The organism is Paenibacillus paludis (genome assembly GCF_042610515.1).
GTDB lineage: Bacteria > Bacillota > Bacilli > Paenibacillales > Paenibacillaceae > Paenibacillus_AQ.
This window is the reverse complement of sequence record NZ_JBGJZP010000010.1, coordinates 230,686-281,232: the sequence shown is the minus strand read 5'-3', so window position 1 is coordinate 281,232 and position 50,547 is coordinate 230,686. Positions and strand designations below refer to the sequence as shown.

Annotated in this window: 37 protein-coding genes and 1 pseudogene (1 of these 38 only partly in view); 8 read left to right on the top strand and 30 right to left on the bottom strand. The window is 48.9% G+C overall.

What is annotated here, in order from left to right; genetic code table 11:
* Positions 1-329 precede the first annotated feature (329 nt).
* Positions 330-1,220 (bottom strand): helix-turn-helix domain-containing protein, encoded by an 891-nt coding sequence (locus ACAN56_RS20720; RefSeq protein ID WP_379145509.1) that lies wholly within the window; start codon positions 1,218-1,220, stop codon positions 330-332.
* 255 nt (positions 1,221-1,475) lie between these two features.
* On the opposite strand from ACAN56_RS20720, the gene ACAN56_RS20715 reads away from it, so the two are divergent.
* Entirely contained in the window at positions 1,476-3,932 is a 2,457-nt protein-coding gene (locus ACAN56_RS20715) for a pectate lyase family protein (protein ID WP_379145507.1), read from the top strand.
* 129 nt (positions 3,933-4,061) lie between these two features.
* On the opposite strand, the gene ACAN56_RS20710 is transcribed toward ACAN56_RS20715, so the two are convergent.
* Both ACAN56_RS20710 and ACAN56_RS20705 read right to left on the bottom strand, forming a co-directional pair.
* On the bottom strand, positions 4,062-4,892 hold the full coding sequence (locus ACAN56_RS20710) for a methyltransferase domain-containing protein (protein ID WP_379145504.1): 831 nt from the start codon (positions 4,890-4,892) through the stop codon (positions 4,062-4,064).
* A gap of 175 nt (positions 4,893-5,067) precedes the next feature.
* Positions 5,068-6,447: a polysaccharide deacetylase family protein gene (locus ACAN56_RS20705; protein WP_379145502.1), complete on the bottom strand. Its 1,380-nt coding sequence runs from the start codon at positions 6,445-6,447 to the stop codon at positions 5,068-5,070.
* A 256-nt stretch (positions 6,448-6,703) separates the two neighbouring features.
* Here ACAN56_RS20705 and ACAN56_RS20700 point away from each other — a divergent pair, with 256 nt between their 5' ends.
* Complete coding sequence (locus tag ACAN56_RS20700; protein ID WP_379145500.1) at positions 6,704-7,897, top strand: AI-2E family transporter; 1,194 nt, start codon at positions 6,704-6,706, stop codon at positions 7,895-7,897.
* Here the strand turns inward: ACAN56_RS20700 and ACAN56_RS20695 are convergent.
* The 8 genes from ACAN56_RS20695 to ACAN56_RS20660 all read right to left on the bottom strand — a co-directional run bounded on the left by ACAN56_RS20695 (position 7,858) and on the right by ACAN56_RS20660 (position 18,494).
* A complete protein-coding gene (locus tag ACAN56_RS20695) occupies positions 7,858-9,663 on the bottom strand; it encodes a peptidoglycan D,D-transpeptidase FtsI family protein (RefSeq protein WP_379145498.1) in 1,806 nt (601 codons plus the stop codon). The two genes, ACAN56_RS20700 and ACAN56_RS20695, sit on opposite strands and share 40 nt — an antisense overlap.
* A 174-nt stretch (positions 9,664-9,837) precedes the next feature.
* On the bottom strand, positions 9,838-11,907 hold the full coding sequence (locus tag ACAN56_RS20690; RefSeq protein WP_379145496.1) for a methyl-accepting chemotaxis protein: 2,070 nt from the start codon (positions 11,905-11,907) through the stop codon (positions 9,838-9,840).
* Positions 11,908-11,957: 50 nt separating this feature from the next.
* The gene (locus tag ACAN56_RS20685) at positions 11,958-12,920 is read right to left on the bottom strand and encodes an acetylxylan esterase (RefSeq protein ID WP_379145493.1); all 963 of its coding nucleotides are present in this window, start codon (positions 12,918-12,920) and stop codon (positions 11,958-11,960) included.
* A 122-nt stretch (positions 12,921-13,042) separates the two neighbouring features.
* Positions 13,043-14,065, bottom strand: a complete 1,023-nt coding sequence (locus ACAN56_RS20680; protein ID WP_038588149.1) for a glycoside hydrolase family 130 protein — start codon at positions 14,063-14,065, stop codon at positions 13,043-13,045.
* A 73-nt stretch (positions 14,066-14,138) separates the two neighbouring features.
* On the bottom strand, positions 14,139-14,972 hold the full coding sequence (locus tag ACAN56_RS20675; protein ID WP_038588146.1) for a carbohydrate ABC transporter permease: 834 nt from the start codon (positions 14,970-14,972) through the stop codon (positions 14,139-14,141).
* 5 nt (positions 14,973-14,977) lie between these two features.
* Positions 14,978-15,859 carry a carbohydrate ABC transporter permease gene (locus ACAN56_RS20670; RefSeq protein ID WP_038588143.1) on the bottom strand — a complete coding sequence of 294 codons (882 nt, stop codon included), beginning with the start codon at positions 15,857-15,859 and terminating at the stop codon, positions 14,978-14,980.
* A gap of 158 nt (positions 15,860-16,017) precedes the next feature.
* Positions 16,018-17,388, bottom strand: coding sequence for an extracellular solute-binding protein (locus tag ACAN56_RS20665; protein ID WP_038588140.1), 1,371 nt, complete (start codon positions 17,386-17,388; stop codon positions 16,018-16,020).
* Positions 17,389-17,720: 332 nt separating this feature from the next.
* Positions 17,721-18,494 carry a response regulator transcription factor gene (locus ACAN56_RS20660; protein ID WP_038588137.1) on the bottom strand — a complete coding sequence of 258 codons (774 nt, stop codon included), beginning with the start codon at positions 18,492-18,494 and terminating at the stop codon, positions 17,721-17,723.
* Between the two features lie 275 nt (positions 18,495-18,769).
* Between ACAN56_RS20660 and ACAN56_RS20655 the strand changes: the two genes are divergently transcribed.
* Genes ACAN56_RS20655 through ACAN56_RS20645 form a run of 3 tightly spaced genes read left to right on the top strand, consistent with a single transcriptional unit; the run spans position 18,770 to position 22,128 of the window.
* Positions 18,770-19,720, top strand: a complete 951-nt coding sequence (locus tag ACAN56_RS20655) for a glycoside hydrolase family 113 (protein ID WP_379145488.1) — start codon at positions 18,770-18,772, stop codon at positions 19,718-19,720.
* A gap of 21 nt (positions 19,721-19,741) precedes the next feature.
* Complete coding sequence (locus ACAN56_RS20650) at positions 19,742-20,956, top strand: AGE family epimerase/isomerase (protein WP_379145486.1); 1,215 nt, start codon at positions 19,742-19,744, stop codon at positions 20,954-20,956.
* The gene (locus ACAN56_RS20645; RefSeq protein ID WP_038588128.1) at positions 20,956-22,128 is read left to right on the top strand and encodes a glycoside hydrolase family 130 protein; all 1,173 of its coding nucleotides are present in this window, start codon (positions 20,956-20,958) and stop codon (positions 22,126-22,128) included. Before ACAN56_RS20650 ends, ACAN56_RS20645 begins: the two co-directional genes overlap by 1 nt.
* A 128-nt stretch (positions 22,129-22,256) precedes the next feature.
* Here ACAN56_RS20645 and ACAN56_RS20640 read toward each other — a convergent pair whose 3' ends face one another.
* The 15 genes from ACAN56_RS20640 to alaS form a co-directional block, all read right to left on the bottom strand.
* Entirely contained in the window at positions 22,257-23,198 is a 942-nt protein-coding gene (locus ACAN56_RS20640) for an alpha/beta fold hydrolase (RefSeq protein ID WP_379145483.1), read from the bottom strand.
* A gap of 120 nt (positions 23,199-23,318) precedes the next feature.
* Positions 23,319-24,104, bottom strand: a complete 786-nt coding sequence (locus ACAN56_RS20635; protein ID WP_038588125.1) for a class I SAM-dependent methyltransferase — start codon at positions 24,102-24,104, stop codon at positions 23,319-23,321.
* Between the two features lie 40 nt (positions 24,105-24,144).
* Positions 24,145-24,474 (bottom strand): hypothetical protein, encoded by a 330-nt coding sequence (locus ACAN56_RS20630; protein WP_379145480.1) that lies wholly within the window; start codon positions 24,472-24,474, stop codon positions 24,145-24,147.
* Between the two features lie 99 nt (positions 24,475-24,573).
* On the bottom strand, positions 24,574-25,638 hold the full coding sequence (locus ACAN56_RS20625) for a LacI family DNA-binding transcriptional regulator (protein WP_076114236.1): 1,065 nt from the start codon (positions 25,636-25,638) through the stop codon (positions 24,574-24,576).
* Positions 25,521-26,990, bottom strand: coding sequence for an ABC transporter substrate-binding protein (locus tag ACAN56_RS20620; protein ID WP_379145477.1), 1,470 nt, complete (start codon positions 26,988-26,990; stop codon positions 25,521-25,523). The genes ACAN56_RS20625 and ACAN56_RS20620 overlap by 118 nt, the downstream gene beginning before the upstream one ends.
* 16 nt (positions 26,991-27,006) lie before the next feature.
* Entirely contained in the window at positions 27,007-28,890 is a 1,884-nt protein-coding gene (locus tag ACAN56_RS20615) for a sensor histidine kinase (protein WP_379145474.1), read from the bottom strand.
* A 249-nt stretch (positions 28,891-29,139) separates the two neighbouring features.
* Complete coding sequence (locus ACAN56_RS20610; RefSeq protein ID WP_038599062.1) at positions 29,140-31,359, bottom strand: methyl-accepting chemotaxis protein; 2,220 nt, start codon at positions 31,357-31,359, stop codon at positions 29,140-29,142.
* A gap of 258 nt (positions 31,360-31,617) precedes the next feature.
* Positions 31,618-32,949 (bottom strand): peptidase U32 family protein, encoded by a 1,332-nt coding sequence (locus ACAN56_RS20605; RefSeq protein ID WP_379145471.1) that lies wholly within the window; start codon positions 32,947-32,949, stop codon positions 31,618-31,620.
* A gap of 269 nt (positions 32,950-33,218) precedes the next feature.
* Positions 33,219-34,151 (bottom strand): peptidase U32 family protein, encoded by a 933-nt coding sequence (locus ACAN56_RS20600; protein ID WP_379145469.1) that lies wholly within the window; start codon positions 34,149-34,151, stop codon positions 33,219-33,221.
* Between the two features lie 130 nt (positions 34,152-34,281).
* On the bottom strand, positions 34,282-35,328 hold the full coding sequence (mltG, locus tag ACAN56_RS20595) for an endolytic transglycosylase MltG (protein ID WP_379145466.1): 1,047 nt from the start codon (positions 35,326-35,328) through the stop codon (positions 34,282-34,284).
* Between the two features lie 172 nt (positions 35,329-35,500).
* Complete coding sequence (locus tag ACAN56_RS20590; protein ID WP_038588108.1) at positions 35,501-35,809, bottom strand: DUF1292 domain-containing protein; 309 nt, start codon at positions 35,807-35,809, stop codon at positions 35,501-35,503.
* The gene (locus tag ACAN56_RS20585) at positions 35,802-36,110 is read right to left on the bottom strand and encodes a DUF1292 domain-containing protein (protein WP_038588104.1); all 309 of its coding nucleotides are present in this window, start codon (positions 36,108-36,110) and stop codon (positions 35,802-35,804) included. Before ACAN56_RS20585 ends, ACAN56_RS20590 begins: the two co-directional genes overlap by 8 nt.
* A gap of 13 nt (positions 36,111-36,123) precedes the next feature.
* Positions 36,124-36,540 carry a Holliday junction resolvase RuvX gene (ruvX, locus tag ACAN56_RS20580; RefSeq protein WP_038588101.1) on the bottom strand — a complete coding sequence of 139 codons (417 nt, stop codon included), beginning with the start codon at positions 36,538-36,540 and terminating at the stop codon, positions 36,124-36,126.
* A complete protein-coding gene (locus ACAN56_RS20575) occupies positions 36,537-36,812 on the bottom strand; it encodes an IreB family regulatory phosphoprotein (protein ID WP_036696603.1) in 276 nt (91 codons plus the stop codon). Before ACAN56_RS20575 ends, ruvX begins: the two co-directional genes overlap by 4 nt.
* Positions 36,813-37,205: 393 nt before the next feature.
* Positions 37,206-39,839 (bottom strand): alanine--tRNA ligase, encoded by a 2,634-nt coding sequence (alaS, locus tag ACAN56_RS20570; protein WP_379145523.1) that lies wholly within the window; start codon positions 39,837-39,839, stop codon positions 37,206-37,208.
* A 1-nt stretch (position 39,840) separates the two neighbouring features.
* Here alaS and ACAN56_RS20565 point away from each other — a divergent pair, with 1 nt between their 5' ends.
* Positions 39,841-40,116, top strand: coding sequence for a hypothetical protein (locus ACAN56_RS20565; protein ID WP_038588096.1), 276 nt, complete (start codon positions 39,841-39,843; stop codon positions 40,114-40,116).
* A 130-nt stretch (positions 40,117-40,246) separates the two neighbouring features.
* Here ACAN56_RS20565 and ACAN56_RS20560 read toward each other — a convergent pair whose 3' ends face one another.
* Entirely contained in the window at positions 40,247-40,801 is a 555-nt protein-coding gene (locus ACAN56_RS20560; RefSeq protein ID WP_038588093.1) for a GNAT family N-acetyltransferase, read from the bottom strand.
* 72 nt (positions 40,802-40,873) lie between these two features.
* Here ACAN56_RS20560 and ACAN56_RS20555 point away from each other — a divergent pair.
* Positions 40,874-41,156, top strand: a pseudogene (locus ACAN56_RS20555) (transposase); the annotation flags it as partial.
* A 608-nt stretch (positions 41,157-41,764) separates the two neighbouring features.
* A complete protein-coding gene (locus tag ACAN56_RS20550) occupies positions 41,765-42,196 on the top strand; it encodes an NUDIX hydrolase (protein ID WP_379145459.1) in 432 nt (143 codons plus the stop codon).
* Between the two features lie 334 nt (positions 42,197-42,530).
* Here the strand turns inward: ACAN56_RS20550 and ACAN56_RS20545 are convergent, their stop codons facing one another.
* The 3 genes from ACAN56_RS20545 to ACAN56_RS20535 form a co-directional block, all read right to left on the bottom strand.
* A complete protein-coding gene (locus ACAN56_RS20545) occupies positions 42,531-43,061 on the bottom strand; it encodes a DUF5412 family protein (protein ID WP_379145456.1) in 531 nt (176 codons plus the stop codon).
* A 179-nt stretch (positions 43,062-43,240) separates the two neighbouring features.
* Positions 43,241-44,131 carry a polymorphic toxin type 44 domain-containing protein gene (locus ACAN56_RS20540; protein WP_379145454.1) on the bottom strand — a complete coding sequence of 297 codons (891 nt, stop codon included), beginning with the start codon at positions 44,129-44,131 and terminating at the stop codon, positions 43,241-43,243.
* A 1,068-nt stretch (positions 44,132-45,199) separates the two neighbouring features.
* Positions 45,200-50,547, bottom strand: the 3' portion of a protein-coding gene (locus ACAN56_RS20535) for an S-layer homology domain-containing protein (RefSeq protein ID WP_379145452.1). 1,066 nt of this gene lie beyond the right edge of the window; 5,348 of the gene's 6,414 nt are visible here — the last part of the coding sequence; the start codon falls outside the window, past its right edge; its stop codon occupies positions 45,200-45,202.

The following is a 50,547-nucleotide window of genomic DNA, read 5'->3' as shown; positions in this document are numbered from 1 at the left end:
TGGGTTTTTAGGGCTGTAGACCCCTCACACCCCCATCATACGAGGCGCTCTTGTTTTTGTCTAAGCTGAAAACTTAGCGTATACAGGAATGTTTACGAGTACACGAACCCGCTGCAGGCTTTAGGGACCCTACTTTCAATACTAAATTCCCTGCTTCCCCAGAACTCTTCCAGTTTGAAGTCACGCTCTAGGTATCGTGAATGTGGGTTAGTTCATCCTTCTCAAATGCCTGACCGATAAAGAACTCAACATCTTTAGGCCTAACAACTTTCATGTTTAAATGTTCTTCTTCAACACATATTCTATTCGCCTAGGCAACAATCTTATTTTCAATCCTCGGATACTTTTCGGCGGAATTCATTAGGGGTTATTCCATATTCCTTTTTAAAAACACGATAGAATGAGCGCAAACTGTTGAATCCGGAATCAAACGCGATATCGGTGACCGGATGGGTAGTTGATAACAGCAGCATGTGGGCAAAGGCTGCCCGCTGTCCATTAATATAATCCCGAAAAGAGATGTGGAACTGTTCAGAAAAGATGCGGGAAATAATAAATTTGCTGATGCCAAGCTCTTTTGAAAGCGTATCCAGATCTATATGATCTAAAAAGTGAATGTCGATATAAGCGAGAATTTTGGGAATGAGATCCACTTCTTTCTTGTAGTCTACTTTTTTCATTAACAATAATGGCAAAGCGTGCCCTAGTACTACAGAGGTGTAAGCCTTGAGCAAACGATTGTCACATTGTTCTTTATATAGTGTATACAAGGTTGTCAGCAGGCCCGGAAGCATCTGATGCTTGGGGATTACAGGGTTATCCGGGACATGATTAAACAACTCCCCCGTGAAATCCCCCGGAAATGTGGCATCGAAAAAGATCAGCAGGATCTGGTTCTTCTCTATCGTTTTGTAGCTATGAGGTTGATTGGAAAAAATGATCGCCATGTCCCCCTCAGACAAAACATAATCTTGTCCATTGATGCTGATATTGATTTTGCCGGACAAAACCATCGTGATCTCTACATTCTTATGCAGATGAAGAGGATAGGTGTTATTGGTTGAAATAAAGGAATGAAACGCCTGGTCACGATTCTGATATTTAATATTCATCTCTTCCTCCCTATCGTCACGGAATAGCAAGCAGTGAAATTTCTGCAATACTAAGAACATAATATGGATTTGCTCATCTGCGCAAGAACCAAGAGCAATAGTTGGCACAAAATAATATCTTTTTGGCAGGTAAATGCAGCCTAAAAGTTTTAAAGTATTAGCAGTAGTCTGCTTGTTGCAGTAAAAAGAAACAAAAAATCACGTACGTACCCACAACATTTGACTGAAAGGAGGAAGTATAACAGGAGCACTGCCTCAAGATAAGGCTGCATCCATGTTATACGTCAAAAGATGAACAGAAAGAGTAAAAGATTCAACAAGGTTTTAGCCGTTTTCACGAGTATTTCGGTAGCGTTTTCATTTTTGGGAATCCAGCCTCTTGATGCCTCAGGACAGGCAGATGGAGACAAGATTTTTACAGGTGCCTCAATTATAGCCTTTCCGGGCGCGGAAGGTGGAGGCGCCTATACCAGCGGTGGCCGGGGAGGCGATGTATTTATCGTAACCACCCTCAAAGATTACGCTGTCAATGACAAACCGATTGAAGGGTCTCTTCGGTATGGGATTGTATCTACACCTAAAGAGGGGCGTACGATTGTTTTTCATGTTTCCGGAACGATTGAACTGAAAAGCACCCTGCGGCTCAACAATATCAAAAACCTGTCCATCGCCGGGCAAACCGCCCCAGGCAATGGAATCACGATTGCAGGTTGGGATACCGATATCAGCAATTCGGAAAACATCATTCTTCGCTATATCTCTTTCCGTCCGGGTGCCACCAATGTATTTAGCGGCAGCGATTCAATGGATGCGCTTTGGGGCAGGGACAACAACTACTTCCTTATTGACCATTGTTCCTTCAGCTGGAACACGGATGAAACCTTATCGTTATACAGAGGCGAAAACGGTACAATCCAGTGGTCCATGATTTCGGAAAGTCTGACTCTGTCCGGGCATACCAAAGGAAGACATGGCTATGGCGGTATTTCAGGCGGAGATAAAACAACGTTCCATCACAATCTGTACGCGAACCACACCTCGCGCAACCCAAGGCTGGGCGGCGGTTATGCAGGTGCTGCGGATGCAGAGCATGTCGCAGTTGTTCAGTTCTCCAACAACGTAATTTATAATTGGGGCTTTAATGGAACTTATGGCGGGGGTTTTACCTTCACTAATTTTATGAACAATATCGAAATTGCCGGTCCAGGTACAAGAGATAACGTGACTCAAAGGGTTATTGATGCCGGGGAATCCAAGAAGCTTGGCGGCTTCTACATCGCGGGGAACCGAATCAGCGGGGAGCTTACTGGTTTGCTGAATGAATCCTCTGATACTGTGAAATTTTCCGGTGACAACAGCGGTGATCAAATGACGAACTTAGTAAGCAAGCCGTATCTTTCGGCGGACAGTACGGGGGTAAATCACGGTACTACCAATAAAGCATTTGATGATTACGTTAATTCCGGTGTAAAACCTGCTAACCAACCGTTACTAAGAAGCATTCTGCAACAAGCGGGAGCTACCTACCCGCGTCGCGGCGCTATCGACGCAAGAATTGTTGCGGAAGTAGAGCAAGGCTCGGGAAGATATATCAACACGGAACATGAGGTTGGGGGATACCTCTCGGCCTTTGGTGTCGTAGAAAAACAGAGAGAGGATCAATTTGACACCAATCAAAACGGCATAGACGACAAGTGGGAAAAGAAGAATAATATCTGGGGCATCAAGGATGCCTATAAAACAATTACAGAAAGCGGTTATACATGGCTTGAACTTTATACTAACGGTCTTGCCGGTATGGACCATGTTGCCGAAAATCCCGAAGCCAGCCTCATGGCACCAGGGAACAATACCCAATTTGCTTTAGGGAAAGAGATCGAAGTTAAAATCAAAGCCTCTTCCAAATTCGGACATAAAATAAAGAAAGTTGCTGTATACAATGGATCTAAATATCTTGGAGATGCAGTGAAGAAAGGCAACACTTACACCTATTCGATCAAGGGACTAGAGGATGCTTCCCACTATATCTCTGCAAGAGTCACGGATACCAAAGGAAATGAGACACAAACCACTGCCGCCAACATCTATGTCAATACCTCCTCCTCTGCTTTGGCTGGCAAGGGCTGGACCTCCAAAGATATCGGCAAGCCGGACATTAAAGGTTCCGGAAGCATGACCGGCGATGTGATCACCGTTAAAGGTAACGGAAAGCTTGGAAGTAGCGAAGGCAGCCTTGAACGATCAGATGCGAACAATGCGGCCAAAGACGACTTTCACTTTGTGTATAAAGAAATGAACGGAGATATGGCGGTTACCGCGAAGCTGGAGAAGATTGGAGACGTTGACAACCATGCCTTCACAGGACTGATGATCCGCGATGACTTGAAAGAAGACAGTGCTGCTACGGCCCTAGGCCTCTCCTGGGTGAAGTTATTTAAAGCTACCGCCTGGTCAGCTTATCTGACGGGAAGAAACCTTAAGGGCGGAGAATTTGATGTATTGACCGAAACTTTAGACAGCCCTTCTGCTGCCGAAAAAGCCGGGATTCAACTACTTCCGGATATTCCGTTCAAGATTAATGGTGTGGAGCAAGGCTATTGGCTTAAACTTGGCCGTCAGGGAGATACTTTCTATGCTTATGGATCTATAGACGGAAATAAATGGACACCGATCGGCAAGCGGACAATCGTTATGCAAGGTTCGGTATATGTCGGATTTGCTGTTGACAGCAATGATGTTGCAAATGTGATTGAGCAACTGAACTATGCAAAGTTCTCCAATATTACTGTAGAGAATAAATTTGCCCCTATTGGCGACTAGACTGTATCCGGGGATGCTATGAATAAACGCTAAATAGTGTGATCTTCTGCACAGATGTTACACCAACACGGCAGCAGGTACAACGGATGCCGTGTTGGTGTGTTTGTTAGGATAAGGTTACCCGTTCGTTCAGCGGTCCTCTGGTTTTTTACCACATGCCATCACAAAGGTCATCATCGCATAGGCTTCAGGGGAATTATTAAAATTCTCAGAGACTTGTTGTAATTGTTCATATTCTTCTTCATTGATAATTCCCTTATTGTAAAAAACCCTAAACCGGTTAATATCAAACTGCCGTTTAAAACCTTCCATTCCATGAAGATCACTATGCTGGATAACAGTATCCATATCTAAATCGCTATAACCTGCCTGTGCTAAGAGTCGTGGCAGCCCCCTGCCGATATACCGATTGCCCCCTTTTGCAGCTTGATGATCCGCCAGCTTCTTTATCACAGAAGGCAGTAAATCCACATCCGGGCTAACCGCTCCAAAAATCCCGTCATCAATATCGATAATGACAAGCTTCCCCCCAGGCTTTAGTACACGATAAATTTCTCTTGCAGCCTCCACCGGATTATGCAAATGAAGAAACAGTAACCTTGCAATAGCAAAATCATAGGAATGATCAGGGAGCCCGGTGTCATAAACAGAAGAATGTACAAACCGCAGTTTGGACGAAGGGATATGATGTAACCGGTTTTTAGCTTCAGCCAGTAGCTTTTGATCAATTTCCAAAGCTGTAATCTCACTTTCCGGCAAACTATGAACCAATTGTTCGGTAACGAAACTGGGACCACTTCCAAGTTCTAACACGCTCATTCCATCCTGCAGCCCATACCATTGTAAGTTACGAAACTCTTTATCCCACCCCATCATTGTTTGTACTTTCAGCCGCTCAACCTCTTCTTCAAAACCTAGAGCAACATTGCCAATATTGTAAGTAGAATTACGCTCTTTCATATGTCACCTCCGTGATAAAACAAAATATTCGACAGTCCTTAAAGTGATTCCTTTCTTTATCACATTGCATATTTCCTTATACAAAAACAAAAAAATGCCCCGTCAGCCAATTACGGCTGCCGGAGCATTTTAAGCCAGCTATATCGAATTATATAAAAGTTCGGGAATCCTCAAATCAATGCATAACCGTCGCTCCCGGCAGTTCAGCTTCCAGGGTCAACTCTTCTTCGCGAATACACTCACGCGGGTTCGCTTGTTTCTGCGGGCGCTGCTGATTCATCTGATCCAAGAGCTGTGAAGTGGGCATCAGAATCATCTTGGGGATCAGAGCCTCGCTGCGGACTTTCAGCCTCTCACCGCCTGAGGGATGAATAACACTAAGCAGAAGACTTAAATAAAACTTGGAGGAACGGGCAAACCAGCCGTTCGGCAGATCCAGGACCATGAAGCCGAATTTTTCCGGCCCGCGGTTGAGCATGCTGACACCGTACAGCGCCTTGGCCTCGGCCAAATCCACATCGCCGGCAATTTGCTCCGCAAGCACCGGCAGATCCTTTTCCATCCTGCGGATCATGCGGATTGCAAGCTGTGCCGAAGAGCGGGAATTCATGCCAATCTCGAACAGCTGCCGATTGTCGATATGCAGCTCAATGACCTTATCGCCTTTGTTCAAGACCTCGCCGCCTTCCATCTGCACGGGGCCGCCTTGATATTTGCGCAGCCGGTAATGGAGGAACGGGTCAGCCGGTGAGATCGTCTTTAAGCGGAAAAGGAACTGGAAGACTTGCTCCCAGGCCAGCCACAGGCCGACAATCAGCCGTTTGCCGTAGGAGATCCGCTGAATCGGCGAGTTCTGCACAGTCTTAATCATCTGGTCGATCCGGATGCTGCGCAAGCCCCGAAGCCGCGCTTCCTCGAGCATCCGTTCCAGGGCAACCAGCATATGCTCCGGCGCTTTCGGATCTGCACCGAGTGTTGTCCCGCAGTCATGGAGCAGCATCACTTCGCCCGGGTTCAGCTTGTCGATCAGCTTCTCGGTCAGCCGGTCTGCGCCAAGCTTCTCTTTCCAGTCGCCGAACATAGCCGACCAGAGCACAATTTGAACCTGGCGGCGTTTGGAGAAGTCGAACAGATTGACTATCCCCCACGGCGGACGGTAATAGGTGCTCCGCTCCCCGGTAATACTGAAAATAATATCATCCGTGCGTTGAATCTGCCGCCTGACAGTAGCGGGACGCATCACCCAGTTGCTCTTGTGCACATAATTATGAATGCCGATAAGATGTCCCTCATCATGCATACGCTTAATAAGTTCCGGATTCTCTTCGGCATGCGCCCCGACTACAAAGAAGGTCGCCTTGGCATCATAACGTTTAAGCAGATCCAGTAAAAGTGGTGTATAGTGCGGATCAGGACCATCATCAAAGGTCAGAGCAAATTCGGAGCGCCCAATCCCTTTGCGGAATACGCGGTAACCGAAGATCCGGCTGATCATTCCAGGAATGAACGCATAAAAGGTCGAGATGTAAAATAACCAGAGCAGCAAAGTCTGCATGTATATTCACCGCTTTTCCAGAGTTGACTTTGGCTCGTCTTACGTCTGCAAGCAGATATTCGGGTACGGCCAAGTAGAGTATAATATGCCTCGCGGTTTTTAGGTGAGCAGAATCCCACGAAAAAACGTTACCCCCTATTTTAACACAGGTACCAAAGAAAAAGACGCTTTTTTATTAAAATCGTGTACAATGAATTGGAGTCTAAATTGTCAAATTTTCTAAAAAAGTAATCTGAAAAAGGAGTCGTTTATACTTATGCTGCCGCTGTACAAAAAATATTGGCGCACCTTCTTTGATATTGGTTTGGTGGTGCTGACGGTGTATCTCGTAATGCTAGGTTTCAGCAAGCTGTATCAACTGGCCGCACCGGTATTCCTGTCTTTTTTTGTATTCCTGCTGATCGAGCCGCTGGCCCGCTTCCTGAACCGCAAGGGAATGGGCAAACCGTTCGCCTCCGCAATTTCCGTACTGCTGTTTCTGATTATTCTGCTGGGCGTCTTGTTCGGTGCGGGACTGCTCATTGCGACAAAAGCCATTCAATTCTCGGATAGCTTACCTGAATACACAAAGATGCTTCAAATGCATTTTAAAGAAACCACCACTTATCTGCAGCATAAGATTGATGCGCTGCCGCCTGATCTTACAACGAAATTAAATGGCTATTTCACCGATGCCACCAACATTCTTTCCAAGTGGATGGTCAGCTTCTTTAAGTATATGGTCGGTGTGCTTGGCTCTTTCTCCTCCTTTATGGGTAATTTCGGCGTTGCCATTATTCTCGCTTTTTTCCTCAGCATGGAGATCAAGGACTGGCGCAAGATCGCTCATGATAAAATGCCCAAGACCTTTAAGACGGCTTTCGCTTTCGTCCAAGGGAACGTTTTTAAAGCCATCGGCTCCTATCTCAAAGCCCAGCTGATCTTGATCAGCATCACTTTCGTTATTGTGCTGGCCGGTCTGTTCATACTGAGAACGGGAAATGAGATCACCATGGCGCTGGTATGCGCTGTATTTGATGTGCTGCCGCTGCTTGGGGTATCGACGATTCTGATTCCCTGGATCATTTATTTGTTTATCGTGGGCAACACTTCGCTTGCGATCGGACTGCTCGTCCTGCTGGCGGTTGTGCTGATTGTGCGCCAGCTGCTGGAGCCGAAGATTACCGGCAATTCGATCGGCGTATCCTCAGCGTTTCTGATGTTGTCCTTTGTACTCTTCTCCATGTCCGCCTTTGGCGTAGCCGGACTGATCCTGTCTCCGATCCTGCTTATTCTGATCAAAGAGCTGATTCAGCAGGGTTATCTCCAGCGCTGGATCTACCTGCCACAGGAGGAATTTATCGTTTCACCGTTCGCAGCAGCCGAACCTTCGACTGCCGGAGGATCTGTCACCGGTGAAACAGAACCCTCTCAAGCTCCCGAAGACGCGGCCAACAAGTCGAATACCTGACCAAACAGCTTAGTTGCCGTATGGGCACTGCCGGGGGCCACATTCTCCACAGCGATGGATACGGCATACCGTGGATGGTCAAACGGACCGTAGCCGATAAACCACTGATTGTTGCGCGGTGCTCCCTTCACTAGGGTCTGGGCCGTGCCCGATTTGCCGGCCAGCGGCCAATGTGCGTCTTGCAGGCGTCTGCCGGTTCCCTCTGTGACGACCAGCCGCATCCAGGACAACAGCAGCCTGGACGTCGACTCCGAGATTTGTCCGGCGGAAGCCGGAGCCAGGTGTCCCGGCAGCTCCTTAAGCGTCTGGCCGTTTCTGAACGCGACCCGCTGCAGAATGCGCGGTGCTCTGACCTTGCCGCCATGCAGCAGCGTGACGACAAGATTGGCCGCCTGCAGCGGCGTCACTCTTACATCCCGCTGGCCAATGGCTGTCTGCACCCTTGCTCCGCCGTCATCCGGCAGCAGGGTCGTAAAGATCGTTCCTTGCTGCTCCCCGGCGAGCGGCCGGAGCAGCGGCAGGCCAAGCGTGTCCTTCGCTTGCCAGCCTACATCTCTTCCCAGGCCAAGCGCCAGTGCGGTGGCCTGAAGCTGCGCGCCGCTCAGCCGCTCGGCGAGGGAAGCAAATACTGTATTGCAGGACACGGCGAACCCTTGCGCCAGCGTGAGGGAACCGTGTCCTTTGCCGTTCTGGCAGGACAGACCGTATTTGTCATAATGCCCCGAGCAATAGAACTTCTCGTCCGGCGAGGTGATCCCGGCCTCCAGCGCGGCTGCGGCCGTTACAATCTTAAAGATGGAGCCGGGTGCGGCTGCCTGCAGTGCCCGGTTATTCCACTCCCCGCCTTCAGGCGAAATATGCCCTGGATTATAAAAGGGCAGAGACACCATCGCCTGTATATCACCATTTTTGGTATCCAGCACTACCACAGCTCCCTCTTTCAATCCCGCCTCCGTAACCAGCTGCTCAATTCCTGCTTGAAGCTGCTTATCAAGCGTCGTATAGATCGACAAGGGGTAATAGGGATTCCCTGGCGCCTTCACTTTTATAGGGCTGCCCGGAAGCCGGTTGCCATGCGCATCCACCTGGGCATATGCCTCCGTGTGACCAACACCTTGAAGCAGCGGTTCCAGGGTTTTTTCCAGCCCATCCGTTCCGGTCAGTGGAGTTCTTAGTCCCGTGGGTGAGTCCTTTGCCTTCGTCTTGGAAGCCTCCGACATATACCCCAGCCATTGCCGTCCTGACGCTTCATTCTCATATCTGCGGGAGAACGGCAGGACTCTGACCCCGCCCAGACCCAAATGCTCCACTTCTTGTGCCTGCTGCGGTGTCAGTGCCTGGGGGGTCTTGGTTGTGGCAGAGGGCCATAGAAACGGCTCCTTCACTCCGGAGATTCTGCTCTGCAGCTGCTCATATGGGACTCCGAGGATCGCGGCAAGACGACGTTGAGGTTCCATTCCCGCTTCCGCTCCCGGGCTAATGGCAGCAGCAGGTTGTTCTTCCTGCGGAAAAAAGGCTGCCGCCCAAACGGTTTCACCGGCAAGCGGATTTCCTCTCCGGTCATAGAGCCGGCCACGCCCGCTGTCCAGCACGGTCTCCCGCTCACTCTGAATCTCAGCCATCTGGGCAAGAGAATATTCCGCACCGGGGACCGGCTGATTCTTAAGCAGCAGTTGAACCCATGCCAGCCTTAGAATGAGGACTGCAAGCAGTGACGACAAAATAAGCAGGCCCCAGAATATACGTTTATGGATTACCTTATGCAATGCCATTCCTCCTGAATGTATGTGCGAATCAGCCAACTGCGTTGTTCCTGGGATCTATTATGCCCACCTTGCTGATTTATTACATTGGACGGTTCAAGGTAAGGAAAAAAACCGCTCTACCCGTAAATGGGTGGAGCGGTGTAATGGATGCATTGCTTTTTTGCATGCAGACGGTTAGACACTGAATTTGGACAGTCTCTCCTTAAGCATGCTTGAAGCATGTTCCAGCTTGCCGGAAAGTTCAACCAGATAATCGCTCACATTCTGCTGCTCACCGCTTAAGGAAGCAACCTCCTCGGAGGCAGCTGATGATTCCTCCGCGAAGGAGCTTACATTGCCAATCGTCTCTGACAGCACTCGTTGTGACTGGTTAAGTCCGTCGACCGATGAAGAGACAGATTCCAGCCGGTCGATGAAATGATTCATCTGTTCCTGTACGGATACGAAGATGTCGCTGGTATTGCGGACAGAAGTCACCTGTTCATTGAACAGCGGAGCTACATCCGATAACGCAGCCACAGTCTCATTCATATCGTTCATGATCTTGTCGGTAATCTCAGCTACAACCGTAATGGAACGTTTGGATTGGTCGGCCAATTGGCGGATTTCATCGGCCACGACCATAAAGCCCTGGCCGGCTTCCCCCGCTCTTGCCGCTTCAATCGTAGCATTTAGTGACAGGATATTAGTCTGCTGCGTAATATTCTGCATAACCTCAAGCACTTTAATCACCGAAGAAGCAGTTTCCTTCAATTCATTGACTTTCACCACGAGATGATGGGTCATTTCGCCTGTCGATTGTGTTCTGCCGAGCAATTCCTTTAACTTCACAACGCCTTCTTCACTAGCTTGTCCTACACTATGCGCCGTGCTTTCCATCTCATGGGCGGCAGCAAAAACCATATCCATCTGCCCGGAGATTGCCGCGGTCATTTCGTTTCCGCGGTCCGCTTCCAGAGCCAGATTGCCTGCACCACCGGCAATCTCTTCGGTCGCCGCAGCAATATCCATTGCCGCAGCAGCCGTCTTGCGTGATGCACTGCCTAGTGCATCGGCGGTCTCCAGCACTTCGCGGGCGGTCTCGTTGGTATGGATAACCAGCTCTGTAATCCGCTCCATCATTGCATTAAAGGAGCTGGACAACTGGCCGATCTCGTCGCGGGAAGTGATCTTGGTCCGCACACGCAGATCGCCTTCGGCTCCCTGAAACATCAAGTGCCTCAGCTTTGATAGCGGCCTCGATACCATCCTTACCATCCACAAGCCGATCATAATGGCAATTACTGCGGCTGCGCCAACCGCTATGTACGTAGTGTTAAGAATACGCGCGGCATCCTTGATCAGATTCTCAGCAGGCACCACCCCGAGTACTTTCCAGCCGGAGCTCTCCAGTGTGCCGTATACCGCAAGTATGGATTCGCCTTCCTCATCCTTGGTCGGCAGCGAGCCTGAGGTTTGATTAACGCCTTTCAGCAGCGTTCCGCCCAGCCGCAAATACGTATCTGCCTCCTGGTGCTGTGAAGAGGCAATCAGCTCGTCTTTGTCCGTCAGCAATTGAATGTAGGAGTCCATTCCCAGATTGACTTTGCTGAGATGGTTCTCCAGTTCTGTAGTCTTGATATCGCAGACAGCGATGTAGCCGGTGCCGCCGGCATCCCCAGCGATGGATTTGGCGAAATGCAGCACTCCCGACTGGTCCCCTTGCTTCAATGCCTGCGTAATCCATAAGCTCTGCGGTTTCTCCTGCAGCTGCTTGAACCAGGAGGATGCGCGGATCTCCTCCACAAAGGCGCTGTCAGTCGTTCCCGTTGCAGAGATAGGGAGACTGGCATTTAACGGTACAAGGTACACGGCTTGAATCCCGCTTACTGCAGAGAGCCAATGTTCCAGCTCCCCGGTGATCACTTTAGACTGCTCCTGAGGTTGCCCGAAGTTTGCAGGAGACTGATTACCTTGCGTTACTGCATTCTGAATATCCTTGTTGTAAAAAAGCTGTCCCAGGCTGTCTTCAAACCGCAGCAATATTACGTCCAGCTTCTCTGCCGTTTGTAGGACCGTCTGCTCATTGGAGGACAGCGCGTTGTTCTCGATCGTTTGTCTGGCTACGGAATACGAGGTATATCCGAGGGACAGGACAATTCCCATCGTGGCGATGAAGAACACGAGAAATAGCCGCATCCCCAGCGACTTGGAGGGATGCAGCCGGGTTAGGAACCCTTTACTGCCTTTTGCTTGCTTGCTCAAAAAAATTCACCGCCAAATCTACTGTTTTCTTGCAGGGAGGATTACACCCGTTACAAGGTCATGAACGTCTGAAGCGTCCGATCAGCAAGATATGGAAGATACTCATGACCGTATTCATAATAAACCATGAGGTCTTTTGATGCTGTGATTTTATTGTATGCAGCAAATTGTGTTGAAGGAGGACAGATTGTATCCGCCAAACCGGTCACCCACAGCACTTTAGCCTGGATCCGGTCCGCCAAATTCTGAATATCAATATAACCCAGCCGGTTGAAAATCTCGTCCTCGCGCAAATGATGCGGATCAAAAAAGCGGAAATAGTAGTTGATCTCCTCATACGCCGAGGTTGTGATATTCGTTTCCCAGGCCCGTTTGTAATCGGACAGGAACGGATAGACCGGCACAGCTATAGCAATGCGCGGTTCAAGCGATGCGCAGGCTACAGTAAGTCCGCCGCCTTGCGACAGGCCGAAGGCGCCAACCCGCGCCGGGTCAACTTCAGGCATCGCCATCAGAATACGCGCCGTCTGGGCGGTATCCAGAAATACGTTGCGGTAATAAAGGTTGTCGGGATTAGGATCATCAATACCGCGGATAATATGGCCGCGGATCGTGGTTCCCTGCACTGTGAGATTGTCTTCGGACGGCCCGCCCTGACCCCGGCAGTCCATCGCCAGCACGCTGATTCCGTGAGCGGCATAAGTGACCTTCTCCATCCAGTCCCCGCTGTCGCAGGAGTAGCCGTGGAACATGACAACGCCCGGTCCCTTTTCTTGTGCCGCCTTCTTCGGTCTTACATATTTGCAGTGCACTCTTGCTCCGCCTACGCCGGTAAAATAGAGATGGAAACATTCCGCCAGCTCGCTGGTAAATTCCGCAGGCACAAGTTCATAATCAAGCGGCTGGGTGTTAAGGTCGTTTAGCGCCCGTTCCCAGAATAGGTCGAAATCCTCCGGCTTCGGGCTGCTGCCCCCGTAGGCTTTTAATTGGGACAGGGATCGTTCATTGGTCACTTATCATCTTCTCCTTAGGGTGGTGTGAAATTTTGGGAAATGGGGCGGCGGTTGCCTTCACCCGTTAATCAACAATCAAGCAGAAGCCTCAGAGGCTCCTGCTTATCTTTTTGCCGCCTGTATTAGATCTTGCCCAAGCCCGCGTCGTCGCCGACTTCCTCATGGGTATCAATCACATAATTAACGATTTCCTGAACAGTCGTATAAGCAACGCCTACATAAGTATCTGCAGCGCCGTAATAGATCGCGATGCGGCCGGTTTCGGCATCATTCAGCGTAGCGCAAGGGAAGAGCACGTTGTTCACGAAACCTCTTTCTTCGTACCATTCTTCCGGTGTCAGGACGAAGTTCTTGGAGCGGTATTTCACTCTCGACGGCTCATCTTTATCCAGAATAACTGCGCCCATGCTGTATACCAGACCGTTGCAGGTTCCGGTTACGCCATGGTAGAACATCAGCCAGCCTTCGGAAGTTTCAATCGGAGCAGGGCCGCCGCCAATTTTGGTGCTTTGCCACCAGCCTTGACCGCCTTTGGTCATCACATGGCGGTGTTTGCCCCAGTAGACGAAGTCAGGGCTTTCGCTCAGGAACACATCCCCGAACGGGGTATGTCCGCTGTCGCTCGGACGGGAGAGCATCACGAAATTGCCGTTGATTTTTTTAGGGAACAGCACGCCGTTACGGTTGAACGGCAGGAACGGATTTTCCAGGCTGATGAAGGTTTTGAAGTCCTGGGTTTTCGCTACGCCGATAGCCGCGCCGTAGAAATCCGTACACCAGATGATGTAATAGGTATCTTCGACTTTCACCAGACGAGGATCGTAGGCATAACGCGGCATGTACGGATTGCCTTCTTCATCAATGAATTGAATCGGCTGATCGTCGATTTTCCAGTCCAGACCGTCAACACTGTAGCCCATCCGCAGATGTGGACGGGTCGTGTTGTCCTCTACGCGGAATACACCGAGAAAGCTGCCATCATAAGCAACAACCGCACTGTTAAAAATCCGTGCAACCCCTTTAGCCGGATTGCGCTTAATTACCGGGTTGTCATTATGTCTCCAGACCGGGTTTTCGTTTCCTGCAGGTCTGTCCTGCCATGGGATATTCGGCAAACCATTTCCAATCAACTTTACTTCTTTCATAGTTAAGTCTCCCTCCAAAGGTACTGCAGCCCCGCTGCAGTTCTTAAATGTAATGTGTTGAATCTACCTGTAACTATTTTACAGAACCTTGAGCAAACCCGTTATAAATATATTTTTGCAAAGAGACGAAAGCGACCAGTGTCGGGATAATCGCAATCATGATCGCGGCGCAGATAACCTCCCACTGCGAACCGTACGGGCCCTTAAATTTAAACAGCGCAGTCGAGACGACCTGCAGGTCACTTTTTGGCATGTACAGGAATGGGGTGTAAAAATCATTGTAGATATTTACGCCCTTTACGATAATGACCGTTACGATGGCAGGACTCAGCAGCGGCAATATAATCCGCCAGTAAATGGTCCAATACGAAGCCCCATCCAGCATCGCAGACTCATCAAGCGACTCCGAAATCGAATCCAGAAACTGCATGAAGATGTAAACGGCGATAATATCTGTACCCAGGTACATCAAAATCGGCGCCCAGCGGGTATTGAACAGCTCCAGGGAGTTGATGATCTGGAATGTAGCCACCTGAGTCGTCACACCCGGAATCAGCGTAGCCAGCAGGAAGGCGCCCATCATCAGCTTGCTGCCTCTGAATTTGAAGCGGGACAGGATATAAGCCATCATCGAACCAGTCAGTGTTGCACCGGCGATTGAAATCACCACGATAATGATCGTGTTCTTGAAGCCAAGCAGCATTTTGCCGTCGACAAAGGCCTTGGTGTAGTTCGAGAAATTCAGCCAATTTTCCGGCAGTGTTAGCGGTCCGGTCGAAGCATATTCGGCGTTTGTTTTTAGTGAAGCGAAAAGGACGACAACGATTGGAATAAGTGCCACCAGCGCTCCTAACAGTAAGGTGAGGTATTTGAAGAAAGAAGCAGCAGTATATTTAAAAGTATGCATAGTTCTTACTTCTCCTCCTTGATCAGAACACGCTGTAAAATGGTAACAAGTATAACTATGCCCAGAAGCAATACGGCCATTGCGGAAGCAAGGCCAAGCTTGCTGTATTTGAAGGCCACATCGACGGTCTGGATGACAAACGTGCTGCTGCCATTGGACCCGCCGGTCATGACATACGGAATTTCGAAGACACCGATCGCTCCGCTTACCGCGAGAATCAGATTGAGCTGCAATATACGTTTGATGCTCGGAATAATAATATGTCTGAACTGGTGCCAGCGGTTGGCGCCGTCAATTTCCGAAGCTTCATAAATATCACTTCCGATCGAGGAAATCGCTCCAAGGAAGATGATAAAGTTCATTCCCATGTATCTCCAGACGGAGGCAAAAGCAAGGGAAATATTGATCAGATGAGGATTTAGCAGCCATTTCTGCTGCCAGGCTCCAAGTCCCAACAAATCAAGCAGTGTATTGAGAGTCCCTTCCGGCTTGAAGAAGAACAGGAAGATAAAACCGATAGCCACACCGTTAAGCAGTGTCGGGAAGAACAGAATTCCCTTGAACCAATTTTTCATCCGGACATTAAAGCTTAGAATGGTGGCAAAATACAGCGCCAGTCCCATTTGGACAAAGGTAGCAAAGAAGTAATACAAACTGACTTTAAATACGGAAAAATACTCCGGTTTGGTAAAGATGGTCTTATAGTTTTCGAGCCCTACATATTCCATCTTCTTGCTGAGTCCATCCCAGCTCGTGAAGCTGTACTGGAACATCTTGAACACCGGTAAATACGAGAAGGTTAACAGTAAAAGAAGCGGAACCAACGAAAATAGAAAAATAATCAAAATCCGCTGATTTTTATAACTCAAGTTAGACAATTTGGGCACTCTCCACACCTCCTAAGAACAAATGCTTTATACTCCAAATCCAGCTCCAGGCCGCAAAAGTGAAGGGGAAAATGCCTTTTTGAGCATCTTCCCGTTCTCTTGAATCTTTCTTCACCCTGCGTTTTATCAAGTTAAAATGTTATAGCAGTCACCGGCACTTACTTTGCAGCAGTAACCTTTGCTCTTGCTTCTTTCCATTTATCGTTCAGATCTTTCATGATATCGTCATAGGAATCTTTGCGGTTACCGATAGCCGCTTCAATGATCACTTTCTTGAAGTCAGGCTGCCAGAGGCCAATTTGAGCTTCCTTGTCGATGGCATCAACCCAGCCTTCTTCTCCAGCTTTAGCAGGAGCCAGTGTATCAAAGGTTACTTCCGTGCCTTCAAATTGTTTGAGGATTTCAGGAAGCTCAGCACCCTTAACCGGGCTCATGCCGCCGCCTTCAGTAGTCGGATAGCCGGATTCATTAATGAACCAGTCCAACCAGGCTCTTGCTGCTTCTTTATTTTTACTGTGAACGCTGACACCCAGGTTGTAGTCATCAGACAGCGGAACCAGAACCTTCTCGGCATTGGTAGGGAATGGCATGAAGCCTACATCGTCAGGATTTGTAGCCACTCCTTTAATTTGGCCGATCGCCCAGGATCCGAGCATCATGGTACCGATTTTTCCGTTAGCCAGGTCAGCCTTGGAAGATTCCCAGTCTGTTGTTGTAGGATCTTCTTCAATCAAGCCGTTCTTAGCTGCATCGTACAGTACTTTGTACAGGTCATAGTGAGGTTGTCCCTTAACGAAGTTGTCATCGGAAGCCACTTGAGCGATATTCACATAATCGCGGTTGCCGGCAACGGTAGCCAAATCCGCTTCCCATTGAGTCAATGTCCAACCGGCTGCATAGTTCGTGTACAGCGGAACAGCTTCGGTTTTATCTTTGATGCTCTGCAGAGCCGTCATGAACTGGTCCATCGTTCTCGGTGTTTCCGTAATGCCCGCATCTTTAAATACTTGTTTGTTGTAAATTACGCCGGAGAAGTTAACAGTGATTGGAACACCGTAGGAAACTCCGTCTACCGAACGTTCTTCAAGCCCTGTATATTTCTGTTCAAGGTCGGACATTTGGCCCAGCGGCTCGAAAAAGTCCGGCAGATCCTTGATCGCTACGCTTGTAGGCAGCAGCAGCACGTCACCGTAATCGTCGGTGCTCATACGGATTTTGATTTGATCCTCATAGCTGGAAAGTGCTTCAAAGTTCACTTTTACGTCCGGATATTTCTCATTGAATTTTGCTGCGTAATCTTTGAATACGGTATCAACAATATCCGTTCTTTGTGTAATCACAGTGATTTCGCCTTTGATGTCCTTGGCGGCATCACCTTCAGGAGCAGCAGTAGCCTCCGTGTTGGTTCCGGCGTTTCCTTTATTGTTCGCTGTTTCATTCTCCGCGTTGTTGTTCGATGAACAGCCTGTGAACAAGCCAGCCATTAGCGTAAGTCCCATTAAACCAGCCATTACTTTGCTTTTCTTCATTGCTTTTGACCCCTCTCTTTTATTCACGATTCTAGATAACAAAATACTAACACTCTATATCACTCATGATTGAGATAAATCACCGTTAATTCGTGTTTTGTCTGCAATCGTTATGAAAAGAATGATGGTATCGCTTACAAATATATTATAAATCGTTTCCAGAACCAAAACGATGGTTTCAATTGTTTTTTCTGGTCTTCAATTTGTTATTTTTGTTTTTCTAAATTTAAATTTGTTATCTACCTTATATTAAACAACCTGAAAAGGAGGGCTTTCGCCCCCCTTTTCACGAATCATTTCCTATTAAAGAGCAGATTACTTGGTGCCGGATGCTAGCTTTTCGGAGTCCTGCATCCGCTTTTGTAATCCTTTGGTGTCATTCCGCACATTTTCTTGAACAGCTTGTTAAAATATACAGGATCGCTGTAACCGACCCTTTCGGCAATTTCATAGTTTTTGAGATCAGGCTGTCCAATCAGCAGCTCCTTGGCTTTCGCGATACGAATACCGATAAGATAATCCGTTATCGTCTGGCCGGTCTTGAACTTAAACAGGCGGCTGATATAACTTGCGTTCATGCCAACGGTCTCTGCCAGACGCTCCAGCTCAAAATTTTGGCCATATTCCTTCTCCAGAATGCTTTTGGTCTGTTCAACCACATAATGCTCTCCACCCTCGGGAGCCTGAGCTGGAGGATTCTCCTGTTCAGGTACGGCAATCTTCAGTTCCTTGTTCTCCTCCACCCGCTTCAGCAGCTCGTACAATTGTGCCTTCTCTATCGGCTTAAGCAGATAATCCAGTACGCCGTGACGCATGGCCCTCCGGGCATAATCAAACTCGCTAAATCCGCTCAGCACAGCGATGGATAAATTTTTCATATGGCCCCTGGCCTCTTCTATCAGCTTGAAGCCGTCCATCCTCGGCATCTTGATGTCCGTAATCAGGAGATCAATATCCTCAGGGGCCAGCTTGGAAAGATGCCCCCAAGCCTCCTGTCCATTGCCGTATGAGCCAATGACCTCCACTTCCAAGTCCATGCGGGAAGTAATCTTCTCCAGCCCGCGTCGTATTACTTCCTCATCGTCCGCAATCATGACCTTAATCAATTCGAAACCGCCTCCAATTGTAAATCCGTTACGAATGATTGCGCTACCATTTCAATTATATGCCTCATTAGCCGGTTAGAAAATGTGTTGTGTTGCTCTTTTATAGTCTTCAGTTTACTTTAATTAATTCCCCCTTGAAATCAAACACAAAAAGGTATATAACTAAATTGTATTGTTGTTATTAATAAATAACAATATTATAATAACAACACAACAAATATTATTATTTGTTAGCATTATTTTATCTATTCTTCTAAGTAAAGCGAGGTTTCCAAATGTCACTGCTTAATGATTATGTCGGAGGTGTCACCTGGGGCTTTATGGGCAGACGCGGAACCTGGACTACTGAAGCAGCCGAAGCTTCGATGGGGCTTATGAAATCGGTTACGGGTGCGAACTGGACCGCAATTGCCTTCAGCGCCATTCAGGCCACTCCGCAATCTACGGAAATTCCGTACTGGGAGAAGCCGACAGTCACCGACGAAGAAGTAGTCTGGGCGATCCGCAAGGCCAAAGAGCTCACTTTAAAGGTCTGCCTGAAGCCGATTGTCAATTGTGCAGACGGCACTTGGCGCGCTCATATTAACTTTTTCGACAAGGATGTTCCCTGCGAGCCCAAATGGTCGGAGTGGTTCCGCTCTTATACTGACTTTATCCTGCATTATGCTGCGATCGCTGAAGAAAGCGGTTGCGAAATGTTCTGCATCGGCTGTGAGCTGGTTCAGACCGACCGGCGTGAAGCCGAATGGCGGACCCTGATCGCTGAGGTACGCAAGGTCTACCACGGGATCATTACTTACAATTGCGACAAATACCAGGAGGATAACGTGACCTGGTGGGATGACCTCGATGTGATCTCCTCCAGCGGATATTATCCGGAACAGGACTGGGAGGCCCAGCTTGACCGGATTGAAGCGGTGGTGAAGTCACACAACAAACCGTTCTTCTTTATGGAAGCCGGTTGTCCCAGCCGTACCGGGAGCGCCGCTATCCCCAATGACTGGACGTTACAAGGTGAACCCAGCGAAGAAGAGCAACGCCGGTTCTACCAGGCGATGTTCGGCAGCTGCGAAAGCCGTGAATGGGTACGGGGCTTTATGTTATGGGATTGGCCTGCACACCTCTACCCGCTTAAAGAGGCGGCAGACAATGATGATTACTGCATGTACGGGAAGTCGGCAGCAGGTGTCATCAAAGCGTATTATGGCTCCAAAATCAATAATTAACGATGGGAGTGGACCAGAAAAATGAACAGCTCACCCGAAGATTGGCTAAAGAAGCTGGAAGCGGAGTTGCAGGACAATATTCTCGGCTTCTGGATGGAACACACGCTGGATGAACAACACGGCGGCTTTGTTGGTGAAATTGATAACCAGTTGAATGTTGTCGAAGGCGCAGAGAAAAGCCTTGTGCTTAATGCACGAATTCTCTGGACGTTTGCGAGTGCTTACCGCATGTACCGCAAAGCTGAATACCTCTCCATGGCTGAACGTGCCTACAGCTACCTGCTGGAGCATTTCACAGATAAGGAATACGGTGGATTTTACTGGATGGTAGATGCTTTAGGTGCACCTTCCCAGCCGAAAAAGCAAGTATACGGCCAGGCTTTTGCCATCTACGCGCTAGCCGAGTTCCATCATGCTACGGGAAATTCGCAAGCCTTGGAACAAGCGGTTGAGCTGTTCCGTCTCTTGGAAAAGCACGGTTATGATCCGCTTTATAAAGGATATATCGAAGCACTGTCGCGTGAATGGCATGTAACGGATGATCTGTCGCTAAGCGCCAAGGATATGAATGAGAAGAAGTCGATGAATACACATCTGCATGTGCTGGAGGGTTATACCGGCCTGTACCGTGTATGGAAATCCGAGGAGCTGAAGGTTAAGCTGGCCGGGCTGATCGAAACGATGCTTGATCATATCATTGACACGGAAGGCAAGCATTTCCACCTGTTCCTGGATGAGGAGTGGCATGTGAAATCCGAGCTCGTCTCCTACGGCCACGATATCGAAGGCAGCTGGCTGCTGGTGGAAGCCGCAGAGGTGCTTGGCGATGAGAAGCTGCTCCAGCGCGTGCGCACAGTTGCCCTGAGTATGGCAGAAGCTGCGCTTGAAGAAGGTATCGCCAGCGACGGGGGCATCTGGAATGAGGCCGACGGCAGCGGGCTGCTGAGCAAGGATAAGGACTGGTGGCCGCAGGCTGAAGCTGTTGTCGGCTTCTACAATGCCTATCAGCTGACAGGGAATCAGCGGTTCCTGAATGCTGCCGAAGGCGCCTGGAACTTTATTGACAGCTATTTAGTGGACCGCAAGTATGGCGAATGGTACTGGGGTGTTGACGAGAAGCTGCAGCCGCTCGCGCATGAGCCGAAAGTCAGTGCCTGGAAGTGTCCTTATCATAACAGCAGAGCCTGCTTCGAGATGATCGAACGTCTTAAATCAACTATAAAGGAGAATATCTAATGACAACTTTATTCGAAGAACGCAAAGAGCAATTAACGGCACGTTATGAAGCCCTGATCGGACGCAAAAATGAGAAGGTGCCTTACGGCAACGGGACTTATGACCGTTATCAATATCCGCTGCTCACCGCGGAGCATGCCCCGCTGATCTGGCGTTATGATTATAATCCGGCAACCAATCCTTATTTTGCTGAAAGAATCGGCGTTAACGGCATCTTCAACCCGGGCGCCATTGAATTGGATGGCAAGTTCTATATCGTAGCCCGCGTTGAGGGCAATGACCGCAAATCCTTCTTCGCCGTAGCCGAAAGCGACAGCGGTGTAGACGGCTTCCGCTTCTGGGACCATCCGGTTGTATTGCCTGAAACAGAAGATCCGGATATCAATGTCTACGACATGCGTCTGGTTAAACATGCCGATGGCTGGATCTATGGCTTGTTCTGCACCGAGCGTAAAGATCCGGATGCTCCGCACGGCGACCTCTCCAGTGCTGTAGCCCAGTGTGGCATCACCCGTACCAAGGATCTGAAGACCTGGGAACGTCTGGCTGACCTGAAGACCGGTTCCGCCCAGCAGCGCAATGTCGTGCTGCATCCTGAATTTGTGGATGGCAAATATGCCTTCTACACCCGTCCGCAGGATGGCTTCATCGACGCCGGTTCCGGCGGCGGCATCGGCTGGGGATTGTCCGATACAATCGAAAACGCCGTAATTACCAGCGAGTCCATTATGGACCAGCGCTATTATCACACCATCAAGGAAGTGAAAAACGGCCAAGGCCCGGCTCCAATCAAAACTCCGCGCGGCTGGCTGCACATCGCCCATGGCGTACGCAATACAGCAGCAGGACTGCGGTATGTGCTCTATGCTTTCCTGTCGGACCTGAATGAGCCTAACAAAGTTACCCATGCTCCAGGCGGTCATTTCATCGCTCCAGACGGTGAAGAACGTGTCGGCGATGTATCCAACGTAGTGTTTTGCAATGGTGTTATTGCCCGCGATAACGGAGAAATCTATATTTACTACGCATCCTCCGACACCCGCATTCATGTAGCTACCACTACAGTTGACCAAATGCTCGACTATGTGCTGAATACACCGGAAGATCCGCTTCGTTCCTATGCCTGCGTACAACAGCGCATCGCACTGATCGACCGTAACTTGCAGCTATAATTGCCTACACTTCATACGTAAAAAGAGTCCGCCGGGTTGATCTCCTGGCGGACTCTTTTTTTATATTTATATGGGCTGAGGTAAGAACCGGCAAGCGGAATGACCGATTGCCCGCCGGTCCATCTGCATCAACTTGTCATCAGGTCTTTAATCGCAGCAATAATCATATCCGGTCTATGTATTTGAATTGAATGCCAGCTGTTCTCAACGAGAATGTGTTTTGTCTTCGGGGTTAATTGGGATAACCGTTCCTGCCCCCGCTTCCATTCATCAGTCTGCATGCTCGCACTTAATACCGTAATCGGTAGTTCAAGGCTCAATGGAGGTGACATTGACAGTTGGCGGGCACTCTCCTCCGCAAACAGCATTTCAGCGTACGCTGTCTTGCAGGCGTTATTCCGGTATCCTAGTGCACGGGTAATTCTTTGGACAGGAGCAGGTAATCGCCTAGTGCCGACATGCCTGCCGAGCAGCCGGAGTAGACCCGTCGGCGATAATAGATAACCTAATCTGTATAGTGCGAGATTGGCTCTCCATTGCTTGTGTCTGAGCCCACTCATCTCTGCTGCAAGATACCTACTCTCATGCACTGCGTCCACTAGAAGCAGTCCCTCAACTTCATCCGGATATTCCACTGCAAACGATCTTACAATCATGCCGCCGTAGGAGTGGCCAACAAGCAGATATGGAGGTTCGCAATCCAGTGCCTGCAGCAAGTCTCTGAGCTTCACGGCATAGTTTCTGCAGGTTGCCTCTTCCAGCGGCTTTCCACTCCATCCGAGCCCCGCACGGTCGTAGGAAATGACTTTTGCAAACCTGGAAATCTCCGGCTGCACAAGCGTCCAGTCCAGTGAGCAGCCTCCCATCCCCGCCTCCAGAACAATGGTATGAGCCCCTTGTCCCGTGAGCTGAGCATGAAGGCAGCCTTTGTCCATGCCCACCAGTTGTCCCTGGGGTTTATATCTGGAAACATCCCTCTGCGTACATAACATCTGAATCATCGTCAGCGGAAAACAAATGACCGAAATGAAGCAACGCAAGCCTCTCTCAATGCGGGGAATCCCAGCCACTGCACATCACACCTCTCTTGGTTTCAGGTCAAATTATACAGGTGGCGGAACAGCGCAAAAAGAGAAACTAAACTTGCATTTTTTCCTGTTTTTTGAGATTTGAGCAGACTTAGTGCCAACTTACACCGCTGCGCGAACGATGTAATTATCCAAGGTTGCCTGCAACCCTTGGGATGACTGGTGCTGATTGAAGATCCGGCTGATCTCAGGCATACATTGCAACACCATTTCGTGAACCGCTGGTGTCTGGCCAAAACAGCGCAACCGCACAATATCCAGCGGCTCATGAAAATACTGCTCACTCGTAACAATCTCGATTTCAGCGCTTGTAAATCCGCTTGCCTCGAGCCGTTGATTGATCTTGTCCAGTACCGGAGTTCCTTCCGGCTGAGGTGCAAACAGCCCGGGAAAGAGCCTGGACAGCTCTGGCGACAAACGGTCGCCGGGATGGAGAGCAAGCAGCCTCCCGCCTTTAGTGAGGATTCTCGTAAGATCGGAGTATGCGGAGGTCGGTCCTTTACGGTTGTAAGCACAATCAAATTGTCCGTCTTCGAAGGGAAGCTTGTGCTTGGTATTGGCCGTAACAAAAGAAACATTGGAGAGGGCTCTGTTGTTGGCCGATTCAATAAAATCAGCAGTGACATCCAGCCCGACAATTTGCTTCACCACAGGACTCCAGCGAATCGTAAAATCCCCGTGGCCGCAGCCGATATCGAGCACTCTTTGCCCTGGCACCAGCCCTGCAACCTCCTCGGCGAACATCGCCTCCGCATCGGGCCCCGTGATCGTGGAATTCCAGGGGTACGTATATTTCCCCGTCGCCCCTCCCAGTCCGGCATACCATTCAAATGAATGCGGCAGTCTCCAATCCGGGTGTTCTGTCGGATCTGCTAACGTCTGGTTCATTCCATCTCCTCCTGTCTTCATCGTAAAGTACAGCAGCGAATCAGCTATAGAGTTCGCCGTCATCCCCTTGTACTCTTGCTCCCAGCGCAGCAGAGATTTCAATCATTTTCTCAATGACAAACTCATCCGCTCTGTGTACAGTAATTCTGCCTTCCTTATAGCTGAACGGCACACTGAAATCTTCGACAGACCAATAAAAGAAATCCCCTTCAAGGCTCATTGTTCCGAATGGGCCTTTCATGGAGAGCATATTAGTATACTCAAAATTATCTCTCTGGTCAAAGCAGGACTTTGCCTCTTCGAGAGAGATCGGATTATTCATACTTTCGGTCCAATGTTCGGCCCGGGTAAGATGTACATTATAACTCACTAGAACTCCTCCACTATATAAACTTATAATTCTTCTAGTATGGGATTGGCCGTGACTACAGAGAATGTTTGGACTTCCGGCCGCTGTTGCTCCTTCCCCTTAGCTCTGCGGTCCGGCCGCTGAATCCCGGTGGACGATATCCGCAGCGATCAGAATCTTCTCCAGCGGTGCTGACGGATTATGAATCCGGTTCAACAGCTTCTCCACTGCCGCCCGGCCCATTGCCTCCTTGGGTACATGCACAGTAGTAAGCGGCGGAACACCTCTTGTTGCATCCTCGATGTTGTCAAATCCCGTAACCGAGATATCGCCTGGTATGGAGAAGCCTTCTTCCTTCAGCGCCTCGCTGACTGTGAGCGCGATGAAATCATTGGCGCAGACTAGCGCAGTCGGCATGGTTTTGGCTTTTTTCCGCTTCGCCATCCATTGGTTGAACTGCTCTTGAATGATTGCGTCATCCATACCTTCCAGCTGAAGCATCTCGTCATCACCGGCAGGGGGCTTCAATTCACTCTCTTCCAGGGCGCTGCGGAAGCCGATCCAGCGGTCGCGGAAGCTGCGCGAGTAGCGGATATTACCGATAAAATGCAGCAGCTTATGCCCAGTTGCCATCAGGTGGTTGCTCAGCCGGTTCATGGAATCAGTATTGTTGGCGAATACTGTATCACTCGGAATTAGCGGATCTTCATGATCAATCAGCACCATCGGCAGTCCGATACGGTGCACCTCCAGCAGCAGCGAGGTAGAAATCTGTCCTACCCCAACCAGGCCGAGAAGACCGTTCGGGTTCAGAATATTGACGAAATTATCTGCACGGTGCTCGGAAACAATCACCATTCCGAGGCCTTCCTGATCCAGCGCAAGTGCGATACCGTCAACAATTTTGCCCCAATAGAGGGAATCCTGAGTCTGTGAACGGATATTGGGCATCAGCACCAGCACCGACTGCTTATTCCGGTCGCTCCCTGAGCCCTGGGAGGAACGTTTTATATTTTGCACGTATGCATTCTTCTGTGTGAAATAGCCAAGCTGTGAAGCAGCCTGGATTACCCGCTCTCTGGTTGTTTCGTTGACGCCGCCCTTGCCTGAAAGCGATTTGGAGACGACAAACTTGGATACACCGAGATGATCGGCAATTTTCTGCATGGTAACCTTTTTAGCCATATGAAAACCCTCCAAAATAATCTTGATTTATAAAACAATTCCCGTTTATGGCTGCGGAGAAGCCTCCTGCCCTGACGCGCTTCCTTCCACTTCTCATTCAACATGTCAAAAGACTGCTGTAAATCCGGCGCGGCAAGCAGCTCCTGAATATAATCTCCTGACCAGAACGACAGCTTCGCCCGGTTCGCCATCTCTATGAAGGCGTCACTTTGCACCGTAGCCTCAACCAACCGGGGATTGTAGGAGAGAAACTCGCGGAATGGCTCCATAGAAGGCTCTGCAGCTCCCTCAGGAGGCAGGAAGCCCCAGTCAGCCGTGTAAGAGGTCTCTTTTACAAAATACTCCACCCAGGCCTTGGAAAGCTCCTTATGCTTGCTGAATTTGCTGACTCCAATGAACCAGTCCGGATTGAGCGGAGCATAATGTTCACTGCTATTGTCATACGGAAACGGGAAGAATCCGATATCCCCTTCGGAAGCACCGGCATCCAGCACCTGGCGGATCGTCCAGTTTCCGAGCAGATACATGCCGACCTCCCCCTTCGCCAGCTTGGTCTTGGAAATCTCCCAGTTGTTCGAGAACAGCTCGTCCTCCACATAACCCCTATCAATTATCGTTCTGGCAATGGACAGAGATTGCCCCCATGCATTATCAATCTGCCACGGGCTGTCCTCATGAACCATGTTGTTCATGTATTCGGGATCACCGGTCATAAAATTGACCATATTATTCCCCCATTCCCGCAGCGGCCAGACAGCTCCGTAATTTAAGTAGACGGGGGTAATTCCCGCCGCCTTCAGCTTGGCGCAGGCAGCGTAGAATTGTTCAAGGGTCTGCGGAATTTGCGTAATGCCCGCCTGCTCGAAAGCCCGCTTGTTATAGACGATTCCACTGGTTGTCGTACCTGTAGATAATCCGTACCTCTTGCCACCGTAAGTGGCGAATGTGGTGAATCTTTCCTGGGCGGACATTTCATTATCCAGCGGCTCAAAAAAAAGCTCAAGCTCTTTCGCCGGCAAATTAACGGGCAGCAGCAGAACATCCCCGGCGTCCTTGGTCGATAATCGGACGAGAATGTCGCTCGCATAATTGGACAAGCCTTCGAATTCCACATTAGCTTCCGGATACTTCTTTTTAAACTGGTCGGCATATCCTTTGAAGGTTCCATTCTCAATCAGATCGATTCGATTCGTCAGCATGACAATCGTGCCTGATAAACTGGATGCGCCCCCGTTCACGGCAGCTGATGCAGCAGGCTCCTTGCTGTTGCTGCGATTCTCGCAACCCGCTGACAGCAGCAGCAGAACCAGCAGCACCGTTTGCACAGGCCAATGCATTTTAATCCTCTTCAAAGTGTTCCCCCCTCTCTTAGCTCTCGCCATCCGTCCGTTCGCTTGGCTCCAGCAGTGGCAGGGATAAGATTACATCCGTCCCTTTCCCGGCCTCACTGAACACTTCAATGCCGTAACCCGCACCATAATGCAGCTGTACACGCTGGTGCACATTTTTCATACCGATTCCTCCATTGATGCTTTTCTTTCGAGGTGTCTCGCGTTTCAGTCTGTCATTGAGCTTGTCCAGCGTGTCCTGATCCATACCGCAACCGTCATCGCTGATATGAAACAGCAGCTTATGCTCCGTAATCTCACATTTAATGCTGAGATGCATCTGCGGCTTGCTGTCATCCAATCCGTGATAAGCAGCGTTCTCTATGATCGGCTGGAAGACCAGCTTAATGATGGAGTATTCGTTAAGCTCCTCCGGGACATCGATCTCCAGCAGGAAACGTCCGGGATAACGGCTGCCCAGCAGCTCTACGTAGTTGCGCACATACAGCAGTTCCTGCTTCATCGTCGTTTTTCCGGTTAATTCACTCGTGCTGTAACGCAGCAGCTTGCCCAGTATGGAGATCATGTCGGCGGCTTCCACATCGTCATTAAGCTCTGCAGTCATGCGGATAGACTCCAGTGTGTTATAAATGAAGTGAGGATTGATCTGGCTCTGCAGCGCCTGCAGCTCCGCCTCCTTCTTCTGTTCTTCAATCCGGTAGATATCCTCGATCAGCTGCCTGATCCGGGCAAGCATCCGGTTGAACTGGTGACCCAGCAGGCCAATTTCATCCCGGCGTTTGACTCGGAAGGTGACATCAAGATCGCCGTTCTGCACTTTTTTCATTAGCTGAATCAATTGAGTCAACGGTTTGGTCAAAGCAAAGGATAAAATAATCGAAATAATCAACGCCAGCACAATGATAATCAGCGTTGCAGCAAAGGTCACATTGCGGGTCAGCTTCACATCGCGGGTCAACTCATCGACCGGAATGGAGATAATCACCTTCCAATTGGTCTTGGAGGAGCTTGAATATATATTCAGCCTATCCCTGCCGGACACCGTATCGTAGAAGCTCCCGGCGCTGCCCTGCGCCTTGCGGTACAGCAACGTGTGTGAAATATCCGTCGTCAGCAGCTTCTGATCGCTGTCATACACAACTTTTCCGTTCTCATCCACAATTAATGACTTGCCGTGCGTAACCTTATCCAGTTCGGCAACTTGATTTTCCATGTTGCTGATATTGGCATCCACCGCGATCAGTCCGATTGGATTCCACAGGCCGTCGACAATTTTACGGACAACCGTGAACGCATAACGGGTGCTTTGCAGATTGCTTGTGTATGCCTGAGTGCCGAAAAGCAGTGCTTCCCCGCTGGAATACTTGGCCTGCTCGCTCCAGAACTTGTAGCTTTGCTTCAGATCCAACCGGACGCCTCCGTCTTTGGCCGAATAATAACCGTTGCCATAGCCGTCAAAAATATACACGGAATTCGTGCCCCGTTTGATATTGTTGATGAAGGATATATTTCCTTCGATCCCCCGCTGTATAGACAGCAAAAGATCAAAATCACCGGGTGCAATCGACGAACTGTCCGTCTCGCCCGTCATGCCCTGCTTCTGCTCATAATAACGGTTCGAGCGCAGCAGGTTCTGCTTGATATCGTTTACATAAGCGGGCATGGATGAGATTCGTTTCATATCCTCTATGTAGTCATCAATTCCGTCCATCATTTGATCAATCAGCTTTTCTGAATAAGCGATGGTATTATACTCAATGGACTTGGAGTAGCTCTTGAAGCTGATTACACTGATAAAAGAAAGCGGGAGTGTAATGATAATCAGAAAGACAAGGAGTAGCTTGCGTTCCATGCTCATATCCCCGATAAAGGACCACCAGTTGTATTTGCGTTTACCCTTCATACGGCCCTTCTCCTTCAATGGCGTTTACCTAACTTTTCTTATATTCATAACAATTTGCCTAACAAAATCATTATACGTGTTAGTGTGTGGTTGTACAAGAAGATAGCACGCAAAGTTCCAAGTTAACTTCGAAGATTGGTTCCATAGCCCTTTACCAAAGCATTGAAACCTGTTAAAGCGGAATAAGGCCGCTTCTTCCTATGGAAGAAACGGCCTTATCGGCTCAAAAACCTGCGTAACTCTAATGATTTATTTGATGGTAAACAGCGCCAGCTTATCCTTCAGCTGAGTTGAAACGCTCTCCAGCTTGCCTGACAGCGAAACGAGGTGATCGCTCACGTTCTGCTGCTCGCTGCTGAGTGAGGCTACCTCTTCCGAAGTGGCCGAGGATTGTTGCGCTACCGCACTTACGTTGCCCATGGCATCCGACAGGACACCTTGGGAATGATTGAGGCTTCCAATGGCTCCGGTCACTGATTCGAGGCTTGTAATGAAATCCTCCATCTGTCCCTTAACCGATACGAAGATATCGCTTGTGCTCTTCACCGAACTCATCTGCTGCTTGAAGAGCGGTGCAACTTCGGACAGCACAGTTACTGTCTCGTTCATTTCAGCCATGATTTTATCGGTAATCCCGGCTACAAGGGCAATGGACTGCTTGGATTGATCCGCCAGCTGCCGGACTTCCCCAGCCACGACCATAAATCCGCGGCCTGCTTCGCCCGCTCTTGCTGCTTCAATGGTTGCATTCAATGAGAGAATGTTTGTCTGCTGTGTAATGTTCTTCATCACATCAAGCACTTTGATTACAGAGAATACCGTTTCTTTCAAATCGTTGACACGATCCACCAGTGCGGTTGTCATCTCTCCGGTACGGCCTGTCTGCTTCAGCAGCTCTTCCAGTTGCTTCGCTCCGTGTCCGCTGGCTTCACCGACACCACGGGCCGCCTCATCCATCTCGGCATTGGCAGCGATAACGCTCTGCATCTGCGTAGCGATCAGATCCGTCAGTTCATTGCCGCGTTCAGCTTCCAAAGCCAAACTTCCTGCACCACCGGCGATCTCTTCCGTAGCAGCGGCAATTTCCTTCGCGGAAATGGCAGTCTTGCGGGAAGCTTCACCAAGCTCACCAGCAGTATCCAGCACTTCACGGGCTGTGTCCGTTGTCTGTGCAACCAGTTCTGTAATCCGTTCCATCATTGTATTGAAGGAGGCCGACAGTTCGCCGATCTCATCCTTAGATACGTATTCGGTACGCACGCTCAGGTCACCTTTTGAACCTTCAACCATAAGATCCTTCAGGCGTGCCAGCGGTTTGGCGATCATCTGGACCATCCAGAACCCTAGCACTACCGCGAGCGCGGCTGCGGCAAGCGCCGCCAGATAAGTCGTGAACAGAATCGGACGTGCTGCCTTCACCAGCTCGCCGGTAGGCACCACTCCGGTCAGCTTCCAGTCAGCCTTGGTCAAGGGATTATACACTGCCAGCACATCCTTGCCGTCGGCATCACTGGCTTCCTGACTTGCGTTGTTGCTCTTGCTCTCCTTGATGAAGGCTAGCTCTGAAGCCACCCCATCATCAGCAGGTACATTAGAAGCGACTACTATACCATCCGGGTCCACAAGCTGAATCCGTGAGCCGTCTCCGAGGGAAACCGTTTTGAAGGCTTCCTCCAGCAGTGTGTTTTTCAGTTCAAGCATGATTACATAGCCTGAATTGGAACCCATGTTTTTGAGGGATCTTACCATCGCGATATTTTTCCCTTTATCACCTTCAATGGCCGTCGAGAACCAGTAGTTCTGGGATGCTTTGGTTTCCTTGGAGTAATAATATTCATATTCCTGAGTACGGCCTACAACCGTCTTATACCAATCCTGATCTCTTATTCCATCCATTTTCAGTCCGGAGTTGCCGCTTGTAATTACACTATAGTCCGCTGACTGCGGAATCAGTGAAATAGCTACAATGTTCGAATCCGTTGTCGTCTGGCTGGATAGCTTCTTGCTTATTGAATCGGTAGCTACAAATTTATCATAATTGGAACTTGCGGAAGCCAAATCCGTCAAATCACTTTGCATTTTCGAATCAAAATACAGTTGCAGTGCCAGATTCTCATACTGTTTGATAAGAATATCAAGCTTATCAGAGGTCTGGATAATGGTCTGCCGGTTAGCTTCTGATACATTATCTTTAATCGTATTCTTGGCCTTGTTATAGGACAACAGTCCCAAGAGCAGTACCACAATAACAATTGAAGACAAGAAAATCAAAAACAGCTTGACACCAACTGATTTCAGCGGGTTGACCCTTTTCACCTGACGCACCGAAGTATGTAGTACCCCCTTAAGGGTTACCTTGTCGCGCACTTTCTTGACCTTACTTTTGCTTGCTGTCTGTGTTTCACTTGTGCGGTTTGTCTCTGCTTTTTGTACTGTCACCGGTTTCTTCTTGTTCTTCCCCACTCTCATCCTTCTCCCTTTCTGCTGTTCTCCTCTTTTTTCACGCTCGGGAGCCCCCATTACCATCACCTACCAATTAGTTTAGAAGATGTATGTAAGCGTTCACGGAATATATATCGGCATATTGGGTCTTTTTTCTTAGTTTTCTTTACAATTTCCCAGAGAATTTTTTATATTTCCTGAGAATATCCCGAATTTTGGCGGGAGCACAAAAAAAGAGATGCTCTTCAAAAAAATAAGAGCATCCCTTGTAAATAAATAATAAAATTATTTTCTCTTCCGCATCATATCGAAATAAGCTACCGGCTGGTCTACCTTCAAGCGGACACGCTGAAGCGGGTGGCGGGCAACGTCAAGCCGGTTGCCTTCTTCATCCCACAGCTCTCCGACGGTCTGCTTGAAGAAGGTGTTGTCCGGGCCGAAGAACTCCACTTCCTGCCCCGGCTTGAAGTTGTTGCGCTGCTGAATTAGAGCCATGCCGCTTTCGGCATCATACTCCAGCACCAGTCCGGCAAAATCATAAGGAGCCGCTTTTTCCTCCGGCTCATAGATATGATCCTCATGATCCGGGGTATCGTAGAAAAATCCGGTGTTCAGCGGACGGTTTGCCGCTTTTTGCAGCTCTTCCAGCCACTCCGGCTTCAGCTCATACCCTTCCGGATCGGCCATGTAAGCATCAATGGCCTTGCGGTAGGCGTTGACTACAGTCGCCACATAGTGAATCGACTTCATCCGGCCTTCAATTTTGAAGCTGTCAATGCCCGCCTCAATCAGTTCAGGAATGCTCTCCAGCATGCACAAATCCTTGGAGCCCATCGAGAACTGGTTATCCTCCGGCTGATGTAGTGCAAGCTGGGTTACACCAAGCTCAAGAGGCTGCGGGGACGAAAGGGCTTCAGCCTGCTCTTCCTCAGATACCCAGGCACCTTCCGGACGGGCATCTTCGAACAGATCGTATTTCCAGCGGCACGACTGGCAGCAGCCGCCGCGGTTAGAGTCACGGTCCGTGAAGTGATTCGACAGCACGCAGCGACCGGAATACGAGGAGCACATGGCTCCGTGGATAAAGCTCTCGATCTCGATGTCCACATGTGCTTTGATCTCGGCAATCTCTTCAAGGCTGGTCTCACGGCCCAGTACAACACGCGGCAGACCTTCCTCTTTCCAGAAAGAGACAGCCTGCCAGTTCAGTGTGGACTGCTGGGTACTGAGATGCACCTCAAGGCCCGGCACCAGGCGCCGCGCGGTGTCGACGATAGCCGGATCCGCTACAATAATGGCGGCAATCCCGGCTTCATATAGATTGCGCAGGTATTCTTCAATCCCGGCAATATCTTCATTATGGGCATAGATATTGGTGGCAACAAATACCTTGGCCCCGTATTTCTTGGCGAATTCCACGCCCTCACGCATTTCTTCAAAGCTGAAGTTATCCGCTCCGGAGCGCAGGCCGTATTTCTGGCCTCCAATATATACTGCATCCGCACCATAATGCACGGCGAATTTCAATTTCTCCAGATTACCCGCCGGAGCAAGGAGCTCCGGCTTGTCCAGACGGTAACGTTTGCCCTTAAACTTAGGCTTTGTCATGGTTCCCATTCCTGTTCTCCCCTCCATATTCCTCACCTGTTTAAATAGCTTAAAAACCTTCCATTCTGGTGCTGGACGCAGCTGCGGGGAATGTTTGGACTTCCGGCCACTGTTAGGTTTGGATTTCCTGATTTGAACCGTTAGCCACGGTAGAAATCCAAACCTAAAGGCGTACGCTATCGCTCCTACAGTTCCAAACTTCCCCTCCACTGCTACACCTTTATGTTGCTTAAACAACAAGCTATTTTAAAAAGCTGAGTCATTGCATTATTTATATTTTAATATACCTGTTCCTTGTAGAAAAAGCCGAATGTCAGTTCACGCTCAGGGTCCTGCAGCGCCCGGATTCCGTCCATCCATTCCTCCTGGAACGCATAACCTGCCGGATCAGCGGTGTAGAGGTCTATCGCATGTCGGTAAGCCTTAACTACAGCAGCATTGTAGGCAGCGGGCTTCAGCAGCCCTTCAATCTTCAGGCTGTGTACTCCGGCACCCAGCAGCAGATGAAGGTCCTCCAGAATGCAAATATCGTCGGAACTCATAATATGTGTCCCGTTGACATCTTCATAAATCGGAAACTTCTCATTCTGGCGCTCTGCTTCAATCAGGAATAAGCCGCGCTCCTTGCCAAGGCTTCCGCCTTCACTCGGACGGCCTTGATGCGACATATAGCTCTCTACCAGCTTGCGTTTGGAATGATATATATTCGTCATCCCGTGGACGTGTACCTGGGCTTCGATCTCCAGCAGCGGCACCATATCGGTCATCTCATCCATATTCAATTCACGGGCCAGAACGACCCGCGATGCTCCCTTGCGGCCCCAATAGTTCGCTGTGGCATAATTGGTCGAGGTCATTTCCGCATTCCAGTGCAGCTTCATGCCCGGCGCTTCATGCTTCACAGCCGCCAGCACCGCTGGATCTCCGAATTCAATGCCGTCAACGCCAAGCTCACCGACCGCCTTCACATAAGCAGGAAGCTCATCCAGCAGACGGTTCGTCATCAGCCCGCCAAGACCGGCATAGACCTTGCGGCCTTTGCCGTGAGCCAGACTAACGACAGCCGCTGTGTCCTCCAGCGAGAAATGTCCGGCAAGTCGCATGCCGAAACGGTCATCCCCGATGAGGAGCGCATCTGCCCCGGCATCCAGCAATACACGCGCTTCTTCCAAGGAAGCCGCCGTTGCCAGCAGCTCCGGTTTGTTATTCATGTTGATTCCTCCTAAATTCATCCGCCCAGCTCATAATCATTTATTTAAAATAGAGGGAGAATTCCCCCTCAAACCCTAAAACGCCTACTGGAATTCCTGGAACGGCAACAGTTCTCATTTTACAGGTTTCCTACTGATTTTGTTCACTTTTTTTGATATTGGCTAAATGTTCCTTGTAGGTCTTGCCAAACAGATGTCCCTGCGTGCCGTCTTTTTTGGTCACATAAAAATAGTACTCTGAGGCTTTCGGCGCAAGCGCAGCCTGAATCGATGCAAGGCCTGGACTTCCAATAGGGCCAGGTGGAAGACCCGGGTTCCGGTACGTATTGTACGGGCTTTCGACCTTCAGGTCCTTATTCAGCAGTCTTTCCTTCTGCTTGTCCAGCAGATACTGGACAGTTGCGTCGATCTCCAGGTTCTGGCCTTTTTTCAGCCTGTTATAAATAACACCGGCTACAAGCGGACGTTCTTCGTCCACAACTACCTCCCGCTCCACGAGAGAAGCTACGGTCAGCAGTTCATGCAGCGACAATCCGCGCTCCGCAAGCTGCGCCTGCCAGTCCGGAATACTGTCCAGCTTCTTCGTCAACTGCTCCAGCATGGCTTCAACAACCTCTTGCGGTGTACTGTCCTTGGCCAGCTCATACGTTTCCGGGAACAAATAGCCCTCAAGCCGGTGCCGTAAATTAGCGTCCTCGGGAATCTTCAGCGTATTTACCGCAGTTAGCCCCGCCCCCGAGTTCATCATTTTCAGAAACACATCAGCCGGCTGGTTCCAAGCCTCTGCAAGCTTCTCAGCTATCTGCTTCGCCGTGAATCCTTCGGGAATGGTGAACACCACCGTATCTTCCTTCACCACATCCCCGGCATTCAGCCGGGCAATCAGCTCATCATAGGTGTCCCCTGGACTTGCCGTATAGGTGCCTGCCTTGAAGCTTGACCCTTCCTTGACCCATTTCAGATATCCCCTAAAGAACATTCCGTTACGTATAATGCCGTTATCTTCGAGCAGGCTGGCGATTTCCGCACTCCCCATGCCCTTCTCTATCGTAAACGTGACGGCTGGCCCTGCAGGCTCTACCGGCTGCATGCCATTCCAGATATACCATGCTCCTCCCCCTCCTGCCAATGCCAGCAAAAGGATAATAATGAGCACAGCGCGGATTGCGGCTTTCAAATGTGACTCCTCACTTTCCGACTATAAAGTATAAAATTGTATTGTCTTAAATTCAACATAAATTTCATGAGAACGCTGCATCAACCTTTTATGGTCGTATATCAAGCAAAAAGAGCGCGGAAAATTCCGCCCTCTTCATGCTCAACATAATGTTGCATACAGATAAAGATGCTTATTCCGTGTCCTCTGCGGGAAAAGTCAGCTCATCGTACAGCTCGGAAATATCTTCCCACTCTTCATCGTCAACGATGCTCTCCAGCTCCGGAAGACCGTCAGGCGAAACTACAATCCGCAGAATCTCCTGCTCCGCGTCTTTTCCGGAACCGGTCAGCACCGCATATGCGCGGTCACCGACTTCAAACTCGGCAATAATATCGTAAACGGAAGATTTACCCTGCTCGTCTTCCAGTTCCACTGTTTCTCCGTATACTTCTTTGAGCTTAGATGTCCATACCGCTTGTTCGGCGGAAAAATCAGTCATTCTCGGCTCCTCCGTCCAATTCGTCTACTAAAGTATTGAAAGTCTCTTCAACGATGGCCCATTCTTCGTCATTCTCGATCATGAAGAGCTGCAGGTCGTCGCCATCTTCCTCGTAACGGAACGCATACACCTCATCGCTCTCTTCATCCTCGGAATCGAGTGGAACCACCATCATATACTTTGCATCCGAACCGTCGACTTCAAACTTCATGATGACCTCAAATTCCTCTTCATTACCTTCCTCATCGGGAATATAGATAATTTCCGGTTCTTCTTCTTGGCCGATCTGCTCGTTTGTCATATCCGCGCACCCCTCACCTTTTACTGTTAGCATCCAAAAAATTTTGCAAAATCAAGGCTGCGGCCATTTTGTCCACAATCCCTTTGCGTTTCTTCCGGCTGACGTCCCCTTCAATCAGCACCCGCTCAGCGGATACTGTCGTCAGACGCTCATCCCAAAGGTGTACGGGTAATTCGAGTTGTTCCCGCAGCTGGCCGGCGAATTCTATACAGATTTCACCACGCGGTCCAACTGAGCCATTCATATTTTTCGGAAGCCCAACCACAATTTCTCCAATTTCGTGCTCTTTCACCAGTTCGCGGATCCGTTCGAACTCATTCCCGTTTCCGCGGCGCTCAATCGTCTCTAGAGCCTGGGCTGTCCATCCGAAAATATCGCTTGTGGCGACTCCGATTCTACGGTCGCCGTAATCCAGACCCAGCTTCTTCATTTCGGCTGATCCACCCGATGATTGGCAAGGTAGAAACGGACCAGTTCCTCAATCAGCTCATCACGTTCTTTCCTCCGGACCAAACTTCTCGCATTGTTATGGCGCGGAATGTAAGCCGGATCTCCGGAAAGAAGATATCCAACGATCTGATTGATCGGATGATATTCTTTCTCCACGAGCGCGTCGTATACGGCGAGCAAGATTTCCTGAGGAGAAGCTTCCTTTTCATCGCCCTTCACATTGAATTTAACCGTTTTGTCCATGGAGTCCATTTGTGACACCTTCCTTCTGCAAAATCACCCTAAAAGGGCAGCTTCGCAAAGTTGCTGCTGTACAGCTTACTTGCTGCCTTCATCATAACATATTCATGCCCCAACGAGGAAATCCTGCCACAATAATAACGCTTTTTTTGGCATTTTATCTACATTAATATAGATTTTTTTGGCTTTTAAGCTATTGCAGAATACCATGAAAGGCGAATATTCGCAAAAATTCAAAACTTTTTATTTTTTTGAATAAAGCAGCGGCACTGATATGGAGCACTCAGTACCGCTGCTTCTCTGTCTCACATGCTTTTACCTTGTTCGCAGGCAGCGTATCAGCCTAGGGCTGATCTGCCTTAATGTTAGTTGACAGCTACCTTGGGAACCCCTGTAGCCTGATGTTTACGCCAGTGAAGCTACCAGCTCTTCAGCCTTAACGAGTGCTTCGCCAAGCTTGGAGGCATCTTTACCGCCGGCTTGGGCCATATCCGGCCGTCCACCGCCGCCGCCGCCGCATACCGCAGCAACCTCTTTGACCAGCTTGCCGGCATGGAAGCCTTTCTTCACCAGCTCCTGAGGTACTGCGACTACAAAGTTGACCTTATCGTCCATCGCTGCACCCAGCACAAGTACAGCATCAGGCAGCTTGGATTTCAATTCATCGGCCGTGGAGCGCAGGGCATCCATATTGCCGGCTTGAACAGCAACAGCCAGCAGCTGTGTACCGCCGCCCACTGTCTTCACGCTGCTTGTCAGCTCTGCCGCAAAGGTAGCGCTCAGCTTGGATTGCAGTGACTCATTCTCGCGGGAAAGCTCACGAACCTGGGCATGCAGTGCGTCAATTCGCTTCGGCACATCATTCAGGGAGGATTTCAGCAAGCCTGCTGACTGCTTCAGCAGATCAAGCTGGCTCTCCGTGAACTCATAAGCATAACGGCCGGTAACAGCTTCAATCCGGCGTACGCCGGAGCCGATGCCGCTCTCGCTGACCAGCTTGAAGATTCCAATTTGCGAGGTGTTGGACACATGGCAGCCGCCGCACAGTTCAAGACTGTAGTCACCCACCTGAACGACACGTACCACATTGCCGTACTTCTCACCGAATAGGGCCATTGCCCCCATTGCTTTTGCTTCTTCAATCGGCTTGCTCTCGATCACGACATCCAGGCCGCGCCAGATTTGAGCATTTACGCGATGCTCAATATCACTCAGCTCCTCCGGCGTAATTGCGCCGAAATGCGAGAAGTCAAAACGCAAACGTGCGCCTTCTACTAAAGACCCGGCTTGGTTCACATGGCCGCCCAATACTTCCTTGAGCGCTTTATGCAGCAAGTGGGTTGCCGTATGGTTCTTCACGATATCCTCGCGCTGCTCGCGGTTTACTTCCGCGCGGATACTCTCGCCTACCTTCAGCTCCCCGGCTTCAACAGTAACCAGATGAACATGCTGGCCATGCGGTGCTTTGAACAATCCGGTTACCTTGGCAGTGACAGAGCCTCCGGTAAGCAGGCCGGTGTCACTGACCTGTCCGCCGCTTTCAGCGTAGAACGGTGTTGATTCCAAAATCACCTGGCACTCGGTACCTTCACCGGCTGTATCGACAAGTTCACCGCCGACAACAATAGCAAGTATTTTTGACTCTGTTACGAAGTCATTATAACCAACAAATTCACTTTTAACCGTCAGCTCAGCAAGCGCGCCGCCCTGAATCTTCATGCTGGCTCCATCCTGGCGGGCAGCTCTGGCACGGTCACGCTGTTCCTGCATCGCGGCATCAAAGCCTTCACGGTCAACAGTAAGTCCTTGCTCGGAAGCAAAATCTTCCGTAAGGTCAAACGGGAAGCCGTACGTATCATAAAGTTTGAAGGCATCTGCTCCAGCGATGGCAGCAAGGCCTTCCGTCTTTGCCTTGGCGGTAAGCTCGCCAAGAATGGCCAGACCGTCGGACAAGGTTTCGTGGAAACGCTCCTCTTCCGTACGGATGATTTTAGCGATATACTCCCGGTTGTCTACAATAGATGGATAGTACACACCCATAACCTCACCGACGGTTTCCGTCAGCTCATACAGGAACGGACGATCCAGACCCAGCGTCTTGCCGTAACGGACCGCACGGCGGAGCAAACGGCGGATAATATAACCGCGTCCTTCATTGGAAGGAAGCACTCCGTCGCCTACTGCAAAAGTAACGGTACGGATATGGTCAGCAATCACCTTAAGTGCGATATCCTGCTCCAAGTTGTCTTTATAGGTAACTTTGGCCAGCTTCGCCGTCTTCTGGATTACCGGCTGGAACAGATCCGTGTCGAAGTTGGAATCGACATCCTGCAGGATGGAAGCCAGACGCTCCAGACCCGCTCCGGTATCGATATTCTTATTCGGAAGCGGTGTATAGCTGCCGTCCTTGTTATGGTTGAACTGTGAGAACACCAGGTTCCACACTTCGAGCCAACGCTCATTTTCCCCGCCCGGATACATTTCCGGATCACTCATGTCGTTGCCGTAAGCTTCACCGCGGTCGTAGAAGATCTCTGAGCAAGGTCCACATGGGCCTTCGCCGATATCCCAGAAGTTCTCATCTCCCAGCTTAATGATGCGTTCTGCAGGCAGTCCTACCTTTTCATTCCACAGCTTGAAGGCTTCTTCATCCTCGGCGTACACCGTCACGGAAATGCGCTCCGGATCAAAGCCGATCCATTCCTTGCCGGTCAGGAACTCCCAAGCCCAGGTGATCGCTTCTTCTTTAAAGTAGTCGCCGATGGAGAAGTTCCCCAGCATTTCAAAGAACGTGTGGTGGCGGCGCGTCTTGCCCACATTCTCAATATCATTGGTGCGGATACATTTCTGCGAGTTGGCCAGGCGGGGATTCTCAGGAATCTCCCGGCCATCGAAGTAAGCCTTCAGCGGCGCCATACCGGCGTTAATCCACAGTAACGAAGGGTCATTATGGGGCACCAGCGATGCGCTGGGCTCGATTTTGTGGCCTTTACTCTCAAAAAACTGCAGCCATTTGGAACGGATTTCACTTGCTTTCATCATGTACAGCTCCCGTCTTATCATTAATTCGGCACTTCTGCCGGAATGCACAAAAACGCCCCTGAATGAATTCAGGGACGATTATTATCGCGGTACCACCCTGGTTATCGCCCTGCCCATATGCATGGGACAACTGCTGGCGATCGCCTTGTCGCGGCTGTTAACGGGCGCCCCCCGGCGGGATTGTCCCCGCACTCCGAAATCAGCTTTCCGCCGGTCTGTCTTCCGGATTCTCGCAGCCATTACGATTGTAATCGTAACGGAATCCGTTCTCTGAGGGAGCCATGCTCCGGCGTACTTCATTTCATCAACGTTTTATCCGATTTGCATTTTGACATTTCAAGTATAGCCAGCGCCCCTAAATCTGTCAATCTCGGAGGGCAAACGGCTGATGGAAACTTCCCAGTCTATATTGTATAATCGCTGACTTTGCATAACCAAACCATGTGAACCGAATCCGGTCCCCAATAATCCTTAACCACCTTATACGGCTTGCCAAATTTCTGCAGCCATTTTGCCTGCGCACGTTGGTAGCCACTGTCCAGGCAAAACTGCTCAATCCCTTGCTTTCTTAGATATGCCATCAGTTCCTTAATCAACGTCGAGCCTACACCGAGACCCTGATAGCTTGGCAAAACGTATAAGCTTCCTAGCTCTCCCACATCATCAAGTTGATTTCCGGTGCATGAGCGAATATCCTCGTCGCAGGGTGCAAATGAAATCGTGCCGACAACCGTCCCATCTATTTTGGCAACAAGGAAGTATATATCCGTATTCGCCGGGTTCAGAAAGGCATCAACCATTTGTTTTTTATTGTCAACTTCATGTTGAATGTCCTCCTGCAAATGCCCCAGTCCCTCCTTTTCGAAGGCATCTGAAATTGAAGATTTAAAAAGCTGAGATACAAGTCGTCTATCGCCTTGAGTGAGCGTATGTATGGTTAACTGATTAGTCCTAGCCATTGTAAAAATCACCTCTATATTAAAATAACACTTCTATGTTATACAAATGCCCAAATTAACCCACTCCAATACTGGTGCATCCCACCGGAGCAAAATGTTGCCTTTGTCTCCGCCATGGAAGACGTTCTGGATGTACATCAACAACCGTATAACACGCGTTTTCCGGTCATTACCTATCCAGAAGCTCCAACCATCAAGCTGGTCATGGATAAGCTGAATACACAGTATTGCTTCGCTTTACCAAGCTTTTGATCCAGAGACTGCGCGTTCGCTCGCCAAATGTTTGGAGATTCACTACACACCCAAGTATGGAAGCTGGTTAAATATCGCAGAAATCGAACTCAGTGTCCTGGCATGAGGAACACGGAGAAACGTGTACATTTCCAGCTTTAGCATGTTGGGCACGGATTCATTTCATGACACTCTCTGTGCGCCGACGCTGCCGGCCCAACTGCGGCTTCGACATTTGCAAATGGAGGGACAAAATAAACTTGACGATGGGCAGGTAGAGGAATACCATAATAGCGGGACATCTCCTTTATCTGGAAATCGCTGTCTGGTAAACGACAATTTCCAACAAGGATAGATATCTTTGTTTTGTCTATCTATTCGATAAAGATTCTAACGATTTAACCTTGAGGGCAGAGACCCGGCCGAATAAAGGAAGGAGTGAATCAGTGTCTCATCGCAGCGGACATTCTAGGAGATCTCGAATCAGGAAGTTAAACCGAAATGGTCGGAGCACAGCATAAAGCCAATACGACAACGACAAACCACTTGAGCGTAGCTTTTCTGGAAAAGCAAGAACGAAAATTATGCAAGAGAGAATCTATAGATATTCTAGAATATTGAATGGTTTACATCAAACTATACAAATGGCATTACAACAAAGCATTTGCAACATTGTTCGGCTTAAATTCGCTATACCTAAGAGTCTTCGTCAAAAAGGGAGCTCATAATATTATGAACATTAACTATTATGGTTTGGATTCAATTAATTATGATAAATTAGAGTATGCTGTAATTGTTGCAAAATATAAAAACGAGTGGCTTCTTGTAAAACACAAGGAACGTGAGACTTGGGAAATACCTGGAGGCAAGCGAGAACTGCATGAGCAAATCGATGAAGCTGCTAAACGTGAACTTTTTGAAGAAACAGGAGCAACTTCGTTTATTATTGTTCCCATATGTGTTTATTCTGTAGAGCAAGAGGCTAAAGATGAGTCATTTGGTATGTTGTTTTATTCGGATGTATACGAGATTGGTCAATTGCCAGAAAGCGAAATAGGAGAAGTTTCTCTATTCAGCAGCTTACCTTCACAATTAACTTATCCAAAGATACAACCTTTTCTATTTTTAAAAGTTAGAGAGGAAATAGACAGAATTGAGAAATAACTGAACTAAAGTGGAAACGAAAGTACAAGTTACCCTTTTATCAATAAGTGAGCGGGAGAGTAAATCAATGTGTAGCCCGTTATAAATTCCGTAGGAAGGGGTACTAATTATCGGCCTAGTTATCTAGCTCATCATGTCGGCCTTTAACAGCAACTCTAGATCCCTACGTCAATCTTGCAGGATTATGTTTTCGGGAAAGTTACTCGTGTGCGCTTTGCCATGATATTTAAACATAGTTTTTATAAAAGAAAGTCACCTATTGGTAATTTATATTCAACATAACTCTATTCAAACCCAAACACTATCAATAAATTACTTGCACCTTAACATACCATCATTTTACGATCAGCGTTTCACCATCCAGCAAATTCAATCTATGATTATTTATTAAAATAGTATGTGCATTTTCCCATTCAGTCTGAACTTCATTTACTTTACTCTCTACATAAACTTTCTTCTTAAGCCACAGTGGCCCCTCTAACTCACCTAAAACGCCAAAACTGCCCATCCCACCTGCGTCAGTAGCATAAAAATGAATTGTGTATTTTTTATCCGGTGACTGTACTGTCTTCATTAAATCTTTAGAACCCGAAAACAGAGCTGTAAAAAGCAAAAGAATGAGTAAAACGATAATCAGGATCGAAGAAACGATGATTGAAAACCAACTTCTTAATCTTGCCCACCAACTTGATTTATCCTGAAAACCTACTACACCTAAAATTAATGTAATTACAGTGAAAATAAGAATAATATAATTTGGAGGAGAGATCATCCATTTGTTATATATTTGACTGTATACAGAATAGCCGATCATCCCGCCTAAGACTAAGAGTAGTAGAAATGAGCACCAATTGTACTTTTTCATCTAAAAATCCACCTCAATTCATTTCGAACAAATATTTATAAAAAGTATTTCCAATGGTAGAAATCAACTTATACTACTAAACCTGAAGACTGGGAACGACTTAAATCTATAACAAAGGAGATGATTCCTTAATTCAAGAAATCATCTCCAATAGTACTTAAACTTCTCAATAATATCCTTTAGTGATTTACTGCATCATTATAACCATCGCTTATCGCTGTTCTATCGCTCTGACCTTCCGGCTGCCATATGTTCCCATTAGCATACTGTCCACCATAGTATAATATGTTCAGTGAAAATAAAAAAGAACCGGTGAATCCGTAATTATAGTTGCCTATATATTCTGTTGTTACATATCTAAATCCTCTATAAGTATCAGCGTACCATGACTTACTGTACCCTCCCCAGCCCGGTTGACTTTTATAGTCCCATGGTCCACCGGCTTGCACTTTTCCTTTAAACCAAAACGCCGAAGCTGTTAAAGCTGCGATACCTGCGTTACCACCTGATAAAATCGCACCATAATATACATCCCAATAATAACTCGACAATTGCGTTCTATTGCTTTGAACCAAGCCACTCAAATCAAAAATCTCTACTCTAGCTGGAGTTAATTTTGATGTACCAGCTTCTTGAGCTGAGCTTTCCTTTTCTTGGCTTGATATCTTTTGAATTTCCTCTGAATTCACTAATTGTGGTGTATAGTTAGCATCGTAATATGCATATCCACCTTCTACTAGACGGTTTGCAGCTTGAAGACTTTTTAAATACTCTCCAAACAGCACCTCATTAGAGTATTGCAGCTGAGTTTTACTAGCCTCTAAAACATTAAGGTCTATTACATTTTCTGAGATTCTCAGCAAATTAAGTTCTACGGCTTTCTGGTGTAATTGCTGAATAGCTGATGTTTCTGAGGCATCAGGCAACGACTCTAGGAGTTCTGTAGAACTTTTGTAAGAATTATTAGCAGTAGAATCTGCCCAAGCAATCGAGCTGCTATTAACTGAAGTCGATATAAGAATTGCTATTAAAGCTAAGCTTATTAATTGAAGTATTCTAGTCTTTTTCATGAAAGTTATCCTCCTATCAAAATGGTTTGAAATAAAGTTTGTTTCATGATTCTTACATACATGATATATATGATGGCTGGCCAGCTAATCATAGCGTATCTAGAATTACTTCTACTGTCACTTCAAACATAAACCAAATTTTGTATTATAATATGTAAACTATATCACATTTTACAGTTAATCCTAGTAATTCCGATCTCTTTACGTTATTTAACAATTAAAAATAACCTTTTCTAAAGCAACTTAATTCTCTCTGCCGTGTTCGATAGTAACGTACATGGAATAATTAATTTCTGTGAAAAGTTAACAAATAAGACTTGCTAACATCGCGCAAGGACTTTCGGCCACAAAAGCAAATGAGGCTCGAAGGCAAGTAGAATTGAAATTTGATAAATCTCATTCCATTTAATAAACCATTAACTTAGACAGGTGGTATGTAAGTTCATAACATACTTTCAAAACCTATAATATGCTACTGAGTCCCATACTTGCGCATCTTAATAATTGTTAATATTATAGAATGCGTAATAAGAAACACAAAGGTATTGCGCGAAACAGAGAGAAGTAAGTTTTCAAAAAGAGAATAAATATTCAAGTCAATCAATTTTTATAGCATGCAGTTGGTGTCGCAACTGGTGTCTGAATAGAAAAAAACACTCCGAATTAGGGAGTGTTAAGCAGTACTCAATAATGTTCAAACCCGTGATAAATAAGGCTTCTCCACATTAACCCGTAGCACCTAGGAGGGTCACCCTTAATTCGGGAGTAAGAGGCAGCAGGTTCAAATCCTGTCGTCTCGACCATATTAAAGGCTAAAGCGGACCGTCCCATAAGTGGATTTTTTGAGAAACGAGACTGCCCTGTTATTAAAAGAGACCATAAAAAGATAACAGACCAGCGATTCTTCCGTTAATGGAGAATCCCTGGTCTGTCTTTTTGGTCATTGGCTGCTTTGGTTTAATAAATTATGGGTAGGGGGAACTACCCGACTTCGAGTTTTAGTTCATAGTTCATTGGACGCTTGAGTCCGCGTATTCTAGCAACTGCATTATGGGTTCCCCATGCCCGTTATTGAGCTTGCCCAAGCAGCCTGAAGATAACGGTTGCTGCTTGAGCTCTTGTGGCCTGGCTGTCCGGCGCAAACTTGCCGTCCGGCATTCCGCCAATCACTCCGCTCTTGCTCATGTCTTCCACGGCATCAGCCGCGTAGGATGACACTTGATCAAGATCAGAAAAAAACACAGGGGCAGCATTGTTACTGGTATTAGCATTGACACCGGCATTCGCCGCACCGCTCAACGAAACGTTTGCAAGCTGTGTCAGACGATGCAGCATGACGGCCATTTCCTCACGGGTAATCTCCTCATTCAGTCCGAAGGTGCCGTCCGGCTTCCCCTTAACAATGCCCAGCTTCTGGGCGCTGGCAACCGCTCCGGCATACCAGGCACCCTGCTTCACATCTGTAAATGTGCTTACAACTGACTCATCAACCAGGTCGAACGCATTCATCAGGATCTTGATGAACTCTGCACGGGTGACGTTGCCTGAGGGATTAAAGTTATCCGCATTTGTTCCTTGGATAGCTCCTCTGGCCGCGAGTGCTTCGATGCTGTCCACTGCCCAGGCTGCAGTTGCAATATCCTTAAATGAAACATTCGAGTAGCGTGTTGCGTAACCTCCGCTCCGGTTGAGATTGAATTCCAGTGTCCCGGCAGCGGCGTTGTATTTGCCGCTCTTCACAATTTCCAGCTCGCGCTTATCATTGAGATAATAGGCCACTACCTTGTTCGGGTTCTCCCCCGGCTTCAACGTGTACGGCAGCGCGAGCTTGACGCCCTTCGCCTTCAGTACGGAGGCCGGAACAGCAGTCCCGTCAACACTCAGTCCGAAATCGCTGAGCACATTCACTCCCAGCAGTGCGCTTGCCTGCAGCGGTAAGCCTGCCGGATCTATAGCGCTGACAGAAATCTCAAGCTTATTACTCTTCCCGTCGGCATAGACTTTCAGGAAACTCTCGTTCAATAGAATGTCCGCCGCTCCAGTCTCAATCTTGACTGTGCGCACAGCTTGTGCTCCCATGAGCGCTTGCAATGGAAGCTCAACTGAAAGCTGCTTCACGCCTGACGCCGCTTTAATGGATACTGTCAACCTGCCGTCTGTTATTCCCTTGGCTGCAGCTTCAATATTCCCGGCTGTCAGCACTGTCTTGACCGTTCCGTCAGCTCCGGCCACCGGATGCAGCACAATGCTGCCTATGCTTACGGCAGCAGGTGCTGCTGTCGGCGCCGCGCTTGGCGAAGGCTTCGGCGTCGGAACATATGTCTCGGACCCGGATGCCGGATTTCCCGGCGTAGGTGTCGGTGTCGCCGAAGGCAGCGGCGTTGCTGATGGCGTTGCCGCCGGAAGCCGCTGCAGACCGGTAACCGCCGCCGCAAGCCTGCTTAAGGCGGCGTCGATTCCCGCCTGGTCAGCCGTTCCGCTCTCCAGCAGCGCAGCCGCAGCGGCTACAGCCTTCTGGAGCGCCGTCCAGCTGTCCGGTGTATACAGCCCCTGTTCCAGCTCCAGCACTTCCTTCAGCTTCGCCTCAAGACCAGTCGTGATCACCGGCGGAGTTACGAAAGCCAACGTCAGTGTATACGTCCGGTTCGTCGTTTTGTCCACAGCCGTTACGGTCACCTTGTATCCGGTCTGGAGCTCCGTTGCAACGGTTATGCCGTCACTTCCATATACGGCAAAGGTTACGCCTGCCGGAACTTGCAGCCCTTCCTTCAATTCTGTCAGCGTAGTCGTCTCCGGCACGATGATTTCTTTCGCTACCTGATCGACAATGCCGCCGGGAATCGTGATTCCGCTGATCAGCGCATTGCGGCCTTCCACCGGCTGCAGCGCTTCAAAGGCCGCTTTTAAAGCTGTATAAGCAGCATTAATGTCACCTTCGGTCGAAGCCCCGTTCTCGTACACAGCTTGAGCCGTTGCCAATGCGGCATGAAGCGTCTCCCACTGCCCCGGCGCAGCGGTATAGTTCTCTTCATTCACCGCCGGATCTGCAGCCGTATCAATAGCAGTCTTCAATCTTGTCTTGTCATACTTCACAAATATACGGCAGCTTGCTGATAGCTCTGTTCCGGCAACCTTGCCGGAAATCATGAAGTCTGTAGCAATCGTAAGCTTGTTAAGCGGAATATCCTCCCACTGCACATCTGCCATGCCCTTATTCCCATTCGCATAAGTTACCAATACTTTGGACGGCAGTGCAGGAACTACCCCTATCGTCGTATTTACGGCAACCTGCTCTATGCTTACAATTTTGCCGAATGTGCCCGGATCGGGCGTTTCTCCCTCCGGCTTGGCCGAGATCGCGCGCCATTCCTTGACTCCCGTGAAAACACTAGCAGATTGTTTAACCAGCGTCAGCCGCAGCTTATCCGTTTCCACCTTATCAAAGGTTACATCGTTAAATTTGTCCTTCTCCTTGCCCTTCTCACTCAGGTTGGTGACAGGGACAAATTTACCGGCTGCCTCATCCCAATAGTCAAGGCTGTAATCAGCTGGCACCTGCACGCCGCCGCCGTCATCGAAGAAATATATCGAGCTGCCGGAGAGGCTTACCTTCTGCTTCCAGGTATATTGCAGCCATTGATTGTCCCCTGATCCGCCCCAGTTGCCGTACTGTGTTTCTATTGTATTATCACCTAAACCAGTAGAGAAAAGCGGAATATATCCGTCGTTAACCGCATACACCGACTCCCAGGCCGAGGTGTATGAAGCGCTCGGCACAGCCAGCAGCGCCGCATTTCTGTAGCCGAGAGTACTAACGGCTATACGCAATTGGTCGGTAGTAGCCTTTACTTCATCCAGAGTGTAGTTGCCTTTGCTCAGTAATGTTTTAGCCGCAGTTAATGCGGTCTGCAGTTGCTGCCAGGATTCCGGTGTGAAGTCGCCGGAATTCCGGACAATTTTCCCTTGCGCCGAATCCCGGTCTGCGAATTTCGCAACCATATCGGCCAGTTCAGCCGTTGCTATGAACACGGACACAGGAACTTCTATGACCGTTTGCTTGTCTCCATCACTGACGGTCAACTGATACTTATATTCACCTACAGTCTTGAAGGTGGCTTTCAAAACAGCCTGATCGAGCGCACCCTCTTCGACCTCGCCATCACCGGATATTTTCTCCCATTGATAGGTCAGCTTGCCGCCAGGCAGACCGTCATCGTAAATTTGGGGAACCACAGCCAGCAGTTCATCCTGCTGCACTCTTACCGGGGTATCTACCGTTACCTTCGGTGCCTGATTTACTGCTGGCGTAACCGTCAGGCCGTTATTGTAGATTTGAATTTCTTTGATCCCTGTTGCAAGTTCGAGTGCATGGGTCACACTGACACGAATCGCTGTCGTATTAACCTTCTCGAACTCCACATTGTTATAGTTGGAGGCCACAACATCCGGGTATCGGAATTGCCCTTTCACCGGCTTCCAGGTTATGCCGTCCGCCTCCAGATACTCGACACCGAACGTCTGCGGTGTACCGTAGCCATCCAGGAGACGGTTATTGTAGAAATAGACCTTCACATTGTCTACGGGCTTGGTGGCGTCAAAATTGAACGTGACCGTATCGGCAGGATTCGGCGTACCGCCGAACAGAGCTGTGTTGGACGTGTGGTCAATAGAAGCTATCGTCGAGCCGTCCGCCAAGCTTTTAATACTTGAACCGCTCTCGATATAAGTCGATTCGATCGTCGTTCCGGCAGCAGCGGCCAGATTCTCACCACCATTGACAATATCAACGCCTGCCTTGTTGAACATATCCACCGTTTTTGCATTCGTTGCCAGTGAAGTATCATCAGCCTTGGCTAGAGGGGTAGCGCTGCCTTTTTCAAACAACACTTGCGTCTTAGAATTGTCACCAACCGCTCCGGCAACATCACCCTTAGGCATTTCCACCTTGCCAGTCGCCGTATCATAAATAATATGTGACATTTCATTCGTGGTCATCACAAGCTCACCGTTTATGAACAGCGAGAAGCCGGACGGAATGTCTTGATAAGGCAATTTTTTGTCCCCGGTATATACCTTAGGGTCCTGCCAGACGATCGACAGATCCGCATCATGATACCGCACATTGTCTACCGCAAAATGGTCATATGCGACATTGATCGGCCACAGCTCGATCTTGTCGTCCGTTCTCGGCTGAAGACCTGCCATATCCTCCAGTACGGTGTAATTCATCATGCCCAGCGTATCGTGGTGAATCCAAGCCCGCACCATTTTGCCGCTCGGGTTCGGAGGATTCTCCTTTGTCCACGGCGTTCCGAAGAAATAGTCCTCCAGCCAGAAGAATTCATTGGAATCGAGGTGATCCGTATTGCCCGTCTCCACCGTATGCAGCCATGCACCCCAGTCGAACAACGTCTTGTAAGTATCACTGTTAATATTGTCCACAGGGTAATGGCGCAAGGAAGCACGGACAGTATTAATGTAGTTGCCGAAGTTGCACCAGGCGAACTGGTCGGTGCCGAAGGCATCCGTCTTGCCATTCTTGAAATCCTCCACCCGTTTCATAATGCTGTTCTGATCCGCTGTGAAGAACGGAAAGATCGGATAATAATCAGGATCCGCGTAATCGGTCAGCTGGGTCAAATATTTAGCCTGAAAGCCCTCCTGTCCTTCTGTCGGCACAACGCCGAAGTTGAAGACGAACATGTTGTTATCGCGCCACGGGTTGAACACATCCTCTTTACCGACAACCTTTTTATGCAAAAAGCTGCCTTCACCGTTCGTATCCGCTTTGCCGTCTCCGTCAAAATCCTTACCGTCGAACCACATATCGTTCAAAATTGTACTCTGAATCTTCCCGGCAGTTTCATTCATCCGGGTCTCATTCGCCGTATCCCCCAGCTGTTTATACATTTGGGCTGTGGCCACTGCATTGCCATAAGTAGTCGCAGAGCCGTCCAGGCGGGCATTGTTGCCGTTGCCGTTCCAGTGCATGGAGACGGTGTCACCGTCATTTCCAGTCATCGGGCCGTGGTTATAATAGACGAGATTCGGATCATTGCCCTTGAAATGAGCCAGTGTGCCGGTCACGTCATTGGCTGAGAAATCAGCGAATTTCTTCAGGATTTCCGAACCGCCACCATAGATTTTGTATGCTTCCCAGCCTACCTGCGAGCTGTTCTGCATCATATCCCAGGTCCAGATATTGGGCCGCCCGGGGTTGTTCTTGTAATTCTTGTTCTCGGAATATTCGCCCTGCGCCAGCCAGGTCCCATAGGCATAGGACGGATCACGGAGCCATTTCAGATCCTGCAGCGCCCACGGCACGCTGACCGTGATACCGTTGTTGTAGCCAAGCACACCCTCCATATTCATCGGGAACTGCCAGTCATTGCCGGGAATGTTGGCATCCAGGATAT

Bases quoted from the DNA above. Each gene is read 5' to 3' on its own strand.
- alaS (WP_379145523.1), bottom strand. From the start codon at position 39,839: ATGAAAGCAAGTGAAATCCGTTCCAAATGGCTGCAGTTTTTTGAGAGT.
- ACAN56_RS20550 (WP_379145459.1), top strand. From the start codon at position 41,765: ATGAACATTAACTATTATGGTTTGGATTCAATTAATTATGATAAATTA.
- ACAN56_RS20665 (WP_038588140.1), bottom strand. From the start codon at position 17,388: ATGAAGAAAAGCAAAGTAATGGCTGGTTTAATGGGACTTACGCTAATG.
- ACAN56_RS20590 (WP_038588108.1), bottom strand. From the start codon at position 35,809: ATGACTGATTTTTCCGCCGAACAAGCGGTATGGACATCTAAGCTCAAA.
- ACAN56_RS20600 (WP_379145469.1), bottom strand. From the start codon at position 34,151: ATGAATAACAAACCGGAGCTGCTGGCAACGGCGGCTTCCTTGGAAGAA.
- ACAN56_RS20540 (WP_379145454.1), bottom strand. From the start codon at position 44,131: ATGAAAAAGACTAGAATACTTCAATTAATAAGCTTAGCTTTAATAGCA.
- ACAN56_RS20625 (WP_076114236.1), bottom strand. From the start codon at position 25,638: ATGGCTAAAAAGGTTACCATGCAGAAAATTGCCGATCATCTCGGTGTA.
- ACAN56_RS20560 (WP_038588093.1), bottom strand. From the start codon at position 40,801: ATGGCTAGGACTAATCAGTTAACCATACATACGCTCACTCAAGGCGAT.
- ACAN56_RS20615 (WP_379145474.1), bottom strand. From the start codon at position 28,890: ATGAAGGGTAAACGCAAATACAACTGGTGGTCCTTTATCGGGGATATG.
- ACAN56_RS20710 (WP_379145504.1), bottom strand. From the start codon at position 4,892: ATGAAAGAGCGTAATTCTACTTACAATATTGGCAATGTTGCTCTAGGT.
- ACAN56_RS20635 (WP_038588125.1), bottom strand. From the start codon at position 24,104: ATGAACCAGACGTTAGCAGATCCGACAGAACACCCGGATTGGAGACTG.
- ACAN56_RS20675 (WP_038588146.1), bottom strand. From the start codon at position 14,972: ATGCATACTTTTAAATATACTGCTGCTTCTTTCTTCAAATACCTCACC.
- ACAN56_RS20650 (WP_379145486.1), top strand. From the start codon at position 19,742: ATGAACAGCTCACCCGAAGATTGGCTAAAGAAGCTGGAAGCGGAGTTG.
- ACAN56_RS20700 (WP_379145500.1), top strand. From the start codon at position 6,704: ATGCTGCCGCTGTACAAAAAATATTGGCGCACCTTCTTTGATATTGGT.
- ACAN56_RS20680 (WP_038588149.1), bottom strand. From the start codon at position 14,065: ATGAAAGAAGTAAAGTTGATTGGAAATGGTTTGCCGAATATCCCATGG.
- ACAN56_RS20575 (WP_036696603.1), bottom strand. From the start codon at position 36,812: ATGGACTCCATGGACAAAACGGTTAAATTCAATGTGAAGGGCGATGAA.
- ACAN56_RS20605 (WP_379145471.1), bottom strand. From the start codon at position 32,949: ATGGGAACCATGACAAAGCCTAAGTTTAAGGGCAAACGTTACCGTCTG.
- ACAN56_RS20610 (WP_038599062.1), bottom strand. From the start codon at position 31,359: ATGAGAGTGGGGAAGAACAAGAAGAAACCGGTGACAGTACAAAAAGCA.
- ruvX (WP_038588101.1), bottom strand. From the start codon at position 36,540: ATGAAGAAGCTGGGTCTGGATTACGGCGACCGTAGAATCGGAGTCGCC.
- ACAN56_RS20655 (WP_379145488.1), top strand. From the start codon at position 18,770: ATGTCACTGCTTAATGATTATGTCGGAGGTGTCACCTGGGGCTTTATG.
- ACAN56_RS20545 (WP_379145456.1), bottom strand. From the start codon at position 43,061: ATGAAAAAGTACAATTGGTGCTCATTTCTACTACTCTTAGTCTTAGGC.
- ACAN56_RS20645 (WP_038588128.1), top strand. From the start codon at position 20,956: ATGACAACTTTATTCGAAGAACGCAAAGAGCAATTAACGGCACGTTAT.
- ACAN56_RS20585 (WP_038588104.1), bottom strand. From the start codon at position 36,110: ATGACAAACGAGCAGATCGGCCAAGAAGAAGAACCGGAAATTATCTAT.
- ACAN56_RS20705 (WP_379145502.1), bottom strand. From the start codon at position 6,447: ATGCAGACTTTGCTGCTCTGGTTATTTTACATCTCGACCTTTTATGCG.
- ACAN56_RS20565 (WP_038588096.1), top strand. From the start codon at position 39,841: ATGTACAGCTCCCGTCTTATCATTAATTCGGCACTTCTGCCGGAATGC.